Origin of the sequence: Silicimonas algicola, assembly GCF_003148765.1 — a bacterium.
Taxonomy (GTDB): Bacteria; Pseudomonadota; Alphaproteobacteria; order Rhodobacterales; family Rhodobacteraceae; genus Silicimonas; species Silicimonas algicola.
The window spans coordinates 1-53,631 of record NZ_QGGV01000006.1 but is presented as its reverse complement, the minus strand read 5'-3'; the positions used below and the strand labels follow the sequence as shown (position 1 = coordinate 53,631).

Genomic DNA, 53,631 nt, shown 5'->3' with positions numbered 1-53,631 from the left:
AAGGAGGGCCGCGAGCGCCTGCTGACGGCGTTCGAGCAGGTGAACTCGAACTTCTCGCTCCTTTTCACCCACCTCTTCGGAGGCGGCGAGGCGAAGCTCGTGCTGGTCGAATCGGACGATCCGCTGGAAGCCGGTCTCGAGATCATGTGCCAGCCGCCCGGCAAGAAGCTGGCGACCCTCTCGCTGCTTTCGGGCGGCGAGCAGACCCTGACGGCGCTGGCGTTGATCTTCGGCGTCTTCCTCGCGAACCCGGCCCCCATCTGCGTTCTCGACGAGGTCGACGCGCCACTCGACGACGCCAACGTCACACGCTTCTGCGACCTGCTGGACGAGATGTGCCGCCGCACCGAAACGCGTTTCCTCATCATCACCCACCATGCGGTGACGATGGCGAGAATGGATCGCCTTTTCGGGGTCACGATGGCAGAGCAGGGCGTGAGCCAACTCGTCTCGGTCGACCTCCGCAAGGCCGAGGCGCTGGTCGCGTGATCCTCTCGTCGCCTCGCGCCTGATGGAGGCGCTTCCCGCACTCTGGATCCTTGCTGCGACGCTGCTGGTCGCCGGCTTCGTCAAGGGAACCGCGGGCGTCGGCCTGCCGATGATGACGCTCGGCATCCTGACGTTCTTCACCGATCCGCGCACAGCTTTCGCCGTCACGCTGATCCCGATCTTCGTCGCGAACACGCTCCAGCTCTATCGGGTCGGTGGGGTCCGTGACGCGATCCCGCGCTACCTGCCCTACATCCTGTGCATGTTCGTCATGGTTCCGCTGACGCTCGCGCTCACGGCGAACACGTCCGAGCGCGTTCTTCTGGGCGTCCTCGGCGCGGTGATCTTGCTTTACGTCATCCTCAATGCGACGAAGTGGGCGCCTGAAATCCCCGACGGCTGGGACCCGGCCGCGCAGGTGCTTTTCGGGACGTCCTCGGGCATCCTGGGGGGCCTGGCGGGGATCTGGCTTCCGCCGATGCTGATCTATCTGGGCGCGCGCCGCGTCGACAAGGAGGAGTTCGTGCGCGCCACGGGCGTCCTGCTTTTCACCGGCTCGATCCCCCTCTTCTTCGGATACATCCGCGAGGGCTTTCTGACCGGACCCCTGGCGCTGCTCTCGGTCGGCCTGCTGATACCCACGACCGTCGGGCTGCTGGTGGGGGAACGCATACGCCGCCGGCTGTCCGAGGACACCTTTCGCCAACTCATCATGGTGCTTTTCGCCTTGATCGCATTGAACATGCTGCGCCGCGCGGCCTTCGGCTGACGCGCTCTCAGATTGCCGCGCTGTAGGTCTGCGCCCCGGCCGCCGTCCGCCCGAGCCGTGCCGCGAAGATGCGGACAAGGGGGTGCGCCCACGGACGGATCGTCAGTCGTCTGCCGTCGAAGTCGACCGCGTCGCCGGCGCTCTCGGCGAGGTCGCGCAGCCAGTCGGCGGCTTCCGGAACGGGGTCGGGAAGCCGGTCGAGCGAAACGGCGTGATAGCACATCAACGCTTCGATGATATCGCCCTTCGCCCGGTCGGCTTGCGTAAGCCTGACACCGCGCGCCGACGACGAGCGCCCGGCAGCGATCTCGGACTGGTACTGCGCGGTCGCACTGTGGTTCTGGACATAGCCTTCCGGGAATCGCGAGATCGCCGAGGCCCCGAGCCCGATCAGCCGATCCACGCGATCGTCGGTATAGCCCTGGAACGACCGAGCCAGCCGCCCCTCGTCCCGCGCCACGGCAAGGCTATCGCCGGGACGCGCGAAGTGGTCGATGCCGATCTCGGCGAACCCCTCGAGAAGAAGCCTCGCCCGCGCGTCCCGGAAGAGGTCGAACCGTGCCTCGGGCCCCGGAAGCGCGTCCGAGGGGATGACCTGCTGACGCTTCGACATCCAGGGCACATGCGCGTAGCCGTAAAGCGCAAGGCGCGTCGGATTCAGCGCGACGACATCGTCGAGCGTCCGCGACAGGCTTTCGCGCGTCTGGAACGGCAAGCCGTAGAGCAGGTCGATGTTCAGCGCCGTGACGCCGAGGTCGGCGAGCATCTGCGCCGTGGCGCGCGTGTCGTCGACGGACTGCAACCGCCCGATCGCCTGCTGCACCTTCGGGTCGAAATCCTGCACGCCGAGGCTCGCGCGGTTCAGACCGTGCGCGGCGAGAACGGCGAGGCGCTCTGCGTCGATCTCGGTCGGATCGATCTCGACCGAGACCTCGTCGAGGTCCGCCGAGCCGAAACGGACGGCGAGCCCCGTCAGCAGCATGTCCATCAGTGCCGCTGGAAGAATCGTCGGTGTACCGCCGCCCAGGTGCAGCCGCCGGGTACGGATCCTGGCCGGAAGGATGGCGCGAACCGCCTCGGCCTCGTCCAGGAGGGATGCGACATAACGCGCGAGCGGTGCGTCGGTTTTCGTCCCCTGAGTCCGGCAGGCGCAGAACCAGCAAAGCCTGCGGCAGAAGGGAATATGCGCATATAGCGATATGTCGGATCCGTCGGGTGTATCGGACAGCCAGCGAGTCCGATCCGCGCCCCCTACCTCGGGTGAAAAACGGTTCGCCGGAGGATAGCTTGTGAAACGCGGCACTTTGGCGTCAAATAGACCGTGCCGGCGAAGCAGATCGCGATGTGTCATGTGCCATCCATGCCGGCAGGGGACGCTCCTGACATTGACGCAAGTCAAAGGGCCCAAAAATGAAAAGGGAAGAATTCTCGGTCGACTGCTCGGCCTGTCCGATCCGGCACAAGGCCGTCTGCTCGCGGTGTGAACCCGACGAGCTCGATGAACTGGAGCGGATCAAGTTCTACAAGTTCTATCCGGCTGGCCAGACCGTCGCTATCCGCGGCGAGCCCCTCGAGACCGTAGCCTCGGTCGTGGGCGGCGTGGCGACACTCACACGGTCGATGGAGGACGGCAGGACTCAACTCGTCGGCCTCCTGCTGCCGTCCGACTTCATCGGGCGTCCGGGGCGGACAGCGATCGAATACGATGTGACGGCAGTGACCGACCTGACGCTCTGCTGCTTCAACCGGAAGCCTTTCGAGGATCTTCTCGTGCGCTTCCCGCATGTCCGCGAGCGGCTTCTGGAAATGGCGCTCGACGAGCTCGACGCGGCGCGGGACTGGATGCTGCTTCTCGGCCGAAAGACGGCCCGCGAGCGGATCGCGAGCCTGATCGCCCTGATCGTCAAGCGCTCGACGCGGCCGGACGGAAGCGTAATGGGCACCGGCACCCGCATCGAACTGCCGATCACGCGCGAGACGATGGCGAATTATCTCGGCCTGACCATCGAGACGGTCAGCCGGCAGCTCACCAAGCTGCGCGCCGACGGAATCATCGAGCTGGATGGCAAGCGGGGCATCATCATTCCCGACCTGGGCGGCCTGCTGGCCGAGACCGGCGACGACGACGATGGCGGCATGATCTTCTGATCTAGGCTGCCGGGTTGCCCTGCGCATAAGGCATCAAGGCCCCGACGACGACCTCATGCGCCGGCGTGTCGATACCCAAGGCGCGCCCGCGCCGGACGACCTCTCCCGAAAGCCACGGCAGCTCGAGCCGCTTGCCGCGCCGCAGGTCGTCCAGCATCGAGGCATGCATCGTGGGAGGTGCTTCGCGGAGAAGGAAGTCGAGCGCCTTCGCGGCCGCATCCTCACCGACCGAGGGATGTGTCGCGCGGGCAACCTGGAAGGTCTCGTCCACGAGCCGTCGCAGGAGGTCGAGCGTCTCTGGCGTCTCGCGGATCGGACCGATGTCGAGACGGGTGAGCGTCGTGATGGCCGAGTTGGCGGCCATCATCACGAACTTCTGCCAGAGCAGCGCCCAGATATCTTCCGACACCTGCGCGTCGAGACCGGCAGACGTGAAGGCCGTCCGGATGTCGCGCGCCCCCGGCATGGCCTCGGCCTCCCAGGGACCGAACACGATGCGATGGAAGGCGGCGGAATGGCGTATCACGCCGGGCGCCCTGATGTCGGCGGGCATGTAGACGGCCCCCGGCAGGACCGCCGAGCGACCGACCGCTTCGGCGAGGATCGGCTGCGCCGAGACACCGTTCTGCGCCGTGATGACCAGGGTTTCCGGCCTCATTACGGGCTTGAGGGACCGGGCGGCCGCCTCGGCGTCGTAGGTCTTGACCATGAACAGAACGAGGTCCGCAGGTCCCGCCTCCCGCGGGTCGGCGACCGCGTGGACGCGAGGCAGACGGATGTCGCCAAGCGGGCTCTCGACGCGCAACCCGTCCGCCTGCATGGCGGCGAGGTGCTCTCCCCGCGCGACATAGGCGACATCGTGGCCGGCCTCCTGAAGACGCGCGCCGAAATAGCCACCGAGGGCGCCTGCGCCAAGGACCATCACCTTCATTCCCGCTCTCCCCTGCCGGTCTTACAAGTTTCTTCGTTGCGGCCCTACCGCTTGACTTGAGTCAAGGTAGCCGACCCGCCCCGCTGCAAGAAGACACCATCCGGAAAACCGCGCGAGGATTCTGCGCGGAACTAAGCAAGGGACTGGAACGCATGTGGGACGTCGTCAAAGTCATCCTCTATGGCCTGACTGCGCTGTTGGCGGCACTGGCCGCGAACTGGGCGCGGGACCTGGCCTTTCAGGTCCACGCGATCATCGTGATGGTGATTGCGGCGGGCATGTTGATCTACGAGATCAGGCGTCTCGGTGAGCCGCGCTTCGTCGCGGACCGCGGCCTCTACATGGATGACGTGGTGCGCGCGGGCGTGATCGCCACGGCCTTCTGGGGCATCGCGGGCTTTCTCGTCGGCGTCATCATCGCTCTTCAGCTCGCCTTCCCGTCGCTGAACCTCGAATTCGCCCAACCCTTCCTGAACTTCGGACGGCTGCGGCCGCTGCACACCTCGGCGGTGATCTTCGCCTTCGGGGGCAATGCGCTGATCATGTCGTCGTTCTACATCGTCCAGCGCACGAGCGGCGTCCGGCTCTGGGGCGGCAACCTGGGATGGTTCGTCTTCTGGGGCTATCAGATTTTCATCGTTCTCGCCGCGACCGGCTATGTTCTCGGCGCGACACAGTCGAAGGAATACGCCGAGCCCGAGTGGTACGTCGACATCTGGCTGACGGTCGTGTGGGTCGCCTTCCTGGTGGCATTCCTCGGCACACTCGCGATCCGGAAAGAGCGGCACATCTACGTCGCCAACTGGTTCCTTCTTTCCTTCATCGTCACCGTGGCGATGCTGCACATCGTCAACAACCTGTCGATCCCGGTGTCGATCTTCGGCTCGAAGTCGGTACAGGTCTTCTCGGGCGTGCAGGACGCCATGACGCAGTGGTGGTACGGCCACAACGCGGTGGGCTTCTTCCTGACAGCCGGCTTCCTCGGCATGATGTACTACTTCGTGCCGAAGCAGGCCGAACGCCCGATCTTCAGCTACAAGCTCTCGATCATCCACTTCTGGGCGCTGATCTTCCTCTATATCTGGGCCGGTCCGCACCACCTGCACTATACCGCCCTGCCCGACTGGGCTGCGACCCTCGGCATGGTGTTCAGCGTGATCCTGTGGATGCCGTCGTGGGGCGGCATGATCAACGGCCTGATGACCCTGAACGGCGCTTGGGACAAACTGCGCACCGACCCGATCATCCGGATGTTCGTCATCAGCCTCGCCTTCTACGGCATGTCGACCTTCGAAGGTCCCATGATGTCGATCAAGGCGGTCAACTCGCTGTCGCACTACACGGACTGGACCATCGGTCACGTCCATTCGGGCGCGCTTGGCTGGAACGGCATGATCACCTTCGGCGCGCTCTACTTCCTCGTGCCGCGTCTGTGGCAGCGCGAAAGGATGTACTCAATGGCCGCGATCAACTGGCACTTCTGGCTCGCGACGCTCGGCATCGTTCTCTACGCGTCCTCGATGTGGGTAACGGGGATCATGGAGGGCCTGATGTGGCGCGAAGTGGATGCGCAGGGCTTCCTGGTCAACAGCTTCGCCGACACGGTCAGCGCCAAGTTCCCGATGTACGTCATCCGGGCTCTCGGCGGTGTGCTGTACCTGTCGGGCGCGCTGGTCATGGTCTGGAACATGTGGATGACGATCCGGGGCGCGGCACGGGTGTCGAACGCCGTCCCCGCAGTTCCGGCGGAATGAGGTAGAACAATGGCTAAGAATCCAAGCATCCCCGACTCCGAGAGCGATCCGAAGGTTTCGACCCTCTCGGACCTGCCGAACGAGATCCCGAACGAGCTTCCGCCCGAGACAGGTCTCATCAACCGCCACGCGATCCTCGAGAAGAGCCCGACACTTCTCTTCATTTTCTCGTTCCTCGTGGTCACCATCGGCGGCATCGTCGAGATCGCGCCGCTCTTCTACCTCGAGAACACCATCGAGGACGTCGAGGGCGTGAGGCCCTACACCCCGCTCGAACTCGCAGGACGCGACATCTACGTCCGCGAGGGCTGCTATGTCTGCCACAGCCAGATGATCCGCCCGATGCGGGACGAGGTCGAGCGCTACGGCCACTACAGCCTGGCGGCGGAGTCGAAGTACGACCACCCCTTCCAGTGGGGCTCGAAGCGGACGGGGCCGGACCTCGCCCGCGTCGGCGGCCGGTATTCCGACGCCTGGCATGTCGACCACCTGAACGACCCGCAGTCCGTCGTCCCGGAAAGCGTCATGCCGAAGTACTCCTTCCTGGGCCGGACGCGGATCAACGGCTCGATGATCGCCGACACGATGGAGGTCCACAGCATGGTGGGTGTTCCGTACTCGGACGAGATGCTGACAGAGGCCCGCGCAGACTTCACGGCGCAGGCCAACCCGGATGCCGACACCGACGGACTTCTGGAACGCTATCCGGGCGCGGTCGTGTCGAACTTCGACGGCAGCCCGAATTTGACCGAGATGGACGCCCTCGTCGCCTATCTCCAGGTGCTCGGCACGATGGTCGACTTCTCGACCTTCGAGCCGGTCGCGAACAGGTAAGGAGACGCTCGACATGGACACCTATTCGATCCTGCGCGCCTTCGCCGACAGCTGGGTCCTTCTGGCGATGGCGCTCTTCTACCTGGGCGCCATTCTCTGGGCCTTCCGACCTGGCAGCCGCAAGACGCATGACGACATAGCGGGCATCCCGCTGAGGAACGATCGGCCGATCGTGGCCAAGGACGGAGAATGACGATGGCCGACGGCAAGAAGAAAGACGAAGTGACGGGTATCGAGACCACAGGGCACGAGTGGGACGGCATCCAGGAGTTGAACAATCCGCTGCCGCGCTGGTGGCTGTGGACCTTCTACCTGACGATCATCTGGGGCATCGGCTATACCATCGCCTATCCCGCCTGGCCTCTGGTAAGCGGCGCGACAGCGGGTGTCCTCGGCTATTCGACCCGCGCCGAGGTGGCTGCAGAGATCCAGCGCTTCGAGGATCAGAACGCGGCGGTGTCCGCGACACTGGCGAGCAGCGATCTTGCGTTGCTGTCGCCGTCCGATCCGGCGCATCAGTTCGGCGTCGCAGGCGGCGCGTCGATATTCCGCGCCAACTGCTCGCAGTGCCACGGCGCTGGCGCCGCGGGGGCGAAGGGCTATCCCAACCTCCTCGACGACGACTGGCTGTGGGGAGGCGATCTGGAGGCCATCCAGACGACCGTCGCGCACGGCATCCGCAACGAAACCGACCCCGACGCCCGCTGGTCCGAGATGCCGGCCTTCGGAGACATCCTCTCGGAGGAGGAGATTGTCGCTACTGCGCATCATGTCCTGTCGCTCTCTGACGGGGACCACGACGCAGCACTTGCGGCCGAAGGCGCGACCCTCTTCGCCGACAACTGCGCCGCCTGCCACATGGACGACGGAACCGGCGACCGCCAGCAGGGCGCGCCAAACCTCTCGGATGCGATCTGGCTTTATGGCGGCGACCTCGACACCGTGGTTACGACCATCACCAACGCGCGCTTCGGCGTCATGCCGGCCTGGGGCCAGCGCCTCAGCCTGGCCGACGTCAAGGCCGTGACGCTGTACGTTCACCAGCTTGGGGGCGGGGAGTAGCAACCTCCCGTCTTCGAGACCGGGCCCGAGCGCGCAATCGCGCGAGCCCGGCACCCCGGTTCCGGCACCTGTTCGCACACAAGCCGGAACCGGGGACCCTTGATGCAGGTCAAGGCCGCTTTCCCCCGGTCCACTAGAACCGGACTTGCGAACAGGACGAAACACCCATGAGTCTCCAAGGCCAATCCCTCTACGCGGCGCGCGAGCCGATCTTTCCCCGCCGCGTGTCGGGCCGCTTCCGCTCGCTGAAGTGGTGGCTGATGGCGCTGACGCTCGGCATCTACTACGTGACCCCCTGGATCAGGTGGGACCGCGGCCCCAACCTGCCCGATCAGGCGGTTCTGATCGACCTCGCCGGACGGCGCTTCTATTTCTTCTGGATCGAGATCTGGCCGCACGAGTTCTATTTCGTCGCAGGCCTCCTCATCATGGCCGGCCTCGGGCTTTTCCTCTTCACCTCGGCGCTTGGCCGCGTCTGGTGCGGCTACGCCTGCCCCCAGACCGTCTGGACCGACCTCTTCATCCTCGTTGAGAGATGGGTCGAGGGTGACCGCAACGCGCGGGTGAGGCTGTTGAACGCACCCTGGTCGGCGACGAAGGCACGGCTACGCCTGACCAAGTGGACGCTCTGGCTCCTGATCGCCATCGCGACGGGTGGCGCCTGGGTCTTCTACTTCGCCGACGCCCCGACGCTCTTGCGCGACCTCGTGACGTTCGACGCACCGCCCGTCGCCTATTCGACGATCTTCATCCTCGCCACCATCACGTTCATCTTCGGCGGCTTCATGCGCGAGCAGGTGTGCATCTACATGTGTCCCTGGCCACGCATCCAGGCCGCGATGATGGACGACGACACGCTGACCGTGGCCTACCGGGAATGGCGCGGCGAACCGCGCGGCAAGGGCAAGAACCGCGATGGACTGGGTGACTGCATCGACTGCAACGCCTGCGTCAACGTCTGCCCGATGGGCATCGACATCCGGGACGGCCAGCAGCTGGCCTGCATAACCTGCGCGCTCTGCATCGACGCCTGCGATGACGTGATGGAGAAGATCGGCAAGCCGCGCGGTCTTATCGACTACCTCGCCCTTTCGGACGCCCCGCGCGAGGCCGCCGGCATGCCGCCGCGACCCGTCTGGCAGCACGTTTTCCGCACCCGGACACTGGTCTACACCGCGGCCTGGTCGCTGATCGGCGTCGCCCTCCTGTATGCGCTCTTCGTTCGCGCCGACATCGACGTGAACGTCACGCAGGTCCGCAATCCGCAATTCGTCACGCTGTCCGATGGCTCTGTCCGGAACGCCTATGATTTCCGCCTGCGCAACATGCACGGCGAAGACCGGCCCTTCCGCATCCACGTCACCGGCGACCCCACCATCCGGGCCGCGCTCGAGGGCACGGTCTACGAGTCGGTCGAGGTTCCGGCAAACGAGACGCTCCAGCAGCGCGTCTATGTCACCGCTCCGCAGTCCTCGGACCCCGCGTCGGACGAGCATACCGAGATCCGCTTCTGGATCGAAGACCTCGTCTCGGGCGAGCGGGTCTACCACGACAGCATCTTCACAGGGAGGGGATGATCCCATGGTGCAGGAAATCACCGGCCGCCACGTCGCAGCCATGTTCGGGGCCGCCTTCTCGGTCATCATCGGCGTGAACGTTCTTCTCGCGACAAAGGCGATCTCGACCTTCCCCGGTCTCGAGGTGAAGAATTCCTATGTCGCAAGCCAGACCTTCGACGCCGACCGTGCCTCGCAAGAGGCGCTTGGCTGGACGGTGGATGCACGCATCGAGGATGGACGGCTGCGGCTGGCGTTCGCAGACAGGATCCGCGCTATCGAGCCGATCATCACCAAGGCGCTTCTCGGCCGCGCAACGCATGTGAACGAAGACCGGACGCCCGACTTTCGCTTCGATGGCACGGCCTTCGTCGCCGGTGTCCCCGACCTCGGCCCCGGCAAATGGACGCTTCGGCTCGAGGCCGTAGCCACTGACGGCACGGTCTTCCGCAAGCTCCTCCATCTTGAGGTCGCCGGATGACCGTCGCCGCCTGCCCCGCCTGTTCCGGCGCCGCGCCGGTCGCCGAAAGCGTGGCGGCGCGCGGCATGCCCACCCATCACCTCGTCCTGCCGAACATTCACTGCGCAAGCTGTATCCGCACGGTCGAGGACACCCTGCGCGCCCAGCCCGGCATCCGCGACGCAAGGGTGAACCTGACGCTGAAACGCGCTGCCATCACCGCAACGCCGAACGCCGACCCCACGCCCTGGATCACCGCGCTCTCCCGCGCAGGGCACGAGGCCTATGAGTCCGACACTGCACCCGACCGAGACGCCGCCGGACGCGACCTGATCCTTCGCCTTGGCGTGGCGGGCTTCGCGATGATGAACGTGATGCTCCTGTCGGTCGCAGTCTGGTCGGGCGCAGCCGACGCCACGCGAGACCTCTTCCACTGGATCAGCGCCATGATCGCGCTGCCCGCTGCGCTTTTCGCCGCGCAGCCGTTCTTCCGTAATGCCTGGTCCGCGTTGAGAGCCGCGCGTCTCAACATGGACGTGCCGATCTCGCTCGCCATCCTTCTCGCCTGCGGCATGTCTCTTTTCGAGACGATGGAGGGCGGCGACCACGCCTACTTCGACGCCGCGCTCTCGCTGACCTTCTTCCTCCTCGCGGGCCGTGTCCTGGACGCCCGGATGCGCCGAGCCGCGCGCTCGGCCGCCCATGACCTCGCCGCACTCGAGCCATCGCGCGTGACGCGCATCGAGGCTGGCGAGCGGGTGAACCGTCCCCTGACGGACGTTGCCGCGGGGGATACCCTCTGGCTGCCCGCAGGCGCCCGCCTGCCCGTCGACGCCGAGCTTCTGGACGACAGCGCACGGATCGACCGAAGCCTCGTGACCGGCGAAAGCGATCCCGTGACCCGGTTCCGGGGCGCGGGGCTGGTGGCGGGCGATGTGACCCTGACCGGCCCGATCACCGTCCGCGCGACGGCCGTCGGCGAGGACACGACCCTGCGGCGCATGGCCCGCCTCGTCGCGGTCGCCGAGGCGGCGCGCACCCGCTATACCGGCCTCGCAGACCGCGCGGCGGCGATCTATGCGCCCGCCGTTCATCTGATCGCCTTCGCGGCCTTCATCGGGTGGACCTGGGCAACCGGCGATGTCCGGCATGCGCTCAACGTCGCGGTAGCGACCCTCATCATCACCTGCCCCTGCGCGCTGGGCCTCGCCGTCCCTGCCGTGGCGACCGCGGCGACGGGCTCCCTGTTCCGGCGCGGAATGCTTGTCACCTCGGACACGGCGCTGGAACGGCTCGCGGGGATCGACACGGTCGTCTTCGACAAGACCGGCACCCTGACGCGAGCGACACTGACCCCGCCGGAGAGTCTTCCGCGCGAGGCGGAAGGCATCCTCGCTGCGCTCGCGGCGGCCTCGGAGCACCCTCTGTCCCGAAGCCTCGTCACGGCGCTCGCAGGTGTCCGGCCCGCCGCGATCTCCGATGTGCGCGAGGAAGCCGGATTTGGCATCCACGCAATCTGGTCCGGCCGACCCGCCTTCCTGGGACGAGGCGGCGACGGCGAGACGGTGCTGCGCATCGGCTCGAAGGATTGGCCGATGCAACGGAGCGAAAGCCTTCTGCCAGACGCCCGCGCCACGCTCGACGCGCTGCGATCGAAGGGCCTCGATGTCCGCATCCTGACCGGGGACCGCGCCGACAAGGCCGCACGCACCGCCGAGGCGCTCGGCGTCGACACGGTGGAGGCCGAGATGACGCCCGACCGGAAACAGGCCTACGTCGCCGCCCTCCAAGCCGAGGGCCGAAAGGTTCTGATGGTGGGCGACGGGCTGAACGACACCGCAGCCCTCGCCGCCGCCGACGCCTCGATCGCTCCGGGCAGTGCGCTGGAGGCAAGCCGCAACGCCGCGGACGTGATCCTGACCGGAACGGGCCTCTCCCGCATCGGAGACGCGCTGTCCATGGCGAAAGCGTCGCGCAGCCGCATCCTCGAGAACTTCGGGCTCGCGGCCGCCTACAACGCCGTCGCCATCCCCCTGGCCCTCGCCGGTCTCGCCACGCCACTTTGGGCGGCGCTCGCGATGTCGGCGAGCTCGGTCACCGTCATCCTGAATGCCCTTCGCGTGAGGCGCGCATGAACATCCTCGTGATCCTTGTCCCCTGCTCGCTGATCCTGGGTCTGGGCGCTTTGGTGGCCTTCATCTGGACCATCCGGCATGACCAGTACGACGACCCCGACGGCGACGCCTGGCGGATCATCGACCGCGACTAGGCCGCGCGCGACACCGCCTCGGCCGCCGCGCGGATTGCGCGGATGTTGTCGCCGTAGGGCGACGGATCGCCAACCGAACCGCCCTTGAAGACAGCCGATCCCGCGACCAGCACGTCCGCTCCCGCCGCGACGACGAGGGGCGCCGTCCGGGGGTCGACGCCGCCATCGACCTCGATGTGCACCGGGCGGTCCCCGATCATCTGACGCAGGCGACGGACCTTCCCCGTCATGTCGAGGAACTTCTGCCCCCCAAACCCCGGGTTCACTGTCATCACACAGACCATGTCGGCAAGGTCCAGCAAGTGCTCCACGGCCCCGGCCGGCGTGCCGGGGTTCAACGCCACGCCTGCCTTCATCCCAGCGGCCCTGATCGCCTGAAGCGTGCGGTGCGGGTGAGGCCCCGCCTCGATATGCGCGGTCAGGATGTCGGCGCCGGCCTCCGCGAAGGCCTCGATGTAGGGATCGACGGGCGCGATCATCAGGTGGACGTCCATCACGGTGGTGACGTGCTTGCGAAAGGCCTTCACCGCGGGCGGACCGAACGTCAGGTTCGGGACGAAGTGCCCGTCCATCACGTCGACATGGATCCAGTCCGCGCCCTGGTCCTCGACCGCGCGGATCTCGCGCCCGAAGTCGGCGAAGTCGGCGGACAGGATGGACGGCGCGATCTTCACGCGGCGGTCGAAGGTCATCGGTCGCAGGGTCCCCTTGGGCTGGTCGCGCCATTGTCCGTCAAATGCGCTGCCTGCGCAACGCCGCCGGACCGCGACACGGTGGCGTTCAGGTCGCCACGCCCGCGCTTTTGGTGCGCTTGTCGCCATCCCGCTGCGCCAGGGTCGCTGCGGTCACGAGGTGAGAGATCGCGTCGATCAGCTCAGGCCTGTCGCAATCGGCCAAAGCGCGCACAAGCTGACGTCCTCGGTTCGTGGCGAGAAACTCGATCCCCGGAGCCGATCCCGCAGTCGTCGCCTCGCCGAATTCCAGGCGACGCTCCAGTTCCGACATCAGCGCCTGTGCGGAATGGCCGAGAGCCCGGCACAGTCCCATGAGCCGAGGAATGGAGAGCCGGTTCATCCCGGTCTCATAGCCTTCGAGCTGCATCGGTGTGATCCGGGCGGCGCGCGCAAGCTCGACCTGCGTCATGCCGCGCGCCACGCGGTGCATCCGCACCAGCGCACCCAGTTCCCGGTCGATTCCCTTTTCGCTCTGCATCACGAGACAAGCTCTCCGTCCCGCGTGATGACGTATCCCTCAGGCGCCGTTTCGTGGATCCCCGAGATGCGCTCGCACCAGGTCTTGAGAACCATCGCGGTGCTCAGCGACGCCACCTCCGGATGGCGGGCCAGCCGGTCTCGAAGATCCTCGATCATGGTCTGGTCGGCCGCCTCGACCAGAACCCGCATGTCCGTGGACCCCGACGTCGACCAGGCCGAGACAAGCTCGCTCCACCCGGAAATCGAGGCGAAGACCTTGCCGCAGACGTTGCGCCTGAGACGCACGTCGAACATGGCGCGCACGCCGCCGGCACGAGCGGCATGGGTCGGCTCGATCTCGACGGTGAAGCGGCGGATGACGTTTCCGCGCACCAGCTTGTCGACGTGATGGCGCACCGTCGGGCGCGAAAGCCCCACGATTGCCGCAATCTCCGTCAATGATCTACGACTGTTCTCCCGAAGAAGCTCCAGGATCATTCGATCTGTGGGACTCAACCTCATGACGGGCGTTCCTCCTCCCTTGCAACTTATTGGCGTTTTTCTCCGAAACGAAGAGAAAAATCCCTTTTGAAAGGTGAAATCTTCTCCGGAACATTGAATCCTTTACCGAAACGGAAGGAACCAGGGGCTGCGATGACCAAACTTTTCACCAAATCGGAGGTTCGGGAAAGCTTTCCGAACTCCAGCTGGCAAGGCATTCTCTTCGCCGAGTTCGAAGCGACGCTCACCAGCAAGTCACGGCCCTTTCCCTGTGTATTCGGGGTGACCGGCCAGAAGGCGGACCAGCTTCGTTATGCCTTTCTCGACCCGCTGACGCCAGAGACCGTGGCGCCCGTGCTGAAGGACTATTTGGCGAATGCGCGGGATTTCGGGCGCATGACCTCGATGGTCATCTTCGGACGCCCCGGCCCCGTTCAGGCGATCGAAAGCTACCGCGCCCGATTCTGGGACCTTCTGGACGGTCTCGCACGCCTCGACGAGGCCGACCGCCCCGACGGGTTCTCGGAACATCTCGACAGCGACCGCTGGGAGTTCTGCTTCGCCGGCGAGCCGATCTTCGTAGTCTGCAACACGCCAGCCCACGTCCTGCGGCAAAGCCGCCGGTCGACGTCGTTCATGATAACCTTCCAGCCGAGGTGGGTGTTCGACGGCATCACCGACAGCGACGACCCGGCCATGCTGCGGGCCCTGACCGAGGTCCGGCGCCGCCTTGCCGACTTCGACGCGCTCGATCCCGCACCCTTCCTCGGCAGCTTCGGCGCCGAGGGCAACCGCGAGTTCCAGCAGTATTTCCTGGGCGACACGAACGAAACGCCGACCTGCCCGTTTCACGCCCTCGGCGCGGTCAGGACAGACGAACGCAAGGAAGAGAAAGGAAAAGTGGCATGAACCAGCTCGCCCCATTCGACCCGACAGAGACCGACTTCCGCATCTTCTCGATGAATACGGACGTCTCGGACATCTGGCCCCTGATCCAGAAGCTTCTTCCCGATCAGGGTTGCATCGAGGTCCAGCGCGACGTTCCCGGCAAGGAACACGCCTGGCACCAGCACGACTGCGACGAGACCCTCGTGATCCTGCAGGGCCGGGTGCGCTTTTACTGGGACAACGGCGAAAAAAGCTGCGGCCCGGGCACGGTGATCTCGCTTCCGGCGGGCACCCGGCACGGCTCCGTGGCCCTGGAAAGCGGCGCGACCTACCTGATCGCCTTCCAGGCGGCCAGGCTCAGCCATCATGACTGACCTGAAGAAGTCCATCGGTCTGTGGCGCGGCACCAGCATGATGCTCAACATCGTGCTGGGGGCCGGGCTTCTGACGCTGCCCGGTCTCGCCGCGCAAGCGGCGGGCACCGGCGCGCTTTCGATCTGGATCGCCTGCGCCCTTGCGACGCTGCCGCTTCTGGCGGTCTTCGCCATCCTCGGACGGTCCTATCCGGACTCGGGGGGAATCGCGACCTTCCTCCAGCGCGCCTTCGGCGACTTCGGCTATGTCCCCGCGACCTTCCTTCTGTTCGGAGCGGTCTCGGTCGGTCTGCCGTCCATCGCGCTCGCCGGAGGTCACTACGCCGCCTCGGCGTTCGGAGGGTCAGTCTACGCCTACGCCTCGGTCCTGATCCTTGGCGCGATGGCCGCGAACCTGGCGTCGGCCGAGATCGCGGGGCGCATCAACACCGTCATCGCGTCGTCGCTGGTCCTTGTCCTGATCGCGATGGCGGTCGTGGGCTGGATGACCGTCAAGCCGACCCCGGCGGTCCTGGACGGCTTCTTTCAGCCGGCGCTCGACCTCGAAACCTTCGGGTTGGCCTTCATGATGGTCTTCTTCGCCTTCACGGGCTGGGAGGTCGCCTCGACCCTCGGCGGAGAGTTCCGCAATCCCGAACGCGACCTTCCCCTCGCCATCGGCCTGTCGTTCGTCATCGCCGTGGTCCTCTACCTGACGCTCGCCGTCATCGTGGCGGCGGCGGGACCCGAGGCTGCGGTCGAAGCGCCCTTCACCGCCATCCTGGGCCGGGCGCTCGGGGCCGGTGCGTCGCAGGCGGTGGCCCTGATCGCCGTGCTGATGATCTTCGCGAACCTTTCGGCGGCCATCTGGGCCGTGTCACGCATGGTCTACTCCGCCTCGCGTGAGGAGATCCTGCCCGAAAGCCTGTCGCGCCTGAACGGTGGCGTGCCGCTGAACGCGGTGTTGCTGACCGTAGGCGTCCTCCTGACCGTCGTCGGTCTGGTCAGCCTGGGTTTCGCGCATTTGTCGGGACTTCTGGCCAGCGCGGGTCTGAACCTCCTCCTTCTCTACGGAGGTGGAGCGGCGGCGCTGTTCGTCCTCGCGAAGAAGCCGTCGCATCGCGTGCTGGCCGGCATCGCCACCGCACTCGTGGCGCTTCTCATCGCGGGCCGGGGTCTCGGCGCGCTTCAGTATCCGGCGATCCTGATCGTCGCCGGGGCGGCTGTCGCCGTTGTTCGGGGCCGGGGTCCGCGGCAACGCATGTTCGGAAGGAAGCCATCGTGACGAGACGCTTCAAGAAGGAATCCGACGCGACGCTGTCTCTGGTCAGGGCCCGCCTGACGCAGACCATCGCGACGATGAACGACACCGAGATCGCGCTGGTACTGTCCTTCGCCGACCAGGTCGTCGCGTGCTACGACCCTGATGCGATTTCGGACTTCCTGGAATTCCGCAGCGACGCGACGCTCGCCAGCATCCTGCAACTCGCAGCGGCCCTCGACGACGAGGGCCGCGAGCAACTCCTATACTCTGCCGAGGACTTCTTCGATCAAAGGAACCACCGCACAGAAGAATGACCTCGGCGCCGCCGTCCCGGTCCACCCCCCAGCAAGCGATCGGGACGGCGCGTCTTTCGAGGGACGGCGAAGCGGCGGGCGACAAGCCCGCCGCACGTCCCCACACCTCACGGGGCTTCACCCTCCCCGGATTTCGGCGGCGCCTTGGGGCTGAACGCGCAGCGGTCCGGTTTGATGTCGACAAGGGGCGTGCCGTCAAGGCAATCCAGTCCCCGCACGACGACGGTCCCGTTCTCGATCCGAACCAGCCTCACCAGGGACGTCCCGATCGGATTCGGCCTGACGGGAGACCGCAAAGCAAAAGTGCCAACCGTGCGGCCGTCGCTTTTGGGGCTTTGCAGAACGAGGTCGCGTCGGCTTCGGTCGAGCCAGTAAAGCACCTCGATCATCGGATACTCTTCGAGACCCTGAAGCGCGTCGTGCCAGACCGGATCGAGCACCAGCCGGCACTCCGGACCGTCCGGCCGGCCTTGCCGCGGGCAGGCATCGCGGTGAACCCAGGGCGTGCGAATGACGCCGATGAAACGCAGAGCCGCGTCGGATGCCGGCGGAAGCTTCACCGCCCGTTCGTTCCTCCGCAGGTCGGTCGCCGCGCTCTCGCTCGCAGGCACGTCGTTCGCGTCGTGGCTCATCTTTGCTACCTCGGTCGGCACCGCCCTGATACTGACGCGAACCTCCGCCCGAAGCCAGCATGTCAACGCGAGGTCGAGGTCGTGCAGAAGGGATGCCCTCCCTCCCGCAACCGAGCCCGTACAAGCTTGATAAAGGACGCCGCTTGTGGTCCCTGTGCAAGGACGCGCGGACCCACGCCCCGGAGGCCCATGCTAACTTTCGCCACCACAACCCAGGGGACGACACGGGGCGCCGTCGATGATCGATCCTCAGAACCGCTTCATCTTCATACATATCCCGAAGAGCGCCGGACAAAGCATATCCACGGCCCTCCGGCATCACGCCCTGACCCCTCGCCAACGCCTCCTGCAGACCCTCATGCGGCGTCTGCGGAGGAAAACGAAACACGATCGCTACGGACTTTACCGAGGCGGATGGCATGGAACCGCTCGAGAGGTTCGCGAGGCCGTCGGCGCCGAAACCTTCGAAGGCGCCTACAAGTTCGCCTTCGTCCGCAACCCGTGGGACCGGATGCTGTCGCTATACCGCTTCGAGCAGCTGGAACCGAAGCGGTGTCATTACGAAGTGTCGAAGTCGACGGACCTTGAAGGATATCTCCACTACCTCGCATCGGTCGGCTCTCCGACTCAGGAATCCTACCTGGTCGACGACCAGGGCGACCTGCTTGTCGATTACGTCGGACGCTTTGAGACGCTCGAGAACGATTTCGCGCTGGTCTGTGACGAGCTTGGGATGACGGAACGCCTGCCGCACAAGAACAGCTCGGGACGCGGAGACTTTCGGGCGCGCTTTACCCCGAAGGCCGTCGATCTCGTCGCCGAGATGTTCGCCGCCGACATCGACCGTTTCGGCTACCGTTTCGAATGACGGGTTTCCGATAGGCCAGAGCTTCTTCCGGTCGCAATGGAAGAGCAGTTCGGCATACCTCTTCCCGAGAGGTTGACCATCTGCGGTGCGTCCAGGGGCAAATAGGTACTTCGGGTGGGCCAGGAGGCGCGTCGGGGCACGGCTCGATCAGGGGGATGATCAGGCCATGTCGCTTGGTCCTCGGCCTGCAGGCAAGACCGGCGCAGTCTGGCCGTAAGTGCATATTTCGAGACTCAACGCGCTCCGTCTGCAGAAGCGCTGGACGCAACAGAGGTTGGTCGAAAACGGAGTGAAGCTCGCGAACGCACGCCGTCTCGATGCCTTCGCGTCGGCGCTGGGCGTCCGCGGGGAGAGCCTGTTCAACCCCTAGTTTCTTTCTTCGACCAAATATCGGGCCGTGACCCAACACGCCCAGGCGATTGCCGCACCAAGATACCCATCTATCGCATAGTGCCAGCCGAGGTGCACCGACCCGATGAGGATCGCAAGTGCGAACCCCCACATGAGCCAAGCTGCCCATCGTGCGTAAGTCGTCGCGTAGAATGCCATCAGGACAGACGTAGCGACGTGCATTGAGGGCATCGCCGAGATACCTGCAAGTTCACCGTCACCCACGTGCCCGTGCCACAGGCCTTCTTGTACCGAGAGCGCCCAGACCGGCGAAATCTCGTTCATGGCGCGCAGGTGCTGCATGAGCGGCTCGAACTCGGATCCGAGGCCAAGGCGCTCGTAGTAGACCGGTCCGGCAGATGAGAAGACCAGCGCAATGGCGTTGCCTCCCACGGCGAAAGTCAGCAAGAGACCGACAAGGAAAGCTTGGGAAAGCTTGTCGTCGGTTCGTGCGAAGCAGGCGACGAAGGTTACGAAATAGATGACGAAGAACCAGGCGTGATACGCTACGTTCAGCGCCGTCGTGGCGGTCGGTGAGCCGAACAGCCATAGAGACAGGCGATAGGGGTCAACGCCGAAGTGCAACAGCCGGTCGACCCGCATGAACGTATGGTCCCACGCGAACGGTTGGATGACGCTGATCATCTCCTTGAGGTATCCGGACGCGCCCACAAACAAACAGATGAGCACTAGCTTGACTGCACCTCCCAACAGCCGGTGAAAGTCCAGCGCCAGTGACTTGATCGAAGACAGCAGATCATGGATGGGGGCTTCGGATTGATGGACGGCGCCGAGGAGAACCACCTTGCGCACTACCAAAATCCACAGAAACCAGGGGACGCAGAATGCCATGAGGATGGCGAGAAGCTGCCCCATCCCGGGATCAAAACGATAGGCTGAAAAGTTGGCCAGCATCCCGGCCACAGCAGTTTGTACTGCTATCAGCACGGGATATGCTAACGGGATCCCGAAACAGCAGCTTAAGTAATTGACATATTTTGGATACAAGACTTTAGGGGGCATCAGCATCCTTAACTTGTTCGATCTGCTATCGCGCAACTGTGGCCACAATACGACCCGGCGACGGTGGATGTGGCCGGGAGCGTCCCAACTCGTTCTTGAAGCTGAAGACAGCCGCGTTACGGCGTCTCGTACGTCCTGACCCTGCGCTGCAAGTCTCGCTCATTCCGGCACCCTCATCTGACCCGCACGCAATGCAGCGTTTCTGCTCTTCGGAGATGCCCCCCAAATAGATGCCGTAGGTTAACTTGTTCTGTGGGCGGGCGGACCTGTGCCCGACCAGGGACGCGGTGAAATGCTCCGGCACGCCGGTTCGCTCGCACTGGGTGATGAACGACCTCCGAGTGCTTTGGAACTCAGCGCCGGACCGCGACACGCCAGATCCTCGGGGAGCCTGGCGAAGGCCTTGGTGACAAGGCCCTGGCGCGAGAGGAAAAGGGCTACTGAACAGAGGATGCCTGGCTGGGGAGGCAGTCTGGAGCGATCCGGTCTGGGTAAATTCTTTTCCCTGAGAACAGGGAAAAGAACAGGGACGGAGGCAAAAAGACAGTCCTACGCCAGACCCGGGCACTCGGTGGGTATTTGAATGTCGCGACAGAGGCGCTCCCAACTCAGCGACTCTCGAGTCAGCCCTTGAGATTCGCCGACAGGTTTCGGACCCAATTAGCCCGCGTGGACCACTTGATGAATCAATGCGTGGAAACCATGAACAGTCAACGAGAAGAGACAGGCGTGCCAGAAGCATGCCGCAGCATGGCTCGCGTTTTTTTGGTGGTCGAGGCGAAGCGAAGTGGTCGAGAACTGCTGGTGCAGGTGGACTCACCCTCCCAGTATTTATGGTCAGAGGTGTCGCGCTCGATGCCGTAGAAAAAAACGTGGCAGCGGACGTCCTCTCAGCCAGTTCGTACCCTCCTGGGCCTGGCGAAGCTTCTGAGACCTGCGCCCACTTTCGTGGTGGATGGCGCTCCACAACCGACTTGGATGACTCTCCACAACCGATAGCTCCTGGTCCAGCGGCGCCAAACTTTGAGAGGTCGGTCCGCGAACTGTCGGAACGCATGTGGTGATATCCCAAGGCGAGGTGGTCCCAACGTTGTGAGCATCCGGCCATGCCCCCGTAGCCATCCAAACCGTTTGTCACTGGAATCAATGCTTTACAATGTTGACGTGCTTTCCGGCGGGGACTAAGAATCCAACTACAGCGAAGTGCAGGCCGAGGTTTCGGTGCTTCGTTGATTGCGATGGACGGCCCTACGTCGGCATTCCCATCTCGGCCTGGTCGACGCCTCATCGTGCCTTTCGTGAAACGCGAGGAGGCCGATATGGCGACTTCAAAGGCGCATCCTGCGCATCCGACGAACGACTCTAAACGCAATGACCTGCTGCTGGATCTGACCGTAGTTTGGCGATCCACTGCCGAGTTGACTGTCTCAGTCCATCAAGTTCGAAAACCCAGCGGCCGACAAGTTAAGAAGTGCGAGGCTTCTTTTCGGCAATTCGGATTCGTCACTCCCATCCTCATCACAGCGGAGGGCGAGATCGTCGATGGGCACACAAGGGCTGCAGCTGCAAAGAAATCGGGAATGAAAATGGTTCCCTGCATCGTGGTTGATCATCTCGACGAACGAAAGGTTCGCGCCCTCCGCATAGCCGTGAACAAGACCCAGGAGACTGGCACTTGGGACGTAGAGAAATTGGTCCTCGAACTGGCCTATCAGCTCGAGTTCGACACCGACCTAAGGGACCTTGGGTTTGATCCGCCGGAGCTCGAGTGCCTTTTCGAAGTCACTGTCGGCGCGCCGGATGACGCCGATCCGATAGACTCGTCAGACGGGGGCAGCAATGCAGAGAGCGAGGCTATCACCCGTGACGGGGATGTTTGGGGGCTCGGCCGTCATTTCATCGCATGCGGATCGGCGCGCGACCCGGAGCTTATCAAAAATTTGTTCCTAAAGCGTCGAGCCGACATCATTATTTCTGACCCCCCATACAACTTAAAGGTGAATGGACATGTCACAACAGCGACGAAAGGGTTCAAGGAATTCGCGGAGGCATCCGGTGAGATGTCATCGTCGGACTTCGCCGCGTTCCTCGCGGAGTTTCTCACCAATGCAAGTGCGGTCGTTAAACCGGGTGGGCTGCTCTACTGCTTTATGGACTGGCGCCACACCAGAGAGCTCCAGATCGCCCTCGACAAAGTCGGGTTCGATGACGTCAACCTCTGCGTCTGGGTCAAGCCCAATGGTGGTATGGGGTCTTTCTACCGTTCACGCCACGAGCTTGTGTTCGTGGCGAAGAAGCCTGGCGCGCCTCACACCAACAATGTGGAGCTCGGCATCCACGGCCGCAACCGGACGAATGTCTGGGAGTATGCTGGTGCGACCGGTGGTCTAGCTGACGGGGCCGACGACTTTACGGTCCATCCGACTGTAAAGCCGATCCGGCTTGTCGAGGACGCCCTCATTGACGCCTCCGCTGTCGGCGAGACTGTATTCGACCCATTTCTTGGCAGCGGGACTACGCTGCTTGCCGCGGAACGCACCAAACGCCGCTGTATCGGAATCGAGATTTCACCCCACTACGTGGATTCTGCCATCCGGCGCTGGGAGTTGATGACCGGAGTGGAGGCCGTTCATCTGCAGTCTGGTGCGACGTTCCGCGAAAGGGAGCAGGGCCTGCACATTCAGGTCGAAGCTGCGGAGGGCGAGGCACTGCACGAAGGAACCGTGCCCTCGACGCTGCCCCCTGCCCCGGCCGAACCGTCGGAGGGAAGCAAATGAGCGAAGACGAAGACGATTATGGCGTCGGGCGTGGCAGGCCGCCCCAGCACAGCCGGTTCAAGACGGGACAGTCGGGCAACCCGGGCGGCCGTCCCAAAGGTTCGAAGTCCTGGAAATCGGTCATCGAGGCCGAACTCTCAGGTGGCGTGAGCCTCAAGGAACAGGGCGTTGAGTTGAAGGTCACGAAGATGGAGGCCTTCGCGAAAAGGCTCGTTGCTGACGCCCTTGCTGGAAGCCCCCGGGCTCTGGGCGAGCTTCTCCGTCAGATCAATCTCCACCTGGGGGAGGCGTCTACTGCCTCATCCAGGGACCTCCCCGCCACAGAGGACGATGTCCGACTGCTACTGAAATACGCCGAGAAGGCGCTGCAACCACATTCCGCAAAGGAGAGGGACGATGACTGATCCAAAGAAAGCTGACGTCGAGGCCCTCCTGCGGCTTAGCTTCCGGGCCTTTCTTGAAATGGTCTTCAAGACCCTCCATCCAGAGAAAGAGTTTCAAGACAATTGGCACATCGAGGCGATCTGCCTCGCCCTGGAGTGCGTCGCGTCTGGTGACGTTCGCCGCCAGATGATCCACGTACCACCGCGAACGTTGAAGTCGATCATCGTCTCGGTAGCGTGGCCAGCGTTCCTCCTCGGACACGACCCCAGTCTCGAAATTTGGGTCGTGTCCAACAACCTCGATCTCGCAACTGAACTCGCAAACAAATTCCGCAAAGTCGTGGAGACGGACTGGTACAGAGATGCGTTCCCTACCTTGTCTGGAGCGCCGGCCAAGGACAACGAGCGGGTCTTCATAACGGAACAGGGAGGCAAGAGGGAGGCAATCTCGGTCAACGGGGCGGTCATCGGTAAAGGCGCAGATCTCATCATCATGGATGATCCTCTTGACGGATCCCAAGTCGCGTCTCAATCCGTCTGCGGCAAGGTCAATAGCTGGATCGACAACTCGCTTTCCAACCGACTAAACGATCCCGCGAAAAGCCCGATGGTCTTGGTTATGCAGAGGCTCTCGATTCACGACCCTGCGGCCCACCTGGCATCGCAAGAGCATTGGAACCGGCTTTCGCTGCCAGCGATAGCGGAAGAAGACATGCAGGTGCCCATCGGCCAGGGCGAGTTACACGCGTTCGAGCGGGGTGATCTCCTGGACCCGGCGCGACTCCCGAGAGACGTCCTTGCGGTTCAGCGCGCAAAAATGGGGGAGGCCAACTTCCTGGCGCAGTACCAACAGCGGCCGGTCCCCGCCGGCGGGGGTGAGATCGACATCAGCCTGTTCCAGCGGTATGATGTCTTGCCCAAGCCCTTCGACGTGCGTTTCCTTAGCGTCGATGCCGCGTCCGGTTCGCAATCGGGCTCGTACTCGGTCATCCAGGCGTTTCAGATGACCGATGAACGTCTCTATATGATGTGGAGTGTCCGCGGGTACTGGAGCTTCCCTCAACTCGTCAAGCACGTAGTTCAAGCCGAGAAGCACATCGATGCGGACTTCATCGCCATAGAGAAAGCGCATTCAGGACTGGCCCTTTTGGAAACCCTCTGGGATAGATATCCGTTGAATGTGAGACGAAAATTGTTGCAGCCTGTTGTGCCGAAGCTCTCGAAGGAAGACAGGATGGCCAAGGCCATGGTTCTTGTCGCTGATGAGAGAGTGCTTCTTCCAAAGGTCGCGCCTTGGCTAGACGTCTTGTTTCCAGAGTTGACTGAGTTCCCGGGAGGCACACATGACGATCAAGTGGATGCCCTCTCTCAAGGTATTCTGTTCTTCAATCTTCTCCTGAAGAGCCGGTATAATCCGCACCTTGATCGTAACATCAAAGTGCTGACTAGGTGGTAAAGTGATCGTGTGCAACCTTCGGCCAGGTTGGAGCAGCCAATCCCTCACTGGTCATTTTGCAGCGACAAAGGGATGCTGAAGGCTGCGCTCACGTCTGGGCGGAGATCTCAGGGCTGGTCTTGAAATACTGTCAAGGACTCGATTGGGGCTTCTCTAGACGCTAGGACCGACACCGTCGGAACTTCTGAAACCGCCTTGGACGATCTGGCTTTCCAACTTCCGGAATCACCGCCGCCCAATCCGCATCCACGAAGTCGCCGACGTAGAGGTCACCGGCACTGTCCTGCGCTATGCTGTGCGGAGACTGGAACTGGCCTGGGCCAAGCCCGGCGCCCTGCCCCGCGTCCAGCCTCGACAGTACGATAGGGCGCGAGTTCTCCAACGATGCAGTCGGGGCAACGTCGCCACCGAGCACCAGGTTCTTTACCACAGCGAAGGCGTAAGATGGGAGCGTAAGATCTGTGATCTCCTTCACCCCGAACGTATCGGTCAGGAGGAACTCGATCGGATTCGGCGAGAGCTTGGACCGTCGGCATACGAAGCCCAGTATCAGCAGTCCCCCACGCTCCCAGGCGGCAACATAATCAAGCTGCACTGGTTCAGGACGTACGAGGGCAAGACCGACCTGTCGAAGTACGAGGCCGTGGCGCAGAGCTGGGACACAGCGTCCGTCCCAGGCGTGGACAACGACTTTCGGTCTGCACGACGTGGGGTCTAATCAATCACGGGATACATCTGCTCGACGTTCACCGCGCTCAATACGACTATCCCGACCTGCGTCGCGTTGCCCGGGACCTGCGCAAGAAATGGAGACCGGCGCTTATAGTCGTCGAAAAGGCCGGCGTCGGAATTGCGCTGGGCAATGAACTCCTCAGGGACGGACTGAACGACGTCAAAGGCATGGTCGCTACTGGAGACAAGATCCAGCGCATGTCCATCCAGTGTGCGAAGATCGAGGGCGGCCAAGTATGGCTGCCGAAATCTGCTCCGTGGCTCGATGGGTACCTAAAGGAATTGGGGCTGTTCCCTCAAGGAAAGTATTTCGACCAGGTCGACAGCACCTCTCAAATCCTTAAGGCGATCGAGACGAGACCTCCGCAGCTTTGGACGCTAAGTCGCTACAGAAACTAGCGTCGGGTTCTGCTATGCTCAAACCATGGGGAACACCGGACCAAGGTGGCGCATTCGGCGCTGTCATCAGGTCCAGAGAATGTTGGCCCTGAGAGACCGTTCCATGGCTCCTGGACGCCAAGGCCCGCGCTTAGTTCTCCTGAGAGACTATGCCGGACGTATGAACATGCGCTCGCTCTCGCCTGTCTGCCGGTCGTCGGTCCGAATATTGCGGTAGGCGTGCCAGGTGGCGTGGCCAAGCACCGGGAAGACGAGGACCAGCCCGATGAACGCCGTCGCGACCGAAACCAGAAACAGCCCCATGACGGTCGCGCCCCAGGCCAGCATGACCGGCAGGTTCGCCCAGACCATCGCCATGCTGATGCCCATGGCCGAAAGGGCGTCGGCGCGCTCGGTGAGCAGCATCGGCACCGCGAATACACTTATCGCAAAGGCGAAGGCGGCGAACAGGGCGCCGACGACGCTGCCAGTCAGAAGCAGCGCCCAGCCGGTCGGTGTCAGGAACAGCATCGGGATCAGCTCGTCGGTCCCGGGAAAGGCGACCATGCCGAAGAAGAGCGCATAGATCAGGACCGCCGCCCTGAGCCACAGCAGAAACAGCCCCAGAAGCAAAACACCCATGAAGAGCGCCTGGTAGCCGGAGCGCGGCCGCACAAGGATCATGCCCGCCAGACCGACCTCTTCCCCAAGCTCCAGCCTGCGGCTCTTCTCATAGAGACCGTTCGCGATCAGAGGGCCTATGACCATGAACCCTGCAAGGGCCGGAAACAGAGCGTATTCGTAGCGGAACTGGAACAGTCCCCACACCACGAGGATCGAGAGCGCGAAGACGCCGGCGCCGTAGAGCAGGCTGGGGAGCGGGTTGGTCCAGAGGTCGGACCAGCCCGCGCGCAGCCAGTCGAAGGCGGTGCGCCACGGCAGGTTGCGTGCCCGCAGGTTTTGGCGTGGCAGCGGCGGGACAACCTTGGGGATCACGCCCGCGGCGTGGGGGTTGTCGGGAGGTGGAGGATCGGTACGGTCGCTCAACATGACGGCTTCGCCGGGCGGAGCGCGGCGCCTTTTCGTTGGGAAAGATCAAGAACGCAATCGGGCTGGGAACCGATGGCGACGGTGACGAGATGGGCGTTGGCGGCGACAAAGCCGATTACGAGCAGAGCAATGGAGGCCAGCGCGTATAGTCGCGTACGGATCATCTACCAGCCTCCTCTCCGAGGTCCTGGATGTAGAGGGTCAGCATCATGCGCTCGGCCGTCGTTAGCCGCCCCTCCCACGCCGGCATCCAGCCCTGCCGGCCGTTGTGGATTGTCTCGAACATCACCGCGTCGTCGCCCCCGTAGACCCAGGCGTCATCGGTCAGGTTGGGGGCGCCGAGGTCGCGGTTTCCGGCAGCGTCCTCGCCGTGACAGCTGGCGCAGTTTTCCGCGAACAGGATCTCCCCTTCGGCCAGACGCTCCTGCGTGGCCACCGTCTCGAGGCCCGAGAGAGACTGGACATAGTCGACCACAATACGAACCTGCGGTCGGGTGAGGATGTCGGTCTCGCCAAAGGCAGGCATCTGGGCCCAGCGGCTGTCGGGGTGCGGCGCGTTGATACCGACCCTCAGCGTCTCCATGATCGCCTCCGCCTCTCCGCCCCAAAGCCAGGCATTGTCGACGAGGCTGGGAAAGCCCGGACCACCGGCGGCGTCCGCTCCGTGGCACCCCGCACAGTTATCGCCAAAGAGCGAGGGCGCGGTTCGCGCCACATGAGACATCAGGGCGGCATCCTGCCGGACCTCCTCAGCCGGCAGCGTTGCGAGCGCCGTCGTCCAGTCCGTCCGGACGGCATAGGCTGCCGCCACCTGCCGCTCGACCCGCTCCTGGTCGTCATAGCCGAGAAGGCCCCTTGTGTAAGTCGTGACCAACGGCCAGGCAGGCATCAGCACCCAGTAGATTAGCGCCCAGACGTGAGTGATGCCGACCGCCCACCAAATCACCCGCGGCACGCGGGTGTTTAATTCCGTGATGCCGTTCCATTCGTGGCCGGTTGTCTCGTGGCCGGTGAGGGGATCGCGTTCTCTTACCGACATGGCCCGTCCTCGTCGTCGAGCAGGCTCTTTGCGGCCTTGTCGAAGCGTTTGCCCAGGCTCGGCCAGAAGGCGTAGGCGGTGATCCCCACCGAGAGAACGATCAGGTAGATCAAGCCGAAGGACTTGGCGAAGGTGGAAGTCGCCTCGTAAGTCAGGTCCATGTCAGTCTCCTCTCGGCGGTTGGGTCTCGGCGGGGAGGTCGGTGAGGCCGCCCAGGATCTGCAGGTAGGCGACCAGCGCGTCCATCTCGGTCAGGCGCTCCCGCCTGCCGTCGAAGAGGCGGATATTGGTCTCCTCGCCATAGCGTTCTGCCACGCCGTCGGCCGGTTCGGTATCGGGAACGGCTTGGCCGCCTGCGTCGACGGCGGCGTTCGCGATCTGGTCGTCGGTGTACGGCACGCCGACGGTGCGCAAGGCGGCCAGCCGGCCCGGCAGGCTCTCGGTTTCGAGGGGTGCCGCGAGGAGGAATGCATATTGCGGCATCACCGATTCCGGCACCAGCGCCCTTGGGTCGACCAGGTGACGCACCTGCCAGTCGTCTGAGTACTTCTCTCCCACGCGCGCCAGATCGGGTCCTGTCCGTTTCGACCCCCACAGCATCGGGTGGTCGTACTGGCTTTCGACCGCCAGAGAATAAGGGCCGTAGCGGTCGACCTCGTCCTGCAGCGTGCGGATCATCTGGCTGTGGCAGAGATAGCAACCCTCGCGGATGTAGATGTCGCGGCCGGCCTGCTCGAGCGGGGTATAGAGCCGCATGTCGGGGGCGGACTCAACCGTCTCGTCGATGGTGAAGAGCGGCGCTATCTCGATGAAGCCACCCACGCTTGCGGCGAGGATGATCCCCGCCGTCAGCGCCATGGAATGGCGCTCGGCGCGGTAGTGCGCCTTCGCGTGGACTTCGAAAAAGCGAGCAAAGGGTTTGAGGAGCATCCTGAACATGGCGCTACTCCGCCGCCGGAACCGCAGGCTCGTTCGCCTCCGATCCCGTCGGATAGTCGATCTGCGGCGCCTGGTGCCCCGCGACCCGGATCGTCATGTAAACGTTGTAGGCGCCGATCACCGCACCCGCGAGGAACAGCGCCCCTCCGATCACCCGCGCGATGTAATAGGGACGCATCGCCACCAGCGTTTCGGTGAAGGAATAGGCGAGCGTCCCGCTCTCGGTGTAGGTGCGCCACATCAGGCCCTGCGTGATGCCGCTATTCCACATTGCGAAGACGTAGATGACGGTCCCTGCGAGGGCGAGCCAGAAGTGCGATTCGACGAGCTTCCAGCTGTACATCGCCTCTTTGCGCCACAGAAGCGGCACCACGGCGTAGATCGAGCCGAAGGAGATCAAAGCGACCCAGCCCATCGCCCCCGCGTGGACATGCCCCACGGTCCAGTCGGTGTAGTGCGACAGTGAGTTGACCGCCCGCACCGCCATGAACGACCCCTCGAAGGTCGACAAGCCGTAGAACACCGCCGCCAGCATCATGAAGCGCAGCGTGGCGTCATCGCGCACCTTGTGCCACGCGCCGTTCAGCGTCATCAGCGCGTTGCCGGCGGAGGCCCAGGACGGCACCAGCAGCATCACGGAGAAGGTCATGCCCAGCGTCTGCACCCACTGCGGAAGGGCGGTGTAATGCAGGTGGTGCGACCCCGCCCAGATGTAGAAGAAGACGATGCCCCAGAACGACAGGATCGACAGCCGGTAGGAATAAATCGGCCGCTCGGCCCGTTTCGGCAGAAAGTAGTAGAGCATTCCCAAGAAGCCCGCGGTCAGGAAGAAGGCCACGGCGTTGTGGCCGTACCACCATTGCGTCATTGCGTCCTGAACCCCGGCGAAGGCGGAGTAGCTCTTGGCCGCGCCGAAGGACGCTGGAACGGCCAGGTTGTTGACGATGTGCAGCATCGCCACAACCAGGATGAAGGCGAGATAATACCAGTTGGCGACGTAGATATGCGGCTCGTTCCGCCGCGCCAGCGTCCGCATATAGAGCACGAAGTAGACGACCCAGACGATCACTAGCCAGATGTCGGCATACCACTCCGGCTCCGCGTATTCCTTCGACTGGGTGACCCCCATCAGGTAGCCGGAGGCGGCGACGAGGCAGAAGAGGTTGAAGCCAAGAAGCACGAACCAGGGCGAGAGGTGCCCCGCCAGACGGGCGCGGCTGGTGCGCTGCATGACGTGAAACGAGGTCGCGATCAGGGCGTTGCCGCCGAAGCCGAAGATCACGCCGGAGGTATGGACCGGCCGCAGTCGGCCGAAGCTCGACCAAGGGGCGTCGAAGCGAAGCTCCGGCCACGCGAGCTGCGCGGCGACCCAGACCCCCATCCCCATGCCCACGACCGCCCAGAACAGCGCCAGCAGGATCCCGACCTTCGTCGGATCGTCGTAGTAACTCGCGAGGCGATCTTCGGTCGGCTCGGGCGCATCGAGAGCCCGGAGGGCGATCAGGAGCACTCCTCCTGCGAACACCAGCGTGATCCAACCGTGCACACCCATCGGATCACCGCGCCCGGCGGCGGCAAGGATGAGGCCGGCTAAGGCCACCAGCCCCGAAAGGATCAGGGCACCCTGTCGTTCGGTCGCCATCAAGCGCGTCATCATGGGGCGGTCTCCTTCTGCGGGGGCAGCGGCGCGTCGCCGTTATCGTGCAGGATGCGCTCGGCGTCGCCTTCGAGATCCTCGTACTGGTGGCTCCGCAGGCTCCAGAAGAAGGCGCCCAGCCCCACCGCACCCATCGCCAGCGTCACCGGTATGAGCAGGTAGAGAACCGTCATGCGAGCGCCTCACCGAGCAGCGATTCCGGTGCCGTGGCCGGCGCCGTCCGACGCCTGCTCAAGCGCAGTGAGTTGGCCACTACCGCCACCGAGGAGGCGGACATCGCGATGGCAGCGATCAGCGGCGTGACGAGGCCCGCCACCGCGAGCGGCACGGCGACGCAGTTGTAGAGGATCGCCAGGCCGAAGTTCTGCCGGACGATGCGGCCCGTGCGACGGGCGACGCTTAGAGCCAGTGGGACCGCCCGCAGGTCATCCCGCAGGAATACCAGGTCGGCGGCCGCGCGGCCGGCCTCCGACGCAGAGGCCGGCGACATCGAGACATGCGCGGTCGCGAGGGCGGCAGTATCGTTCATTCCGTCACCGACCATCAGCGCGCGGACGCCCCGCTTGCGCAAGGCTTCAAGCCGCGCGACCTTGTCTGCTGGGCTCATCTCCGAGAGGGTCTCTTCGACCTCGAGCCTGCCGGCAACGCGCGCCACCACCGCCGCCGCATCTCCGGAGAGGATTTCTGACGGCAGTCTCATCCGGGCGAGGTCTTCCACCGCCTCCGCTGCGCCATCGCGCAGTCGCTCTTCCAGCGGAAACCGCAGCATGCATCCGCCCTCGAAAGCGAAGGCAGGACCATCGCCTTCGGCTCGGTCCGAGGCGATCTCGGCGACCCAGGAAGCCCTGCCAAGCCGCGCCCGGCGTCCACCGATCACCGCCGCGACGCCGAAGCCCGGCAGTTCCGTGACCGCCTCCAGGGGCTCAACCGCACCCTCGAAGCGGGATGCGATGCAGCGCGCCGCTGGATGTGCCGACCGGCTGGCAAGCGCAGCAACCGCCGTCCTGGAGGCTTCATCCAGTTCGGGCAGGGAGACGAGACCTGGGATGCCGGTCGTCAGCGTGCCAGTCTTGTCCCAGACGACACGGTCGGCATTCGCCAGTCGCTCAAGGGCGGAGCCGTCCTTCATCAGGATGCCGTCCGCCATCAGGCGACCGGCCGCCACCACATGCGCCACCGGAACCGCAAGCGCCAGCGCGCAGGGGCAGGTGACGATGAGCACGCTGATCGCGACGAAAGCCGACCGCTGCCAGTCGTCGGTCGCCATCATCCAGCCGGCGAAGGTAACGAGCGCCAGCAGGTGGATCAGCGGCGCGTAGAGCCGGGCTGCCCGGTCGGCGATCCGTACATAGCGTCCGCGCCCCGCCTCGGCTGTAGTCAGCATTTGCATCATCCGCGCCAGAAAGCTTTCTCTGACGGGACGCAAGGCGACCGCATCCAGCGGACCGGTCAGGTTCAGTGCGCCGGCCTCGACTTCATCGCCGACGCCGACGGAGACCGGGCACGCTTCCCCCGTCACCAGCGCCCTGTCGAGGTCCGTTGCTCCGGCAACGATCCTCACGTCGACTGGTATGCGCTCTCCCGCCGCGATTCTCAGCCGCATCCCGGGAACGACCTGATCCACGGCGATCTCGCGCAGATCGCCCGCCGGGCCGACCTCAACAGCGCCGCGGACGGCGAGCCGCGCGAGCCCGGTCATCGCGCTGCGGGCGCGATCCCGCATGCGGTAATCCAGATAGCGGCCGATCAGCAGGAAGAACGTCAGTGTCACGGCGGCGTCAAAGAAGACCTCTTCGCCACCGCGGGAGGTCTCGAACAGGCTGAGGGCCATTGCCAACGCGATCGCCAGGGCAATGGGAACGTCCATGTTCATGCGACCGTTGCGCACAGCACCCCAGGCCGAGATGAAGAAGAACCGCGCCGCATAGGCCACGATCGGAACCGAGATCAAGGCGGAGATCAGGTGGAAGGTGTCCCTCGTCGTGCCAGTCGCTCCGGACCAGACCGCCACCGAAAGCAACATGACGTTCATCGCGCCGAATCCGGCGACGGCGACGGCGCGCAGCAGGGCTTGGGCGGTCCGATCCCCGCTTTCCAGTGAGAGATCGGCCGCATCGATCAGCGTCGCGGGATGGCCAATGCGCTCCAACTCGGAGAGGATCCCTTTGAGACTGGTCGATCCGTGCGCGGGCCTGACGCTTATCCTGCGCAGCGTCAGATTGACACGCGCTTCTTCTACATCGGCGCGTGCAGCAAGGGCGCGCTCGATCGCCGCCATGCAGCCGCTGCACCGGATGCTCGGCGCTGACAGGGTGATGGTCTCAGAACCCGTCGAACTGATCGCAGCTGATACCGGCAAAGAACCCCCTCGCAGTCTATCAAGCTTCGGTTTGCCACCGTGCCCCTTCATGATCGCACAGTAAGCGCACCCCGATTTAGCCGATGATGTCCCGCGCGACGAGGCGGATGCAACCCGTACTTCCCAATCTAGGTGCCGGCGTTATCTCGGCCGCCATCTTTCCAGCGGCTGGAGAGACACGAATGCGCGAAGAAGATCCGGCGTCTGACTCCGTGTTCAGTCCCAAGGATCCCAGCTGAAGCTCTTTGATGACGGCTGCGTATGAGCTGGCTGCGCGCGGCTCATTAGTTAGAATGTGACGGCGGACATTTGCTTGGAGGCTCGGTGATCCGATCAACAGCTTCCTCTGGATGACCGAGGTTCTTTGCCGCTGCCCTCAAAGGGGAACCCCTTCGCATCCCCGACGCGGTCGCGTCGCCGGCAAGTCCTGTGAGAGTCTCTCCGGACGCACCGATCTGCCCTCGATCGACCAGATCAACATCGGCTTCGAGCCGCAGGGTCACGAGGGCTTCCCGGTGCCGCACTACGACGTGCATATCTACTTCATCCCTGCAGCCGAGGTTGCCGCGATAAATTAGGGTTCTGGCTTGAGACGCCTGCGAGCGAGGTACGCTTCGGTCCGGAGCAGATGCGGTAGCGTTCTTTCCGCTTCGTTCCTGGTCCTCCGGTCAGAGCAGGTAAAGCAGGCGTGGGCAATCGAACCGGCGTCGCTCTGACCACCAGCTCGCGGCGGACGGCCCGGCAACTGCGTCAGCCATCGCCAGCCGGGGCCGCGATCCCGGCGAACCGTTGGCGCTAGCGTGCCGGTGTCACGCCGACCATCCGCCTGAAGAGGCGGCGGAGCTCGGATCCCCCTAGCCGACTTCAAAAGCGATGGCATCTACCGGCGACTTCTCCGTTTCCAGGAGCTGCTTGGACTCTTCGATCCTGAGCGTCTGCACGTAGTCGATCGGAGCGTATCCGGTCGCCGCACGGAAACGGCGGGCGAACGTTCGAGATGACAGTCCGGAACGGCGCGCCATGAGTGCTACAGGATTCTAGGAGTGGTAGTTGTCGGCGATCCAGCTCTGAACCTCTGCGGTCACCGCGTCGTCGTGGCGCTGCGGCCTCCGCGCCCCGGCAAACGGGAGCTGTCCCTCGCTGTGGTCTCCGAGGAGAAAGATCATGGCCGCACGAACCGCCTCGGTCCCGCTGGAAAAGCGCGCGACGAGGTGAAGGGCAAGGTCCGCCCAGGCCGAGGCACCTCCGCTTGTTAAGATCCGACCGCCCTCGCCGGCGGCCGGGCAATCTGTCGTCTCCAGAACTGTTCGTAGTGGCAATGCCCCGCCACCAAGCCGGCGGCGGGGCGATCTCGGTCACTTCTTGCCGGAGCCCTTCTTGCCGGAACCCGACTTCTTGTCGTCCTTGTCGTCTTTGCTGTTCGCCATCGTCTGTCTCCTAGACCGTTCTGTTGCGGCTCAAAAGAAACCGTCTGCATAGGCGGCAGGTTCCCGGCGGAAACAGGACTCAGCCGAGTGATCCACGCCAATCAGTTCGGCGCCTTCGAAATCTCTACCTCACGACGCGGGCCCGCTATTTACGTTGTTCTCCTGAGCGCAAGAAGAGCGATGAGGGAGGCCACTCCGATCCCGGCCGTGAGCCAGATCGCGTGCAGGCCCCAAGCCGTCAGCGCTGCCCCGAAGACCAAGGGCGCCGCCGCCTGCAGGATACGCGCCGGAGCGTTGAGCCAGCCGAGCCGCCGTCCGTAGCCGGCCGCACCGAACAGGGCTAAGGGCAGCGTGCCCTTCGCGATTGTGAGAATGCCGTTACCGGGCCCGTGCAGAACTGCAAAGGCGTAAGCAGCGGGTGCCCCGAAGATCACCAGCGCTACCGCTGCCATGGGATGTGCCACTGCGGCCGCGCGCGCCGAGATCAGTGGATGGAACCGGCGCAGCAGGCCAAACTCCAGAACCCTTGCAGCGACCTGTGCCGGGCCGATGAGTCGTCGAGCAACGAGACGACCTCCAGTCACGCATCGTCCTCGTCCGACGGCCCCAAGAAGTCGCGGTGATAGGGACTGCGAGCAAAGGCGAAGGCTGAACCAGTTGAGGTCGCGGCAGGGGGTATTTCGGCCGCGACCGAGCCGACGAGTGAAGTGCTCCTAAGGGAACAGCAGGTCCGGGCCCAAGAACGAAAAGCGATCAAGTAAACCTCCGGGCTGGGGCATCGCAATCTTACGACCTTGAACACCTCGTAATGACCTCTAGCTTGGTGGCAATGACAGTTATGACATGCAGACCCGCGTCTCTTTCTCGCCCGAGGATGCGGAGGTCGTCACAGATCGTGCAATTGGATCGAGCGCCCGCATGTTCTCTATTTCAACGCGAGTTGATGTCGACGACCTGCTCGCGGTCTGGGAGGAGATCCTGGGCAGCAGCGGGTATTCTGTCACGCAGGGCGCTGATGACCTTCTCGAGCGGTCGATTGAGTTCTCCGGCCCCGGAATTTTAAATGCCAAGATTATCGTGGCCCCCACGACAAGTGACGGTCCGGGTCTTGTTGAATTCGACGCTGAAATAGTCGAGCCGGGCCGCTTAGCTGGAGGAGGTGAAAGCCTGCCGGAGGCCTTCCCGACAGGCTTAGAACCGAGCGGCTCGCATGCAAAAAGCCTATTCGACGGGCACGGGCGCAGACGGCGCGACAAACGTCTCAGGCGCCGTGGCCCCCTGCTCATTCGTCACGGCTGCTGCTGGTACTGTGTCACCAGCATCAGGCGCTCCCCCGGACATTGCGAGGAGCACGATCAGGCCCAGGATGGCGAGCATAATCCCGGCAATCCACCATCCCGCACCGCCCGCGTCACCGCGCGTGCCGAGCTCATGAGGAAGAACGCCGGGGTACTTGTACGGGTCGACGCGATGCGGATCGGTCCGATGGCCGTCACCAGTTGGATATACCATCTCAACCTCCTTTCACGGTTGAATATCGAAGGAACGAACCGAAGAAGGCGAGGTTCCGGAGACCGCGTCACATGGGCACGATCTGGCCGAGCTGGCCCATTCCAGACAGGATGATGCGCAGTATGACGCCTCCACAGGCAGAGCGGACTGCCGGTCGCGCTCTGCGAACGCGCGCAGGGTCCTTCATCCTAAGTTGTCGCGGACTTCACGTCTCTCGCTGAGAAGACAGTGGACCAAGCGGCTCAAACGACGAAAGCAGTCTGAACAGCCGCGAACTTAGAAGGCGGGGCGGTCTTCTTTGGCAGCCTCGCCTTCACAATGGGACCCTGTTGCTCTTGGCGCGCTCAGGCCCACAGAGACGTGCTCCTTCGCGTGCCCCCGTTCACAGCTCAAGACCAAGTACGCTCGCCACGGCACCGACTATCGCCGCGGCAGCCGCGAGCCACGTAAGCCGGTCATTGGTCCGTGATCGACGGCGAGCATGTGCGTCGTGCGCCACCAACCAGCGCTCTACGAATGCTGGGGAAGCACTCACCACTCTGCCTCCAGTCTCCGTCTCCACGATCGAGACAGGTTTGAAGTACGAGGCGGCTAGCTTTGCCCTGACCACGTCGGGGCCCAGAGCGTTCAGTCGCTTGACGAGATCGGCACTCTCCGCCTCGGTGGCAGTTTGGGTTCGAAATTCGTCGGTCTGTGAAAACGGCCGTTGATTCATGTCTTCCTCACGATTTCTCGCTAAACATCGATGGCAATCCTGACCGCGACGAGACCGCCAGGCGGCCTCGTCGCAAGCTCAACCAGTCAGTCGTTGTCGCCGCCCTGGTTCCGGCCGCCGGAGTTGCCCGGATCGCCTTCCTCCGCGCCGTTGCCGCGACCGGCATCGGTATGCGTCCCGGACTGGCTGCCTCCACTGGAGCCACTGCCCTGGCCATTCCCTTGACCGCCGTTCCCGTTGCCATTCCCTTGGCCACCACTCCCGTTCCCGGACGACTGTTCGTCTTCGGGTTCACCGGGCTGTTGGTTTCCGGGTTCTTCCGTCGGACTGCCGGACTCATCGCCACCCGTGCCACCGTCCTCGCCTCCACCCGGGTTGCTCTCCGGTTCCTGCTGCGACGGCGGGGGTGTTTCGGACTGATCCGGTGTCTCATTGTCCGGCGTCTCAGTCTCACCAGGGAGATCGGACAGCCCGCCAGACGTGGGCGGGGTCTGGAACTGGGGCTGCTCAGGGCCCGCTGCCAGACGGTCACGCGCCCGCTCTCCCTCGTCCCGCATCAAGGCCTTCGCGGAACCCGAGGAGTTCTTCTCCAGAATGACCACGCGTCGATTGAGGCGTTCTGCCTGGTCGACGACTACAACAGGAGAGAGCTCGCCGAATGACGCGGTCGGAACCAGCCGGTCGCGAGGGACACCTTTCGAGACCAGATAGGTCACAACGCTCAGGGCTCGGCGCATGCCGAGGTCGTGGTTGTAGTCGGGCGATCCAACCTTGTCGGCGTGTCCGACGATGACGTAGTCAGATCTGGCGTTCTTAATCATGCGCGCCGCCTCGGCATCAAGCAGCAACTGCGCCTGAGAGTTGAGTTGGACGCCGTCAAAGGAGAAGTAGACAGTGGCAACGCCCATTCTCTGGCGAGCCTCGACACCGACCGGAAGTGGTTCCGACCGGGTCAACTGCTCGGGAGAGCGACTGTCCGAACAGGCAGCCAGAGCGGCGGAAAGGATGAACATCGTTCCTAGGGAGATTTTACTCATTACAGTCCTCGAACATTTTACTGATTACTGGGTTTGCTGGGTGACGCGCCTACGATCAGCAGGATCGTAGTAACTCGTGCCTTTGCATCGCCTTCGTTCAGAAGGCGTAGGGCAACCTGCCGAGCGGCCGGCATTGCGTATCGTTCTGCTTCGGCTCTTCTGGCCGCAGGCACGATGGGTTTTTGCTGGAAGTTCGTTCCCCGATCTGCGTGAACGACGTCAGATGCTGGCTCGATCCGCTCCGGCCAAAACAAAAGAGGCGCACAAGGGCGGAGAAAGCACTGAGGACGGAATCGGGGATTCGGTGCGAATTGCTCGCCATACCTGTCTCACTCGTTACTGCTCCACCAACATGGCAAGGAGCTGACAAAAAAAACTACACGTGAGGCAAGTGCTCCTTCAACTGGGCGAAACTGTGACTCGCGGCGAGAGATTTTGATGGCCAATTGTGCAGACGATCATCAGCCTGAGCAGGCGAGACCTAGGACCAATAGATTCCGGGAGTGGTTTCTTCAGTCAGCGTTCGAACCAGTTCCGCAGTCGCTCCTTAAAGCCGGGTGGCCTTCCAATTGAATTCCGCCCCGGTTGCAGAATCATCCCCACCTCAGTCACGTGACGCCCTTCGTCGACGGCACGAACAACCAGCGCAATGGGACCTAGCGTCAGGCGATCCCCGACAACCGGCTGGTCGTGGAACGCCTTCTGGAGAAGATCGCCGAGCGTTCGGTCCCTTTCTCCGGAAGCGTTCAAGGCATACTCGTCGGAGAGCTGTCCGACCGTCGTATCAGGGTTCAATGGGAAGTGCCCGATCACATCGGGGTCGTCCGCGCCTCCGGGTCTCGTGTAGACCCGATCGAGCAACGGCAACTGGTCCGGCGTTCCAAAAAGGTAGACACGGTCTCCCGCCTCCAAGGGCCCGGCGTTGTGGATGGATAGCGCCTTGCCGCCGCGAATTATGAGCAATGGCCGCGCCCAGCGCGGCACCCGCTCGCCGGCGGCGATGCTGCTTTCGGGATGGATGCGGTAGCCCACCAGTTCGAGTTCGGTCTTTCCCGGCAGATCAAGCTCGACACGGTCGACCCGCCCCGGTTCCGGCGGCACCAGAAGCCGCAACGCGCGTGCAGCAAAAGAGATGGTCCAGCCCTGAATGAGGAGCGAGCTCAGCACCATCATGAAGACAATGTTGAAATATAGCCCTCCGCCGGGAACCCCGCCGAGCGTCGGCAAGATCGAGAGGAGGATCGAGACGGCGCCTCTCAGTCCGACCCAACCGACGAAGGCGACCTCGCGTGACGTGAAGCCGAAGGGCAGCAGGCAAATCCATACGGCCAGAGGACGCGCGACGAAGATCAGACCTGCTGCCAGCGCCAGCGCCGGGAGGGTCAGGCCCTCGAATGTCGACGGTGTTGCCAGGAGGCCGAGTGTCAGGAACATCCCGATCTGCGCGAGCCAGGACATCCCGACCTGGAACCGACGGATTCGGTGCGCGAACCTGATCCGGCTGTTGCCGGCAACGAGACCCGCGACATAGGCCGCCAGGAAACCGCTCCCTCCCAACAGCCCTGCTGCGGCGAAGACGACGAGGCCTGCGGCGAGCGCAGTGATCGGATAGAGGGCCGGGTCAACGTCCTCCAATCGGTTCATCAGGCGGGTAATGAGGAATCCGCCAACGATCCCGAGAACAATCCCAAGACCTATCTGCAAGACGAAGTCGACCAGAAGCTGCACGCCCATCTCGGCGCCGCTTTCACCCGAGGCGGCGGCGAACTCAACAAGCGTGGCCGTCAGGAAGATGGCCATGGGATCGTTGGCGCCGGATTCGATCTCCAGCGTGGACTTCACCCTTTCGCGGATGGTGATGCCGCCCACTCTCATGAGGAAGAACACGGCCGCGGCGTCCGTCGAAGCGACGATGGCGCCGAGCATCATCGACTCGATCCAGGGAAGTCCCAGCAGGTAGTGCGCGCAAACTCCCATGAACACCGTGGTGAGGATAACGCCGAGTGTCGCCAGGGTGAGCGCGGCCGGCGCGGCGACGCGGTAGCTCCGAATGGGCGTCGCGAACCCGCTGTCGAACAGAATGATGGCAAGAGCCACCGAACCTATGAAGTATGCAGCCCCGGCTCCGTCGAACCTGATCCCGAGGAGACCGTCTTCTCCCGCCAATAGACCAATTCCGAGGAACACCAGTAGGAGGGGCGCTCCGAGGCGCTGTGAGACGAGACTCGTGATCCCGCTCACGGCGACAAGGCCGGCGCCAATGAGAACAGCGATGTTGATCGCATCGAACATGCGCGCCAGTCCTGCGGAGAACGGCTTCGGAAGACCAAAGTTTGCTAGCCGGTGGAGCGCTTCTCTGCAAGCACCAGGTACGTGGCCGGCACGCGAGGCAGCGAAGATGGCTGTTGCGAAACCTCACTGCCCAGCGCCACATGAGCGGTGGCGTCGCGACCTGTAGGATCCACTATGACACTAGACAGCCTTGTGTTCGCTTTGCGCGATACTGACGTGATGCTTCCCCTGCTGTGCAGTGTGGTGTCCGGCGCCCTGATAGGTGCAGAACGTGAGTTTCTCGGCAAAGCGGCAGGACTGCGAACCCACACCCTGGTCTGCTTCGCTTCCGCACTCGTGACGTTGCTGGGGCTGAGAATGGCGGAATGGACTGCGATTTTCCCGGAGGGCACTCAGATCGTCTCTGACATGGCGCGCATGCCGCATGCAATTTTGACAGGCATTGGCTTCTTGGGAGCGGGTGTCATCTTTCGCTCGAGGCTCACGGTCCAGGGGCTGACAACGGCTGCCTCACTTTGGCTGACCGCTTCATTAGGTATCGTATACGGCGCAGGTCTCTTAGAACTGGCGATAATCGGGACGGCGATTGCGTTGCTCGTTCTGATCCTCCTGCGCATCCTACCTGATATCGCACCACCGCAACCTGTGATCAGGTTGGAAATCGCGGTGAATGCAGACAGCAGCTTTGACGGCGCTCAGCTTGTGGCTTCGCTCGCAGCGAACCGTCTACGAGCGGGATCCCCCTCGATCAAGCAGGACAGGGCCAGCGGATTGCGGCGTTACACAATTTTAGCGTTCTCCCATGACGTGGGCATCGATTGTGAAGCCCTCGCTCGTGAGATGCAGGACAATCCCGTCGTCCAAGAGTTGTCAATTACGCCTTTGTCGAATGAGGACAGCTGATTATCTCCGCAGGGAGATTAGAGTATCTCGGCGACACCAACATTGCCGGCAGGTGGACGAACTGCATGGCGCCTCGCTCGAGTTCATGGCAGCAATTGGCTCAGTGCAAAGTCGCCGTGGAGATGAGCCTTGAATGCGATGATAGTGCTTGATTTCGTCGGCGTCGGACTCTTTGCCGCGACTGGCGCTCTGTCCGCGTCCCGAAAGCAACTCGACATCATCGGCTTCGTGTTTCTGGCCGCGGTGGCCGGTGTTGGCGGCGGAACAATTCGGGACCTCATCCTAGGCGTAGGGATATTCTGGGTCCTTGAGCCGGTCTACATCGTCGTCTGCGGCGGCACGGCTGCTGTGATTTACTTCACCGCGCATCTTCTGGAATCACGCTACCGCTGGCTTCTTTGGCTCGATGCCGTTGCACTGGCAGCCTACTGCGTATTTGGCGCCTACAAAGGACTGCTTGTCACCGGCTCGCCCGTCGTCGCCGTCGTCGTGGGCACGCTCACGGGCACGCTTGGCGGGATCCTCCGCGATGCGCTTGCAAACGAGCCGTCCATCCTTCTCCGGCGGGAGATCTATGTGACAGCCGCGCTGCTGGGTGCACTTGCTTTTGTCCTGTCGGATGCCATAGGGCTGCCGCAGCCTTTCTCTGCCTGTGCCGGTTTCGTTGTGGCGATCGTGATCCGCGGCAGCGCACTCGCCCTCGGTTTGCCTCTGCCGACCTACCGATCGCGTCCCGGCCGTGAACACGGCGCGATACGCTGAAGCAGGTTCCGCATGTTCACACCGGGCAGGTCGCCTCGCGCCGGCATCACCCCTATTCGTTCAGGACATCCGCAATCGTGGGATCTTGCAGTGGTTTCCATGAGGATCTCGCCGCGCAGATTATGTGGTTTCACTAATTCGGCAGCCACACGACGGCGTCCTGCCGGCCCCTTCTGTCGCGATGTGCAATTCCTTGTCTAGTGTCCCGACGTGTCCGCAGGCAGACCATCAAGCGATGCGAAAATCTCCGGCTGCTCCTCGCCCTCGACCACGAGATACCCCGCCAGACCCCGCTCAGCTCGAGACAGGGCGTGATCCACCAATACGAAACGGCCCGGCACCTCGCACTTGAAGTCCACCACGCATGCGCTGCCTGGACCGACCGAAACCGACTGCGTGCTCTGCTGTGGTGGGCTTACCAGGTCGCCATTCAGGTAGACGCGATCGAAGATCTCACCGATGACATGGAAGGCCGAGTGGTAGTTCGGGCCGCCCACGCCGAAGTAGATGCGGACCGTTTCTCCCACACGGGCCGTCAGCGGGTAGTGTTCGGTCAGTGCGCCGACGTGGCCGTTGAAGACGAAATACTCTGGCCTTTCATTGATGAGCTTCTCGTAGCTATCGGTCAGCAGGCCAGCGGTCCCGAGTGGTTCCTCCGTATAGATCTCGCCTTGCATCACGTAATACTCGCGATCCACCGGCGGCAGGCCTTCCTCCGGCTCAACAAGGATTAGCCCGTACATGCCGGCCGAGATGTGCATGGCTACGGGAGGGACGGCACAGTGGTAGACAAAAAGTCCCGGATTTAGTGCTTTGAACTTGAAAGAGCGCTCTTCGCCAGGGTTCGCAGTACTCACTGCGGCGCCCCCGCCGGGCCCAGTTGCAGCATGGAAGTCGATGTTGTGCGGGAACCAGCTGTCCTCTCCATTCTTTAGATGCACCTCGACCGTATCGCCGACCCGGACACGCACCATCGGCCCGGGGACGGTGCCGTTGAACGTCCAAAACCGGTATGTGCTGTTGACGTCGAGGTGCGCTTCCACCTCGACTGTCTCCAGATCGACGCGGATGGTGGCCGGTTCTCGCCGGGTGATAGGAGGCGGAACATTGGCAGGGTTTTCTGCGATGTCCGCCATATCAGGGTGCGTGGGGTTCAAGGAATAGAGACGGTCACCGAGGGCTCCGGGAGCGAGGCTGCCGTGGCCCGTATGTGCTCCCATGGTTGGCGCTTGCTGGGCCAGTGCGGGGGGGGCCGTGAGCATCGCGCCGAGCGTCAGACCGGCGGTACCCGTCAGGAGTCCGCGCCGGCTGACGTGGCGGTCCGGAAAATCAAATTCTTCGTGGGCAGGATTCTCCAGATGATCCTTGTGATCACTATTTTCCATAAGTCGTCTCCATACTGTTCGATATTGGTTCTCTCGAGAGTCTGAGGCCGTCCTGCTCTCTCGCCCCGACCAAGGGTTCAAGTTCATCGTCTTGGTCACATGGGAAGCGGAGCGGACGACCAGGGATCACTCTGTTACTTGCGTCAGAAGTTCCGTCATTCGATTTTTTGCTTTGCCGCGCAGATCGTCAGCCGCTGCGGTGACTTCCTCGAGGTTGGTAGGCGCGCCCACCTGGATCAGGCCCACCATTCCCATAGCGGCGTGGGGGTCGCATTGGTAGGCGTAGAGGCCTTCCTCTGTCAGAGTGACGGTCACCTCTTCGTTGATCGCACCGTCCCAAGGCTCGGCCCCTTCGGGCAGCAACTCCCCGATAGTAGCGGAGTTATGGCTCCGATCCGTAGGCACGAAGGTGATGGTGTCGCCGGGCTGCGCTTGGAGAAAGGCGGGCTCGAACACCATGGCACCTGCCTCGCCGCGGTTCAGCATCTCGACGGTGTAGGTCTCGGCCGCAGCGACTCCGGCGAGGAGTGCAAGGGCGGCGGCGGGGATCAGGACTTTTGTAAACATCAGATGGGCCTTTCTCGTGACTTCGGTTCGGGTTGGGCTCCTTATGCGTTTGTAGACGTAGGTCTTCATTGTGCTGAAACAAACTGAGAGGCGGAATTGCCCAACTTGATGTGAGCCTCATCACGGTCGCCATCATCACACGGAGGGAAACAAGCTCTGTCGAGGATATCGAGGATCAGATGGCGCACGGGCCTGGCAAGAAGGCAGTACCAGACGTGCTCGAGGAGGACGCGCGGCCGGCCCCCAAAGCACTCTTGCGTGCGATACGGCAGCACAGTTCTCGTCAAGCACGTGCTGGGTCCGTGATCCCGCTTGCTCCTCTCCTTCCGCCAGCGGCTTAAGGTGCCACCGCTTGGCTCTCCAACCCTGATCAACAGGATGGCACGACGTCATGTATTGGTCAGGGCAAGGTTTCGCAGCCGGGCTCGGAATTCGTCTTCCGCGAGCTCATATTCCGCGACCGCGTCGATGACGGTATGAAACCGAGAGAACGGGCAGCCGAAACAAAGCATCTTGCGTTCCAGAAAGGCATGTCCCGTTGCCGGCCAGTGATAAAACAGCTCTGCCAGAGGCAGATCGGGGTCATCGATGGATGGTTTGGGCATGAGGTACTCCCGGCGAATTTCCGATTTTGGATCGTCCTGGGACAGGATCGCCCGCCGGATCCGTTCGTTCTTTGCGCAGGCTCAAGCTTTTACCTAGCGGGGCGTGCTAGAACGTTCTGTTCCACACGCCTGCTAAGTGACGGAGGTCAATCTTTCAAAGATGACTCGACCGCCGCGCGCGATCTCCGGCGAAGGACTCCATGCCCGACGACTGAGCGAAGCCAATGACCCGCTACGGTGTCGACCTGTACCTGAGCGGGCGCAAGGCACCGTCAGCCTGCCGATTGAGTCGCGCACTAGCCTCGCGTCGTTCCCTCGAAGCTGGGATAAAGCACCTCATTCTCCAAGCGCAGGTGCTCTTGCAGATCTGCTATGAATTCGCTCAGCCCGCCGTACAGCGTCACCCAAGGCTCGCATGCGCCCTTGGGGACGTTCAGATCTCCGGTCAGGCGACGGATCTCGGCGACCGCATGGCGATAATTCTCATGATTGGCGCGCATGTGAGCGATCCGATCCGCGACCTTCATACCATCTCCCCGTCGTATTGCGGGGAAGACCTTCAGTTCTTCCTTCTTCATGTCCTCCTCCAAGTGATCGATCATCCGCTGCAGGGTGTCGAAAAGGCCCTGCGGAATGTCGGCGTCGCCGTCATGCAGATCTTCGATCATCTCGGCCAGCCTGACCAGAAGGGGAAACTGCTGCCGGTGGCGGGCATGGTAACGGGTTTCGATGAAACGAGTCAGTTCGGCAGTGTCGTGGGTAGGAGAGGCCGCAGGCATGGGACATCCTTTCGTCAACGAAGAATCGGAACGGCACCGGGGGCGGACTGCGCCTCCTCCACGGCGATATGCAGCGCACGCGCGATGCGCTCCGCACGTTCGATGACGTGATCCGCACCCACAGGGGGACAGGTTTCCCTTGCAGCCTGAGCGAACAGCGTCAGCCAGCGTTCAAAATCACCCTTTGTGACGGGTAGGCTGGAATGCTTGGGGACCGGAGTACCGTGATACTGTCCGGTCATCAGTGCCACCGAGGACCAGAAAGCGACCATCCGCTCGAGGTGCGGCGCCCAGTCGGTAATGCGCTCGGCGAAGATCGGTCCGAGCACGGCATCGGCGCGGATCTTCGCGTAGAAACAGTGAACCAACTCAGCCAGCCGTGCCTCGTCAAGACCTGTCTGCTTCATAAGATCAGCGGTGACGGCGGGCCGCGCTGAACGAATGGGGTTCGGGCGATTAGCTCGGGTCATGGACTCGATATTCTGTTGCTAGGGGGCATAATCGTGTTAATAGGTATTCAAGATGCATGTTGTAAATGTCTATACGTCTCGGACCCCATCGAGAGCAAGAGCGAACAGATGCGCCTGACTGCGTTCACGGACTTCGCGCTCAGAACACTGATGCGCCTCGCTGGAGCATCGGAAAGAAGCTTCACAACCGGCGAGATCGCCGCAGAACTTGGCATATCCCGTAATCATCTGGTGAAGGTGGTAAGTGCGCTCGCTCGCTCCGGCTATATCTCGACGCACCGAGGCACCGGGGGCGGATTCCGGCTAGCGCGGTCTGCCAGTACGATCACGATCGGCGAGGTAGTGCGTCGGTTCGAGACGAGCCAGCCACTTGTTGAGTGCTTCCGAACTGATGGTGGCGCCTGTGTAATGTCGCCGGCCTGTCTTCTCCGGCAACGCTTGACGGCAGCGCGGGAAGCGTTCCTCGCCGAACTTGATCGGACGACCCTAGAAGAATGCCGATATACTGCCACCCTCGCAATAGTGCATTAGGAGAAGTCATGGCCCTCCAACACGCTACGCCGGGCGAGGTCGTAAAATTGCGACCCTTCGGTGAAAAACTGGCGCAGGCCAAGACCAGCGCCATAGTCCGTACGCCTTCATTCGAGGCGGTACGTCTGATCGTCGCTGCGGGGACCGAGATCCCGACGCATCAGGTGAAGGGGCGGATCATGCTACAATGTTTGGAGGGTGTCGTGCAGCTCGACCTTGGGGATTTGGTGCGGGAATTGAGTGAGGGTGACTGGCTCTATCTTGAAGGCGGAGAACCGCACTCGATCCGAGGTATCGAAGACGCGTCACTGCTTCTGACCATCCTCTTCGACATCTGACCGCAACAGCATGTAGCCCGGGAAGATGTTGGCCGTGACGTCGGAATGTCTGCCAGTGTTGTGCAGAGAGCAGCGTTGATCGAAGCGTTAGACACTTGCGCGTAGCCGCCACGGCCCTTCCGGTAGGTGGCGGCAGGAATGACCTTCGGCGTGATCAACGAGACGGGCATCCTAAATAGGATCAGTCGGTGTTCAGAACGCGCGCCCACCTTGTGTCGCGCCACTTGCCTGCTCGGGCTCGGGCAGATTTTTCGGAAGCACAGCTACCGCGATCAATATGGCAACGGCCGCTCCGGACAGGATGTAGAACAGGGCATCGAATCCCCAGTTGCTGTGCACCCATGCGATCAGAGGAACAACGGCTGCCGATACGCCGAAGCTCACGACGAAACGCGTGCCGTAGATCGATGCGCGTAGCTCGGACTTGGCCATGCGCCCGATCATGTAGTCGTTGATCGGGATTTGCCCGAAAGCTCCAAGCATGAATGCCATAGCCACAAGGAAGGCGGACCAGTTTTCCTGGCCGGGCATGAGAGCGAAGAAGACGATCTGAATGACCGCGACGACGGAAAACACCCGGCGGGGTCCGTGTCGGTCGAGCTGACGGCCCACGACGATCTGCGCGAAGGAAGCTACAGCAAACACGACAAAAACCATCCAGCCGACCTGTGCCGCTGAGACGGCGATTCCCTGCAGGCGCTCATCGAAGACCTTCGGAAGCGAGAAGGTCGTCCCCTGAAAGATGATGCTGGAAACAGCGGTCGTGAAGAGAATGATGGCCGACACGCGGATGAGAGTCCGTCGCCGATCAGGCGAAACTGCCTTCCCGCCTGAGGTATCCGACGGTCGAGCGAGCGATTGCGATTCCGAATTTCTCGTGCCGATCCTGTCACCGAAGAAGTGCAGGTAGGCTAGGCCGACAAATACCGAAAGTGCGCCGGGCACCCAAAAGGCTGTGCGCCAGCCGGACAAATCTATCAACAAACCTGTCACGAGCGCGGCGCAACCGACACCCATGTTGCCCCAGACCCCGTTCACGGCGATGTCGCGGCCCATTGACCGTCCGCCACGTGCGATCATGGACAGGCCGACGGGATGATAGATCGCGGCGAATATACCGATCGCGAACAGCCCGATGGACATCTGAAACGGTGATTTGGCCATCGAGGTGGCGACCGAGGCCAAGCCAATACCCACGAAGAAGATCACCATCATGCCCTCGCGGCTCCACTTGTCTGCTATCCATCCGGCCGGAAGCGAGAACAGTCCGAAGGCGATCAGCCCGGGCGTCGCGTAGAGGATGAGCTCCGCGTAGGGCACGTCCCATTCACGGACCAGGACGAGGGCGGCGACCGTGGCGAAGATCAAGGTAAACATGTGGTCCAGGAAGTGCCCGATGTTCATGAACAGGAAGTGTCTTCGGTCCTGCATTTCTTTGAATCCTTGAACCGACCTTGGCTCGCCGATTGTTTGTCAGACCATGCCGGCTCCGATCAAGTAATAGCCAAGTGGAAGGTCTCGGAGTCTAAGGTAACTTTTTCCTGCGAAGGTCAGCGTCATAGTTGGGATTTTCCGCAGGTACCTGAGCAGTTACGCCTGCCGGCGTCGTGCTGGAAGAAACCCCCAAAGGGACGGGCGGCGCACAAGCGCTGGCGACAACACGCCCTCCGCGGCGTGGATTTCTATGACTGGCATCTCTCGATAGATGGCTGGTCCTGTATCCATCCGAGACCTGAGCGTTCGTTCGGGCTTCAAATCCTTGACACGAGACGAGGAGCTGGAGGTTGGAGCAATGACAGTCATGACGAGCGCGCCCCTACTGCAACAGGAGCGCCTGGGATATCCGCACCGCCTTAGGGCTTAAGCACAGAGGCACCGGGATGCCATTACCGGGTGGTTCGATTTCATTGCCGTCCTCGCCGTTTTCGTCGGAGCGCATTTCCTGCCCAACCGCCGGGTACTGCGCGACCTGCTGATCGCCACGGGGGGACGGTGCTTCGATATCTCGGTCGACGCGATCGTATCGCTTGTCGTCGTGATCTGGCTGATCGCTGCGGCCGGGCGGGCGCCCCATTTGCCGCTTTGGTAGCAAGACGCCGCGACGTCGCAGGAGCCTGTCAGGGAAAGATTGGTAATCAGGTCTTGGCGCTCCGGGATGCCAGCGGGATCGTACCTGCTGCCGGCGCGTGAGTGGGAAAGGTGGCGCGTGACAAGATCTTGCCACTCTCATCGACGACAAGGCGAAGGGCGCGGCCATCGCAATAGAAGGTCAAACGCCAGCGGCCGGCGTCCTCACGGACTCCGGTCTCGCAGCGGCTCGTGATCTCGCCAGCTCGAAGTTTGGCGGGTATCTCAATCGGCGGAATGCCGAAGGCGGCGCCGACGGCCTCTGCTCCGACGACGAAGCCGTCAGTCGTGAAGGAAACGGTGCTCATCTCGAATATCCTCTCAGGCCATGCCGGCAGCGGGCGGAGGTAGTGCGATATCGGCCAGGGTGGCCCTGTCGAGTTCCGCCAGGAACGCGGCCTCCGCGTAATGCAGCTTGTGCTTCAGGCGGCAGATCGGCGTGACGCAACAACCGCCATCGGCGGAGAAGCATTCAACCAACGCCTGATCCTGCTCGAGCAGCCGCACAAGGTCTCCGAGGCCAATTTCGGCGGCGGGACGGGCAAGCATCGCGCCGCCGCCCGCACCACGACGGGTTGCAACGATCCCGCGCCGCGCAAGCCGCTGCATGATCTTGTTCAGGTGATGACGCGAGACGTCGAACTCGTCGGCGATCTCGGCCGTCGAGAAGGCCCGGTTGGGTTCGCTTGCCATCCGCATGAGGGCGCGAAGACCGTAGTCGGTGAAGCTGGTCAGGCGCATTCTGTCACCCTCTTAATTAGCATTTACAATACCTATTACTCGCGCTATGTAGAATTGGCAAGAACCCAAGCTCGGCTCAGCCATGTATCAGACGAAAAATTCGCTCCGACCGGATCACGGTGGGCGCCGCATCTCGAGAAGATGCTCGCTATCTGGTCCTCTGTCGCCTTGATGACCGGAAGCCATCCCGGCGCGCCCGGTGCCGAACATGCAGGCCTGCCGGTGAGCTGGGAGCACTTCTCCCGCTGGTTCAAGCTTTTCGGAAAGACGACGCGTGAAGTCTGCTCTTCTGAAGGCGCAGAGCATGTCATCGAGCGGGCGCGTCGGATCGCACGGTCGTTGCATATGGCCGCGGCCGACGACCGGATTGCTGGCGTGCAAAACAAATCTTGCGGCGTCGCTAATGCGAAGCTGGGCGAATCATCAAGGAAAGGTAGAACATGAAGAAGATTGACGTAGAGGAAGACACGCGACGATCGAAGTTCCTGATCGTGGCAATGATCGTCCAGATCGTCGTGGTCCTGGTCGTCATGATTATTTATCTCGCCTGGCTGAAGTCGTGATCGACGCGAAGCAGAATACGAAATGTTGGGGCCGCCTTTTGTGACGGCCCCGACCGTGCCGGGCGTTCGGTTGCAGCTCTCCCGCAAGCGAGTGGCGACGAAGAGGAGTATCTGCAAACGTTCCAGTTTGGTGCTCTGGTGCGACCTGGTACCGACATCAGCAAGGGGACTTGATGTTCGATCTATCAGGATTGACCGCGCCCCGTGCCGGATCGAGGGTAGCTTGATACACGCCAAGCCCTGTGATCGTCGAGAGGCTGTGGCGACGACTGCTGGCCATGGCAGCACCAACGGGTTGTTTCGCAGGGCGAACAGGATCACCGCACTCGCCCCAACGGCGCAATCCATAACGTGCCCGAGGCAACATCGACCTCTGCGCACGGGACGAGCTTCGCAGAAACTAGAAGCGCCAGCCCGGCACCTGCGCACCTACGGCCATTTCGCGGCAGCTGGTCGGGTCAGCGACGGGCCCGAAGGGGCGCAGTCGGGCAAGGCCGTGGGAGAGTGGTGACTTGCCACGGTCATAGCGACGTGCCGGGGCCATCATTCAGATCACACCCAGCTTACGCATGGATTCGGCAACCCGGACAAAGCCCGCGATATTGGCCCCAAGCACGTAGTTTCCTGGTGCTCCGTAGTGCTCGGCCGTCTGGTGGCAGGTGTCGTGAATGCCACGCATAATGGTGGCAAGCCGCGCCTCGGTCTGATCGAAGGTCCAACTGTCGCGGCTGGCGTTTTGCTGCATTTCCAACGCCGAGGTGGCAACCCCACCCGCGTTTGCGGCTTTGCCGGGCGCGAACATTACGCCCCCATCCTGGAAAGCCTTGATCGCTTCGGGGGTCGAGGGCATGTTCGCGCCTTCGCCCACGGCCATCACGCCGTTCTTGATCAGGGTGGCAGCATCCTTGCCCGACAACTCGTTCTGCGTCGCCGATGGCATCGCCACATCGCAGTCGACATCCCAGATCGAGCCCTTGTCGGCCGCGATGAAATGCGCGCCCTTGCCCCTGCGTAGGGCATACTCGGAAATCCGCTCGTGCCGCATATCCTTGATGTCTTTCAACAGCTCCAGATCGATACCGCCTTCGTCCAGGACATAACCGGAACTGTCGGAACAGGCGACGACCTTGCCGCCGAAGGATTGTACCTTTTCGATGGTGTAGATCGCCACATTGCCCGACCCGGACACCACGACCTTCTTACCGTCGAAGTCGGTGCCCTTTGTCTGCAGCATGGCCTGCACGAAGTAGGTGTTGCCATAGCCCGTCGCCTCGGTCCGAGCGCGGGATCCGCCGTAGTCCAGCGCCTTGCCCGTAAACACTCCGGCTTCAAAGCGGTTGTTCAGGCGCTTGTATTGTCCGAACATGTAGCCGATCTCGCGCCCACCTACGCCAATGTCGCCCGCAGGCACGTCAGTCTGTTCGCCGAGGTGGCGGTGCAGTTCGGTCATCAGGGACTGACAGAAGCGCATGATTTCGGCATCCGACCGGCCCTTGGGGTCAAAGTCCGACCCGCCTTTGCCGCCGCCGATGGGCATGCCGGTCAGCGCGTTCTTGAAGGTCTGCTCGAAGCCGAGGAACTTGATGATCCCGACATTGACCGACGGATGGAAGCGCATGCCGCCCTTGTAGGGGCCAAGCGCGGAGTTGAACTGCACGCGAAATCCCCGGTTGATTTGGACCTGACCCTGGTCATCCACCCACGGGATCCGGAATATGATCTGGCGCTCCGGTTCGCAGATGCGTTCGATCAAGGCGTGATCGAGGTAATGCGGATGCTTGGCCACCACCCGGCCAAGGCTTTCCAATACCTCGTGGATGGCTTGATGAAATTCTGACTCGCCCGCGTTGCGGCGGATGACGTCGGCGAGGATGGGACGGAGTTTCTCGTCGATACTGTTCATGGTGCTGCCTGTTGGAATTGGGTGCCGGATGCCTGCTTTTTCGTCGCTTAGCTAACAATTTCAGCAAAGGGAACAAGGCAGGCCAACTGCAACACGGCGTTGTCAGAATAATTCGCTTTGAGACAGGATCGTGCCCGCCCTACCTTCGCCCGATGAGGAAACGCAGCTCCTTCAGATCCTTCAAGGCGTCGCCGGGGTCTTGTCAGAGTAACTTGAGTTGAGACGGAGCGTCAAACCCCCAGTCCCCGATCCCGGGACTATGGGCGAGCGGATGGCCGCAAGCTGCGCCGCGCAACGGCAGAAGCGGCGTTGAACCTCGAGTGCCCCTAGTCGGCCGCCCCTTCTTAGTTCATGAGCATGGTCGTCTCCTCAAGTCATCAGGGAGATGGCAGTGCCCCACGGGTCGTGCAGAGTCATGCCGCCAGGGTGTTCGAGCCTCTCGATACCGACACGTTCGGCGCGCGCTGCAATGCTTGCGACATCCGCTGCATCCCGAACTACGATCTCCACGGCATCCAGGCCCGCCATGCCGTCGGGGCGCGTCCCGGTGCGGCGGCTGTTCCAGACGTTACCCGCCAGTTGATGATGGTATCCGCCACTGCCATAGAAGCTGGCGCCCGGGTAGCGCGCAGCGATCTCGCAGCCCAGCACGTCGCGGTAGAAGCGGTCGGCTGCCTCGGTGTCGCCAACCTGCAGGTGAACATGGCCGATGCTGCCGCCCTCCGGAAAGCGCGACCATTCTGTGCCTGCCGCGCTCTGCATCAGGTCTTGCGCGTCAAGCGGATCGGTGCTCATCCGGATCTCGCCGTTCGGACCATGCCAGCGTGCGACCGGGCGGTCGGCGTAGACCTCGATGCCGTTGCCTTCGGGGTCGGCCAGATAGAGGGCCTCGCTGACGATGTGGTCCGACGCTCCCTGCAAAGGCACGCGCGCTGCCATGACATGCGTCAGCCAACGGGCCAGATCCGAGCGGGAGGGCAGTAGGAAGGCGGTGTGGAACAGCCCGGCCTGACGGGTATCGAGCGGTAACAGGGCAGGATCGCCCACGAGATGAAGCAGCGGCGCCGTGCCGATGCCGAGCGTCACCCTACCTTTGCCGGTCTCGATCGGGCTGAGGCCAAGGACGGACTGGTAGAAGGTGGACACCGTATCGAGGTCGCGCACCTTGAGCCGAACGGTTTCGATGCGCAGCGGCGCGGCACTCATGTTGAAGAATTCGTTCGCGGTGGTCATGGTGGCTCTCCTCAGGAAAAGGTTGCGCGGCCGCGGGAAGTTCCCCGCGGCCTGCAAGGAGGTCAGGCGCGGTCGCGCTTCAGCGCGAAGGCGCCGTCGCCCAGCAGGGCCTGGACGACCAGGGTGACGGTCCAGAAGGCCGGGAATTCCCAACCGCCGCCTTCGTTCGAAAAGAAGAAGCCGGCCGCGCCGTGCGGCACGTAGATCGAGCCGAGCAGGATCGGCACCAGCGCCAGCGACACCCAGCGGCTGTAGACGCCGAGGATCAGAGCGAGGCCGCCGAAGAGTTCAGCCGCAATGACGAGATAGGCGAGCGGCCCGGGCAGGCCGAGGCTGGCGAAATAGGCTGCGGCTCCGGCCGGGGTGAAGACGAAGAGCTTGAGGCCGGCGTGGGCGAGGAACATTGCGCCCATGGAGACCCGCAGAACGGTTGCAGCAAGATCCGCGTTGGTGATGCCGTCGACGAGGGACGAGCGGGAAGAGGTGGAAACGGTGGCGTAGGTCATTTCGGTTTTCCTAGAAGGGCGCAAAGGCGCGTTGTTTGTGAGGAGAAGATGACCTTGTTCACATCAAATGATAATGCGGCCCCACGGAAGATGATTGCTTCCATGATGGAAGAAGAGCGCCAGCCCTAAATTCCCTTGATGCAGATACACTGCAGCACCCACCGGAGCGCAGGGGCGACACCAAGGGACAGAGGCGAAAGCTCTGATGAGCTTTGGAACCAGAACCCGCAGCAGCCGGCTGCGATGTTTCTAACGCCTTGCGAAGCGCATCGAGTCCGGGGTTCGCTGGATGCGCTATGACGAAGGAGTCCTGCGCAGCTTTCTTCCTCGGTCTCAGGCAGCGTCACCGAGATCCGCGTTCTGAAGAGGCGCTGGCGGGTCTGCAGGCTCGCCGCGTCCGTGCGCTCCGGGTCAGGGGCTCCAGCTCATGACGTTGTCTCCGGCTTCAGCGCTTCAGCACGTCCTGCCATTCCGCATGGCGCGCGATCTGCGCCTTGGCGAAGGGACAGAGGGGAATGATCGAGCGACCTTCGGCGCGCGCATCCTCGACGGCACGGCGGACGAGGGCCTGTCCGACCGAGCGGCCGCGCATGGCGTCGGGAACTTCCGTGTGATCAATGATGATCATCGCCTCGCCCGCCCGCGAATAGGTCATCTCGGCCTCGGCCCCGTTGACCCGAGACCCGACTCTCCCCCGGCCATTCGGAGAATCCGCAGGTTGATTTCTGGGGCTACGCGGCGCGCATTTCCAGCCCCTTCATTGCCAT

Annotated in this window: 61 protein-coding genes and 1 pseudogene (1 of these 62 only partly in view); 29 read left to right on the top strand and 33 right to left on the bottom strand. The window is 63.0% G+C overall.

Features of this window, described 5'->3' with window-relative positions; genetic code table 11:
- Positions 1-489 carry the end of a chromosome segregation protein SMC gene (gene smc / locus C8D95_RS13650; protein ID WP_109759752.1) on the top strand. The gene continues 2,967 nt to the left of window position 1, outside the view, so the window shows 489 of its 3,456 coding nt (coding positions 2,968-3,456); the start codon falls outside the window, past its left edge; its stop codon occupies positions 487-489.
- Positions 490-511: 22 nt separating this feature from the next.
- On the top strand, positions 512-1,258 hold the full coding sequence (locus tag C8D95_RS13645) for a sulfite exporter TauE/SafE family protein (protein ID WP_109759751.1): 747 nt from the start codon (positions 512-514) through the stop codon (positions 1,256-1,258).
- A gap of 7 nt (positions 1,259-1,265) precedes the next feature.
- Here C8D95_RS13645 and hemN read toward each other — a convergent pair whose 3' ends face one another.
- The gene (gene hemN / locus C8D95_RS13640; RefSeq protein ID WP_109759750.1) at positions 1,266-2,609 is read right to left on the bottom strand and encodes an oxygen-independent coproporphyrinogen III oxidase; all 1,344 of its coding nucleotides are present in this window, start codon (positions 2,607-2,609) and stop codon (positions 1,266-1,268) included.
- A gap of 59 nt (positions 2,610-2,668) precedes the next feature.
- Here hemN and fnrL point away from each other — a divergent pair, with 59 nt between their 5' ends.
- On the top strand, positions 2,669-3,406 hold the full coding sequence (fnrL, locus tag C8D95_RS13635; RefSeq protein WP_109759749.1) for a transcriptional regulator FnrL: 738 nt from the start codon (positions 2,669-2,671) through the stop codon (positions 3,404-3,406).
- Between the two features lies 1 nt (position 3,407).
- Here fnrL and C8D95_RS13630 read toward each other — a convergent pair whose 3' ends face one another.
- Entirely contained in the window at positions 3,408-4,337 is a 930-nt protein-coding gene (locus tag C8D95_RS13630; RefSeq protein WP_109759748.1) for a ketopantoate reductase family protein, read from the bottom strand.
- A gap of 152 nt (positions 4,338-4,489) precedes the next feature.
- On the opposite strand from C8D95_RS13630, the gene ccoN (C8D95_RS13625) reads away from it, so the two are divergent.
- The 8 genes from ccoN (C8D95_RS13625) to ccoS (C8D95_RS13590) all read left to right on the top strand — a co-directional run bounded on the left by ccoN (C8D95_RS13625) (position 4,490) and on the right by ccoS (C8D95_RS13590) (position 12,272).
- Positions 4,490-6,091 (top strand): cytochrome-c oxidase, cbb3-type subunit I, encoded by a 1,602-nt coding sequence (ccoN, locus tag C8D95_RS13625; protein WP_109759747.1) that lies wholly within the window; start codon positions 4,490-4,492, stop codon positions 6,089-6,091.
- 9 nt (positions 6,092-6,100) lie between these two features.
- A complete protein-coding gene (ccoO, locus tag C8D95_RS22280) occupies positions 6,101-6,925 on the top strand; it encodes a cytochrome-c oxidase, cbb3-type subunit II (protein ID WP_109759746.1) in 825 nt (274 codons plus the stop codon).
- A gap of 13 nt (positions 6,926-6,938) precedes the next feature.
- Positions 6,939-7,118: a cbb3-type cytochrome c oxidase subunit 3 gene (locus tag C8D95_RS13615; RefSeq protein WP_109759745.1), complete on the top strand. Its 180-nt coding sequence runs from the start codon at positions 6,939-6,941 to the stop codon at positions 7,116-7,118.
- The gene (gene ccoP, locus C8D95_RS13610) at positions 7,115-7,987 is read left to right on the top strand and encodes a cytochrome-c oxidase, cbb3-type subunit III (RefSeq protein WP_420902636.1); all 873 of its coding nucleotides are present in this window, start codon (positions 7,115-7,117) and stop codon (positions 7,985-7,987) included. Before C8D95_RS13615 ends, ccoP (C8D95_RS13610) begins: the two co-directional genes overlap by 4 nt.
- Positions 7,988-8,154: 167 nt before the next feature.
- Positions 8,155-9,564 carry a cytochrome c oxidase accessory protein CcoG gene (ccoG, locus tag C8D95_RS13605; protein ID WP_109759744.1) on the top strand — a complete coding sequence of 470 codons (1,410 nt, stop codon included), beginning with the start codon at positions 8,155-8,157 and terminating at the stop codon, positions 9,562-9,564.
- A gap of 4 nt (positions 9,565-9,568) precedes the next feature.
- Entirely contained in the window at positions 9,569-10,024 is a 456-nt protein-coding gene (locus tag C8D95_RS13600; protein ID WP_109759743.1) for a FixH family protein, read from the top strand.
- The gene (locus C8D95_RS13595) at positions 10,021-12,138 is read left to right on the top strand and encodes a heavy metal translocating P-type ATPase (RefSeq protein WP_109759742.1); all 2,118 of its coding nucleotides are present in this window, start codon (positions 10,021-10,023) and stop codon (positions 12,136-12,138) included. Before C8D95_RS13600 ends, C8D95_RS13595 begins: the two co-directional genes overlap by 4 nt.
- On the top strand, positions 12,135-12,272 hold the full coding sequence (gene ccoS / locus C8D95_RS13590) for a cbb3-type cytochrome oxidase assembly protein CcoS (protein WP_109759741.1): 138 nt from the start codon (positions 12,135-12,137) through the stop codon (positions 12,270-12,272). Before C8D95_RS13595 ends, ccoS (C8D95_RS13590) begins: the two co-directional genes overlap by 4 nt.
- Here ccoS (C8D95_RS13590) and rpe read toward each other — a convergent pair.
- From rpe to C8D95_RS13575, 3 genes are all read right to left on the bottom strand, one after another.
- Positions 12,269-12,964, bottom strand: a complete 696-nt coding sequence (rpe, locus tag C8D95_RS13585; RefSeq protein ID WP_109759740.1) for a ribulose-phosphate 3-epimerase — start codon at positions 12,962-12,964, stop codon at positions 12,269-12,271. The genes ccoS (C8D95_RS13590) and rpe overlap by 4 nt on opposite strands.
- Before the next feature lie 88 nt (positions 12,965-13,052).
- Positions 13,053-13,484 (bottom strand): helix-turn-helix domain-containing protein, encoded by a 432-nt coding sequence (locus tag C8D95_RS13580; RefSeq protein ID WP_109759739.1) that lies wholly within the window; start codon positions 13,482-13,484, stop codon positions 13,053-13,055.
- Positions 13,484-13,987, bottom strand: a complete 504-nt coding sequence (locus C8D95_RS13575) for an Lrp/AsnC family transcriptional regulator (protein ID WP_109759738.1) — start codon at positions 13,985-13,987, stop codon at positions 13,484-13,486. The genes C8D95_RS13580 and C8D95_RS13575 overlap by 1 nt, the downstream gene beginning before the upstream one ends.
- 132 nt (positions 13,988-14,119) lie before the next feature.
- On the opposite strand from C8D95_RS13575, the gene C8D95_RS13570 reads away from it, so the two are divergent.
- The 4 genes from C8D95_RS13570 to C8D95_RS13555 are packed head-to-tail and all read left to right on the top strand — an operon-like array spanning position 14,120 to position 16,785.
- On the top strand, positions 14,120-14,875 hold the full coding sequence (locus C8D95_RS13570) for a YqcI/YcgG family protein (protein ID WP_109759737.1): 756 nt from the start codon (positions 14,120-14,122) through the stop codon (positions 14,873-14,875).
- On the top strand, positions 14,872-15,228 hold the full coding sequence (locus C8D95_RS13565) for a cupin domain-containing protein (protein WP_241239709.1): 357 nt from the start codon (positions 14,872-14,874) through the stop codon (positions 15,226-15,228). The genes C8D95_RS13570 and C8D95_RS13565 overlap by 4 nt, the downstream gene beginning before the upstream one ends.
- Positions 15,221-16,492 (top strand): APC family permease, encoded by a 1,272-nt coding sequence (locus C8D95_RS13560; RefSeq protein ID WP_109759736.1) that lies wholly within the window; start codon positions 15,221-15,223, stop codon positions 16,490-16,492. Before C8D95_RS13565 ends, C8D95_RS13560 begins: the two co-directional genes overlap by 8 nt.
- Positions 16,489-16,785, top strand: a complete 297-nt coding sequence (locus C8D95_RS13555) for a hypothetical protein (protein WP_109759735.1) — start codon at positions 16,489-16,491, stop codon at positions 16,783-16,785. Before C8D95_RS13560 ends, C8D95_RS13555 begins: the two co-directional genes overlap by 4 nt.
- Before the next feature lie 107 nt (positions 16,786-16,892).
- Here the strand turns inward: C8D95_RS13555 and tsaA are convergent, their stop codons facing one another.
- Positions 16,893-17,417 carry a tRNA (N6-threonylcarbamoyladenosine(37)-N6)-methyltransferase TrmO gene (gene tsaA, locus C8D95_RS13550; protein WP_109759734.1) on the bottom strand — a complete coding sequence of 175 codons (525 nt, stop codon included), beginning with the start codon at positions 17,415-17,417 and terminating at the stop codon, positions 16,893-16,895.
- Positions 17,418-17,655: 238 nt separating this feature from the next.
- On the opposite strand from tsaA, the gene C8D95_RS13545 reads away from it, so the two are divergent.
- The gene (locus C8D95_RS13545; RefSeq protein ID WP_109759733.1) at positions 17,656-18,285 is read left to right on the top strand and encodes a sulfotransferase family 2 domain-containing protein; all 630 of its coding nucleotides are present in this window, start codon (positions 17,656-17,658) and stop codon (positions 18,283-18,285) included.
- A 366-nt stretch (positions 18,286-18,651) separates the two neighbouring features.
- Here the strand turns inward: C8D95_RS13545 and C8D95_RS13540 are convergent, their stop codons facing one another.
- Positions 18,652-19,704, bottom strand: a complete 1,053-nt coding sequence (locus C8D95_RS13540) for a phosphatase PAP2 family protein (RefSeq protein ID WP_109759732.1) — start codon at positions 19,702-19,704, stop codon at positions 18,652-18,654.
- A 1,313-nt stretch (positions 19,705-21,017) separates the two neighbouring features.
- On the opposite strand from C8D95_RS13540, the gene C8D95_RS13530 reads away from it, so the two are divergent.
- From C8D95_RS13530 to C8D95_RS13520, 3 genes are read left to right on the top strand one after another with little or no spacing between them, the layout of a single operon-like run.
- Positions 21,018-22,475 carry a site-specific DNA-methyltransferase gene (locus C8D95_RS13530; RefSeq protein ID WP_170121484.1) on the top strand — a complete coding sequence of 486 codons (1,458 nt, stop codon included), beginning with the start codon at positions 21,018-21,020 and terminating at the stop codon, positions 22,473-22,475.
- The gene (locus tag C8D95_RS13525) at positions 22,472-22,879 is read left to right on the top strand and encodes a DUF5681 domain-containing protein (protein WP_109759730.1); all 408 of its coding nucleotides are present in this window, start codon (positions 22,472-22,474) and stop codon (positions 22,877-22,879) included. The genes C8D95_RS13530 and C8D95_RS13525 overlap by 4 nt, the downstream gene beginning before the upstream one ends.
- On the top strand, positions 22,872-24,314 hold the full coding sequence (locus C8D95_RS13520; protein WP_109759729.1) for a phage terminase large subunit family protein: 1,443 nt from the start codon (positions 22,872-22,874) through the stop codon (positions 24,312-24,314). Before C8D95_RS13525 ends, C8D95_RS13520 begins: the two co-directional genes overlap by 8 nt.
- Positions 24,315-24,474: 160 nt before the next feature.
- On the opposite strand, the gene C8D95_RS22065 is transcribed toward C8D95_RS13520, so the two are convergent.
- On the bottom strand, positions 24,475-24,909 hold the full coding sequence (locus C8D95_RS22065; protein ID WP_109759728.1) for a hypothetical protein: 435 nt from the start codon (positions 24,907-24,909) through the stop codon (positions 24,475-24,477).
- Here C8D95_RS22065 and terL point away from each other — a divergent pair.
- Positions 24,849-25,445, top strand: coding sequence for a phage terminase large subunit (gene terL, locus C8D95_RS22965; protein WP_109759727.1), 597 nt, complete (start codon positions 24,849-24,851; stop codon positions 25,443-25,445). The genes C8D95_RS22065 and terL overlap by 61 nt on opposite strands.
- A 147-nt stretch (positions 25,446-25,592) precedes the next feature.
- On the opposite strand, the gene C8D95_RS13505 is transcribed toward terL, so the two are convergent.
- The 8 genes from C8D95_RS13505 to C8D95_RS13475 are packed head-to-tail and all read right to left on the bottom strand — an operon-like array spanning position 25,593 to position 32,387.
- Entirely contained in the window at positions 25,593-26,474 is an 882-nt protein-coding gene (locus C8D95_RS13505) for a DUF2189 domain-containing protein (RefSeq protein WP_109759726.1), read from the bottom strand.
- Positions 26,468-26,638, bottom strand: coding sequence for a hypothetical protein (locus C8D95_RS22060; RefSeq protein ID WP_164721741.1), 171 nt, complete (start codon positions 26,636-26,638; stop codon positions 26,468-26,470). The genes C8D95_RS13505 and C8D95_RS22060 overlap by 7 nt, the downstream gene beginning before the upstream one ends.
- Positions 26,635-27,513 carry a cytochrome-c oxidase, cbb3-type subunit III gene (gene ccoP, locus C8D95_RS13500; RefSeq protein ID WP_109759725.1) on the bottom strand — a complete coding sequence of 293 codons (879 nt, stop codon included), beginning with the start codon at positions 27,511-27,513 and terminating at the stop codon, positions 26,635-26,637. The genes C8D95_RS22060 and ccoP (C8D95_RS13500) overlap by 4 nt, the downstream gene beginning before the upstream one ends.
- Positions 27,504-27,674, bottom strand: a complete 171-nt coding sequence (locus C8D95_RS13495) for a cbb3-type cytochrome c oxidase subunit 3 (protein ID WP_109759724.1) — start codon at positions 27,672-27,674, stop codon at positions 27,504-27,506. The genes ccoP (C8D95_RS13500) and C8D95_RS13495 overlap by 10 nt, the downstream gene beginning before the upstream one ends.
- Position 27,675: 1 nt before the next feature.
- A complete protein-coding gene (gene ccoO / locus C8D95_RS13490; RefSeq protein ID WP_338143035.1) occupies positions 27,676-28,452 on the bottom strand; it encodes a cytochrome-c oxidase, cbb3-type subunit II in 777 nt (258 codons plus the stop codon).
- A gap of 4 nt (positions 28,453-28,456) precedes the next feature.
- Positions 28,457-30,106, bottom strand: coding sequence for a cytochrome-c oxidase, cbb3-type subunit I (gene ccoN, locus C8D95_RS13485; RefSeq protein WP_420902675.1), 1,650 nt, complete (start codon positions 30,104-30,106; stop codon positions 28,457-28,459).
- Complete coding sequence (gene ccoS / locus C8D95_RS13480; protein WP_109759722.1) at positions 30,106-30,282, bottom strand: cbb3-type cytochrome oxidase assembly protein CcoS; 177 nt, start codon at positions 30,280-30,282, stop codon at positions 30,106-30,108. The genes ccoN (C8D95_RS13485) and ccoS (C8D95_RS13480) overlap by 1 nt, the downstream gene beginning before the upstream one ends.
- Positions 30,279-32,387: a copper-translocating P-type ATPase gene (locus C8D95_RS13475; RefSeq protein WP_164721742.1), complete on the bottom strand. Its 2,109-nt coding sequence runs from the start codon at positions 32,385-32,387 to the stop codon at positions 30,279-30,281. The genes ccoS (C8D95_RS13480) and C8D95_RS13475 overlap by 4 nt, the downstream gene beginning before the upstream one ends.
- A gap of 431 nt (positions 32,388-32,818) precedes the next feature.
- Between C8D95_RS13475 and C8D95_RS13470 the strand changes: the two genes are divergently transcribed.
- Positions 32,819-33,046, top strand: a complete 228-nt coding sequence (locus tag C8D95_RS13470) for a hypothetical protein (protein ID WP_109759720.1) — start codon at positions 32,819-32,821, stop codon at positions 33,044-33,046.
- Between the two features lie 276 nt (positions 33,047-33,322).
- Here C8D95_RS13470 and C8D95_RS22275 read toward each other — a convergent pair whose 3' ends face one another.
- The 3 genes from C8D95_RS22275 to C8D95_RS13460 form a co-directional block, all read right to left on the bottom strand.
- Positions 33,323-33,490, bottom strand: coding sequence for a helix-turn-helix domain-containing protein (locus tag C8D95_RS22275; protein WP_206508351.1), 168 nt, complete (start codon positions 33,488-33,490; stop codon positions 33,323-33,325).
- 15 nt (positions 33,491-33,505) lie between these two features.
- Positions 33,506-33,787, bottom strand: a complete 282-nt coding sequence (locus tag C8D95_RS22270) for a helix-turn-helix domain-containing protein (RefSeq protein WP_206508353.1) — start codon at positions 33,785-33,787, stop codon at positions 33,506-33,508.
- Between the two features lie 257 nt (positions 33,788-34,044).
- Complete coding sequence (locus tag C8D95_RS13460; protein WP_249033323.1) at positions 34,045-34,347, bottom strand: hypothetical protein; 303 nt, start codon at positions 34,345-34,347, stop codon at positions 34,045-34,047.
- A gap of 391 nt (positions 34,348-34,738) precedes the next feature.
- Here C8D95_RS13460 and C8D95_RS21750 point away from each other — a divergent pair, with 391 nt between their 5' ends.
- The gene (locus tag C8D95_RS21750) at positions 34,739-35,521 is read left to right on the top strand and encodes a hypothetical protein (RefSeq protein WP_126918601.1); all 783 of its coding nucleotides are present in this window, start codon (positions 34,739-34,741) and stop codon (positions 35,519-35,521) included.
- 687 nt (positions 35,522-36,208) lie between these two features.
- On the opposite strand, the gene C8D95_RS13445 is transcribed toward C8D95_RS21750, so the two are convergent.
- On the bottom strand, positions 36,209-37,159 hold the full coding sequence (locus C8D95_RS13445) for an OmpA family protein (protein ID WP_109759717.1): 951 nt from the start codon (positions 37,157-37,159) through the stop codon (positions 36,209-36,211).
- Positions 37,160-37,675: 516 nt separating this feature from the next.
- Positions 37,676-39,451 (bottom strand): potassium/proton antiporter, encoded by a 1,776-nt coding sequence (locus C8D95_RS13440; protein WP_109759716.1) that lies wholly within the window; start codon positions 39,449-39,451, stop codon positions 37,676-37,678.
- A gap of 174 nt (positions 39,452-39,625) precedes the next feature.
- On the opposite strand from C8D95_RS13440, the gene C8D95_RS13435 reads away from it, so the two are divergent.
- Both C8D95_RS13435 and C8D95_RS13430 read left to right on the top strand, forming a co-directional pair.
- Entirely contained in the window at positions 39,626-40,354 is a 729-nt protein-coding gene (locus C8D95_RS13435) for an MgtC/SapB family protein (RefSeq protein ID WP_109759715.1), read from the top strand.
- Positions 40,355-40,492: 138 nt separating this feature from the next.
- A complete protein-coding gene (locus C8D95_RS13430; RefSeq protein ID WP_206508539.1) occupies positions 40,493-41,116 on the top strand; it encodes a trimeric intracellular cation channel family protein in 624 nt (207 codons plus the stop codon).
- A gap of 197 nt (positions 41,117-41,313) precedes the next feature.
- Here the strand turns inward: C8D95_RS13430 and nirK are convergent, their stop codons facing one another.
- The 5 genes from nirK to C8D95_RS13405 form a co-directional block, all read right to left on the bottom strand.
- Positions 41,314-42,501, bottom strand: coding sequence for a copper-containing nitrite reductase (nirK, locus tag C8D95_RS13425; RefSeq protein ID WP_206508355.1), 1,188 nt, complete (start codon positions 42,499-42,501; stop codon positions 41,314-41,316).
- Between the two features lie 126 nt (positions 42,502-42,627).
- A complete protein-coding gene (locus C8D95_RS13420) occupies positions 42,628-43,068 on the bottom strand; it encodes a pseudoazurin (RefSeq protein WP_109759713.1) in 441 nt (146 codons plus the stop codon).
- Positions 43,069-43,457: 389 nt separating this feature from the next.
- Complete coding sequence (locus tag C8D95_RS13415) at positions 43,458-43,673, bottom strand: hypothetical protein (protein ID WP_109759712.1); 216 nt, start codon at positions 43,671-43,673, stop codon at positions 43,458-43,460.
- Positions 43,674-43,969: 296 nt separating this feature from the next.
- Positions 43,970-44,452 (bottom strand): hemerythrin domain-containing protein, encoded by a 483-nt coding sequence (locus C8D95_RS13410; RefSeq protein ID WP_109759711.1) that lies wholly within the window; start codon positions 44,450-44,452, stop codon positions 43,970-43,972.
- Positions 44,453-44,466: 14 nt separating this feature from the next.
- The gene (locus C8D95_RS13405; protein WP_249033322.1) at positions 44,467-44,859 is read right to left on the bottom strand and encodes a group III truncated hemoglobin; all 393 of its coding nucleotides are present in this window, start codon (positions 44,857-44,859) and stop codon (positions 44,467-44,469) included.
- A 171-nt stretch (positions 44,860-45,030) separates the two neighbouring features.
- On the opposite strand from C8D95_RS13405, the gene C8D95_RS13400 reads away from it, so the two are divergent.
- Positions 45,031-45,453 carry an RrF2 family transcriptional regulator gene (locus tag C8D95_RS13400; protein WP_109759709.1) on the top strand — a complete coding sequence of 141 codons (423 nt, stop codon included), beginning with the start codon at positions 45,031-45,033 and terminating at the stop codon, positions 45,451-45,453.
- Between the two features lie 8 nt (positions 45,454-45,461).
- Positions 45,462-45,791, top strand: coding sequence for a cupin domain-containing protein (locus tag C8D95_RS13395; protein WP_109759708.1), 330 nt, complete (start codon positions 45,462-45,464; stop codon positions 45,789-45,791).
- Positions 45,792-45,983: 192 nt separating this feature from the next.
- Here C8D95_RS13395 and C8D95_RS13390 read toward each other — a convergent pair whose 3' ends face one another.
- Positions 45,984-47,195, bottom strand: a complete 1,212-nt coding sequence (locus tag C8D95_RS13390) for an MFS transporter (RefSeq protein ID WP_211312647.1) — start codon at positions 47,193-47,195, stop codon at positions 45,984-45,986.
- A gap of 481 nt (positions 47,196-47,676) precedes the next feature.
- On the opposite strand from C8D95_RS13390, the gene C8D95_RS22960 reads away from it, so the two are divergent.
- A complete protein-coding gene (locus C8D95_RS22960; protein WP_109759920.1) occupies positions 47,677-47,880 on the top strand; it encodes an NnrU family protein in 204 nt (67 codons plus the stop codon).
- Positions 47,881-47,926: 46 nt separating this feature from the next.
- On the opposite strand, the gene C8D95_RS13380 is transcribed toward C8D95_RS22960, so the two are convergent.
- Both C8D95_RS13380 and C8D95_RS13375 read right to left on the bottom strand, forming a co-directional pair.
- Positions 47,927-48,226 (bottom strand): DUF6522 family protein, encoded by a 300-nt coding sequence (locus tag C8D95_RS13380; protein ID WP_109759706.1) that lies wholly within the window; start codon positions 48,224-48,226, stop codon positions 47,927-47,929.
- Between the two features lie 13 nt (positions 48,227-48,239).
- The gene (locus tag C8D95_RS13375; protein WP_109759705.1) at positions 48,240-48,659 is read right to left on the bottom strand and encodes an RrF2 family transcriptional regulator; all 420 of its coding nucleotides are present in this window, start codon (positions 48,657-48,659) and stop codon (positions 48,240-48,242) included.
- A 168-nt stretch (positions 48,660-48,827) separates the two neighbouring features.
- Between C8D95_RS13375 and C8D95_RS21745 the strand changes: the two genes are divergently transcribed.
- Positions 48,828-49,103: a globin family protein gene (locus tag C8D95_RS21745; RefSeq protein ID WP_211312645.1), complete on the top strand. Its 276-nt coding sequence runs from the start codon at positions 48,828-48,830 to the stop codon at positions 49,101-49,103.
- Positions 49,100-49,222, top strand: a complete 123-nt coding sequence (locus C8D95_RS22765; RefSeq protein ID WP_277601025.1) for a hypothetical protein — start codon at positions 49,100-49,102, stop codon at positions 49,220-49,222. Before C8D95_RS21745 ends, C8D95_RS22765 begins: the two co-directional genes overlap by 4 nt.
- 547 nt (positions 49,223-49,769) lie before the next feature.
- Here the strand turns inward: C8D95_RS22765 and gdhA are convergent.
- The 4 genes and pseudogenes from gdhA to C8D95_RS13355 form a co-directional block, all read right to left on the bottom strand.
- Positions 49,770-51,125, bottom strand: a complete 1,356-nt coding sequence (gdhA, locus tag C8D95_RS13370) for an NADP-specific glutamate dehydrogenase (RefSeq protein WP_109759704.1) — start codon at positions 51,123-51,125, stop codon at positions 49,770-49,772.
- A 369-nt stretch (positions 51,126-51,494) separates the two neighbouring features.
- Positions 51,495-52,358, bottom strand: a complete 864-nt coding sequence (locus C8D95_RS13365) for a VOC family protein (protein ID WP_109759703.1) — start codon at positions 52,356-52,358, stop codon at positions 51,495-51,497.
- A gap of 62 nt (positions 52,359-52,420) precedes the next feature.
- Positions 52,421-52,864, bottom strand: coding sequence for a DoxX family protein (locus tag C8D95_RS13360; protein WP_109759702.1), 444 nt, complete (start codon positions 52,862-52,864; stop codon positions 52,421-52,423).
- 445 nt (positions 52,865-53,309) lie between these two features.
- A pseudogene (locus C8D95_RS13355) lies at positions 53,310-53,522 on the bottom strand (GNAT family N-acetyltransferase); the annotation flags it as partial.
- Between the last annotated feature and the right edge of the window lie 109 nt (positions 53,523-53,631).

Excerpts from the sequence above, each read along its gene's own strand:
- C8D95_RS13645 (WP_109759751.1), top strand. The coding sequence starts at position 512 with ATGGAGGCGCTTCCCGCACTCTGGATCCTTGCTGCGACGCTGCTGGTC.
- hemN (WP_109759750.1), bottom strand. The coding sequence starts at position 2,609 with ATGACACATCGCGATCTGCTTCGCCGGCACGGTCTATTTGACGCCAAA.
- fnrL (WP_109759749.1), top strand. The coding sequence starts at position 2,669 with ATGAAAAGGGAAGAATTCTCGGTCGACTGCTCGGCCTGTCCGATCCGG.
- C8D95_RS13630 (WP_109759748.1), bottom strand. The coding sequence starts at position 4,337 with ATGAAGGTGATGGTCCTTGGCGCAGGCGCCCTCGGTGGCTATTTCGGC.
- ccoN (WP_109759747.1), top strand. The coding sequence starts at position 4,490 with ATGTGGGACGTCGTCAAAGTCATCCTCTATGGCCTGACTGCGCTGTTG.
- ccoO (WP_109759746.1), top strand. The coding sequence starts at position 6,101 with ATGGCTAAGAATCCAAGCATCCCCGACTCCGAGAGCGATCCGAAGGTT.
- C8D95_RS13615 (WP_109759745.1), top strand. The coding sequence starts at position 6,939 with ATGGACACCTATTCGATCCTGCGCGCCTTCGCCGACAGCTGGGTCCTT.
- ccoP (WP_420902636.1), top strand. The coding sequence starts at position 7,115 with ATGACGATGGCCGACGGCAAGAAGAAAGACGAAGTGACGGGTATCGAG.
- ccoG (WP_109759744.1), top strand. The coding sequence starts at position 8,155 with ATGAGTCTCCAAGGCCAATCCCTCTACGCGGCGCGCGAGCCGATCTTT.
- C8D95_RS13600 (WP_109759743.1), top strand. The coding sequence starts at position 9,569 with ATGGTGCAGGAAATCACCGGCCGCCACGTCGCAGCCATGTTCGGGGCC.
- C8D95_RS13595 (WP_109759742.1), top strand. The coding sequence starts at position 10,021 with ATGACCGTCGCCGCCTGCCCCGCCTGTTCCGGCGCCGCGCCGGTCGCC.
- ccoS (WP_109759741.1), top strand. The coding sequence starts at position 12,135 with ATGAACATCCTCGTGATCCTTGTCCCCTGCTCGCTGATCCTGGGTCTG.
- rpe (WP_109759740.1), bottom strand. The coding sequence starts at position 12,964 with ATGACCTTCGACCGCCGCGTGAAGATCGCGCCGTCCATCCTGTCCGCC.
- C8D95_RS13580 (WP_109759739.1), bottom strand. The coding sequence starts at position 13,484 with ATGCAGAGCGAAAAGGGAATCGACCGGGAACTGGGTGCGCTGGTGCGG.
- C8D95_RS13575 (WP_109759738.1), bottom strand. The coding sequence starts at position 13,987 with ATGAGGTTGAGTCCCACAGATCGAATGATCCTGGAGCTTCTTCGGGAG.
- C8D95_RS13570 (WP_109759737.1), top strand. The coding sequence starts at position 14,120 with ATGACCAAACTTTTCACCAAATCGGAGGTTCGGGAAAGCTTTCCGAAC.
- C8D95_RS13565 (WP_241239709.1), top strand. The coding sequence starts at position 14,872 with ATGAACCAGCTCGCCCCATTCGACCCGACAGAGACCGACTTCCGCATC.
- C8D95_RS13560 (WP_109759736.1), top strand. The coding sequence starts at position 15,221 with ATGACTGACCTGAAGAAGTCCATCGGTCTGTGGCGCGGCACCAGCATG.
- tsaA (WP_109759734.1), bottom strand. The coding sequence starts at position 17,417 with ATGAGCCACGACGCGAACGACGTGCCTGCGAGCGAGAGCGCGGCGACC.
- C8D95_RS13545 (WP_109759733.1), top strand. The coding sequence starts at position 17,656 with ATGATCGATCCTCAGAACCGCTTCATCTTCATACATATCCCGAAGAGC.
- C8D95_RS13540 (WP_109759732.1), bottom strand. The coding sequence starts at position 19,704 with ATGCTGATGCCCCCTAAAGTCTTGTATCCAAAATATGTCAATTACTTA.
- C8D95_RS13530 (WP_170121484.1), top strand. The coding sequence starts at position 21,018 with ATGGCGACTTCAAAGGCGCATCCTGCGCATCCGACGAACGACTCTAAA.
- C8D95_RS13525 (WP_109759730.1), top strand. The coding sequence starts at position 22,472 with ATGAGCGAAGACGAAGACGATTATGGCGTCGGGCGTGGCAGGCCGCCC.
- C8D95_RS13520 (WP_109759729.1), top strand. The coding sequence starts at position 22,872 with ATGACTGATCCAAAGAAAGCTGACGTCGAGGCCCTCCTGCGGCTTAGC.
- C8D95_RS13505 (WP_109759726.1), bottom strand. The coding sequence starts at position 26,474 with ATGTTGAGCGACCGTACCGATCCTCCACCTCCCGACAACCCCCACGCC.
- C8D95_RS22060 (WP_164721741.1), bottom strand. The coding sequence starts at position 26,638 with ATGATCCGTACGCGACTATACGCGCTGGCCTCCATTGCTCTGCTCGTA.
- ccoP (WP_109759725.1), bottom strand. The coding sequence starts at position 27,513 with ATGTCGGTAAGAGAACGCGATCCCCTCACCGGCCACGAGACAACCGGC.
- C8D95_RS13495 (WP_109759724.1), bottom strand. The coding sequence starts at position 27,674 with ATGGACCTGACTTACGAGGCGACTTCCACCTTCGCCAAGTCCTTCGGC.
- ccoO (WP_338143035.1), bottom strand. The coding sequence starts at position 28,452 with ATGTTCAGGATGCTCCTCAAACCCTTTGCTCGCTTTTTCGAAGTCCAC.
- ccoN (WP_420902675.1), bottom strand. The coding sequence starts at position 30,106 with ATGACGCGCTTGATGGCGACCGAACGACAGGGTGCCCTGATCCTTTCG.
- ccoS (WP_109759722.1), bottom strand. The coding sequence starts at position 30,282 with ATGACGGTTCTCTACCTGCTCATACCGGTGACGCTGGCGATGGGTGCG.
- C8D95_RS13475 (WP_164721742.1), bottom strand. The coding sequence starts at position 32,387 with ATGGCGGCGATCGAGCGCGCCCTTGCTGCACGCGCCGATGTAGAAGAA.
- C8D95_RS13470 (WP_109759720.1), top strand. The coding sequence starts at position 32,819 with ATGACCGAGGTTCTTTGCCGCTGCCCTCAAAGGGGAACCCCTTCGCAT.
- C8D95_RS22275 (WP_206508351.1), bottom strand. The coding sequence starts at position 33,490 with ATGGCGCGCCGTTCCGGACTGTCATCTCGAACGTTCGCCCGCCGTTTC.
- C8D95_RS13460 (WP_249033323.1), bottom strand. The coding sequence starts at position 34,347 with ATGGCAGCGGTAGCGCTGGTGATCTTCGGGGCACCCGCTGCTTACGCC.
- C8D95_RS21750 (WP_126918601.1), top strand. The coding sequence starts at position 34,739 with ATGCAGACCCGCGTCTCTTTCTCGCCCGAGGATGCGGAGGTCGTCACA.
- C8D95_RS13445 (WP_109759717.1), bottom strand. The coding sequence starts at position 37,159 with ATGAGTAAAATCTCCCTAGGAACGATGTTCATCCTTTCCGCCGCTCTG.
- C8D95_RS13440 (WP_109759716.1), bottom strand. The coding sequence starts at position 39,451 with ATGTTCGATGCGATCAACATCGCTGTTCTCATTGGCGCCGGCCTTGTC.
- C8D95_RS13435 (WP_109759715.1), top strand. The coding sequence starts at position 39,626 with ATGACACTAGACAGCCTTGTGTTCGCTTTGCGCGATACTGACGTGATG.
- C8D95_RS13430 (WP_206508539.1), top strand. The coding sequence starts at position 40,493 with ATGATAGTGCTTGATTTCGTCGGCGTCGGACTCTTTGCCGCGACTGGC.
- nirK (WP_206508355.1), bottom strand. The coding sequence starts at position 42,501 with ATGGAAAATAGTGATCACAAGGATCATCTGGAGAATCCTGCCCACGAA.
- C8D95_RS13420 (WP_109759713.1), bottom strand. The coding sequence starts at position 43,068 with ATGTTTACAAAAGTCCTGATCCCCGCCGCCGCCCTTGCACTCCTCGCC.
- C8D95_RS13415 (WP_109759712.1), bottom strand. The coding sequence starts at position 43,673 with ATGCCCAAACCATCCATCGATGACCCCGATCTGCCTCTGGCAGAGCTG.
- C8D95_RS13410 (WP_109759711.1), bottom strand. The coding sequence starts at position 44,452 with ATGCCTGCGGCCTCTCCTACCCACGACACTGCCGAACTGACTCGTTTC.
- C8D95_RS13405 (WP_249033322.1), bottom strand. The coding sequence starts at position 44,859 with ATGAAGCAGACAGGTCTTGACGAGGCACGGCTGGCTGAGTTGGTTCAC.
- C8D95_RS13400 (WP_109759709.1), top strand. The coding sequence starts at position 45,031 with ATGCGCCTGACTGCGTTCACGGACTTCGCGCTCAGAACACTGATGCGC.
- C8D95_RS13395 (WP_109759708.1), top strand. The coding sequence starts at position 45,462 with ATGGCCCTCCAACACGCTACGCCGGGCGAGGTCGTAAAATTGCGACCC.
- C8D95_RS13390 (WP_211312647.1), bottom strand. The coding sequence starts at position 47,195 with ATGAACATCGGGCACTTCCTGGACCACATGTTTACCTTGATCTTCGCC.
- C8D95_RS13380 (WP_109759706.1), bottom strand. The coding sequence starts at position 48,226 with ATGAGCACCGTTTCCTTCACGACTGACGGCTTCGTCGTCGGAGCAGAG.
- C8D95_RS13375 (WP_109759705.1), bottom strand. The coding sequence starts at position 48,659 with ATGCGCCTGACCAGCTTCACCGACTACGGTCTTCGCGCCCTCATGCGG.
- C8D95_RS22765 (WP_277601025.1), top strand. The coding sequence starts at position 49,100 with ATGAAGAAGATTGACGTAGAGGAAGACACGCGACGATCGAAGTTCCTG.
- gdhA (WP_109759704.1), bottom strand. The coding sequence starts at position 51,125 with ATGAACAGTATCGACGAGAAACTCCGTCCCATCCTCGCCGACGTCATC.
- C8D95_RS13365 (WP_109759703.1), bottom strand. The coding sequence starts at position 52,358 with ATGACCACCGCGAACGAATTCTTCAACATGAGTGCCGCGCCGCTGCGC.
- C8D95_RS13360 (WP_109759702.1), bottom strand. The coding sequence starts at position 52,864 with ATGACCTACGCCACCGTTTCCACCTCTTCCCGCTCGTCCCTCGTCGAC.